We start from the raw sequence: 54,088 nt of genomic DNA, 5'->3' as shown, positions 1-54,088 counted from the left end.
AGGAGTCGGGGTGGCCGAAGTAGTCGACGATGACCGAGTGGTCGATGACCATCTCGGCCGGGGCGAGCGGGTTGATGCGCGCCGGGTCGCCCCCGAGGTCCCGCACGGCCTCGCGCATGGTGGCCAGGTCGACGACGCAGGGCACGCCGGTGAAGTCCTGCATGATGACGCGGGCGGGAGTGAACTGGATCTCCACGCTGGGCGCCGCCTTCGGGTCCCAGCCGCCCAGCGCGCGGATGTGGTCGGCGGTGATGTTGGCGCCGTCCTCGGTGCGGAGGAGGTTTTCCAGCAGGATCTTCAGGCTGTACGGGAGACGTGCGGCGCCCTCGACGGCATCCAGCCGGAAAATCTCATATGCCGCGTCGCCGACGCGTAGCGTGTCACGGCTGCCGAAGCTGTTCGCGGACACGGTGATTCGCCTCCTCCATCAGACAGTGGTCGGTGCTCATTGGTCGCTCACCGCTCCTCACACGCATCGCGAAACCCGCCGGGCTACCACGCAGCGCGCTGTGTCGCGTTCGCTCCCCTCAAATCCTGCCGCACTTCAAGAACCATACGAACGTTAGGTGACCCTAAGTCGCAGGCGACGACAGGTCTCTCGACATCAAGATATCTCCGATGGTATCTCGACATCAAGTTAAAGCGGCGCCAGCCGCCAATAGAGCAGGCCGACGATGGCGACCGACAGCACCGGGGCGAGGATCTTCTGCTCGAACTTCTTGCCGGTCTTGATGCCGATCTTCCATGGCAGCACCCACTTGACCGACATCGGCCAGAGCACCGGACATCCCCGCTCGGTCATGCAGTCGCCGACGACGTGGATGAAGCAGCCGACCCCCACGGCCAGGCCCAGCCAGGCGTATCCGACACCGAGCGAGAGGAAGACGGCGAACAGACCGGCGGTCATCCCGATGTTGACCATGGCGGACCCGAGCTTGTTGCCCGGGATGCCGACGCCGATGGCCCGCAGGGCGAGGCCGATGAGCAGCACGACCATGATGTCGCGCCCGAGAGGATAGGTGCCGGCCAGCCAGTGCGCCCCCAGCCCGAGCGCCACCGCGAACAACAGCGAGTGCGTCGCCCCGCGGTGCCCGCCGCTGACCCAGGACACGGCCTTGCTGAGCAGCCAGGTGACTGGCCCGAAGGTCTGCGCGATCGTCGCGCTCGGATGGTCGAGGTCAGGCAGCATGGCGGCGCCCGCGCAGATGATCGCTCCGGCGATCAGCTCGGCGGGGGTGAGCGCGGTGGCCATGATCCCGGTGTCGACGAATCTGGAGGACTCGTTCAGCAGCGGCAGTGCGGCGAGCGGCGGCGCCAGTCCGAGCCAGGCAATGGCCCCGGTCATCGCGTGCGTGTGCCCCATCATGATCGGGACTGTACGGCAAAGAAGCGCTTTACGCGCCGCGACCCGCCCCGGGACGGGAACCCCGGCGGAACCGGCGCCGGCGACCGGCCGGAAGGCGGGCGCGGAAGCCCCGACGAGACAGGGGGATAAAGCAGACGAGGCCGCTTCCGCGGCGACAGCACCCCCCAGCCCTGCCGACGCGGAACGACCTCGTCCGCACTGAATAACGACCCTTCTTCCGATCGTGTTCCCCGATTCCGCAACTTTTTCGTGATGTGCCTCACTCTCTCGCCACCCTTGCGAACGACATAGTGTCGATATATCGTTGATGCATCGAGAACAGATCACGATATAGGGGGAAAAATGACTTCCGCACACGCAACAAGCGGGCCCTGGCCCGGCGCACACGAATACCGCAAGGCCGCCCGCGAGGCGTTCAAGGCGGTGACCGACGCCTTCGAGGAGTTCGGCGGGCGCCACCACCATCACCACGAGCACCGGCAACGCGGCCGGCGCGGCCCCGGCCCGTTCCCGTTCGACTTCGGGCGCGGCGGCCCGTGGGGCGGTCCTGGCGGGCCCTGGGGCGGCGGCCACCGCGGCTGGGGCGGCCGGACCCGCAAGGCCAAGCGGGGCGACGTACGCGCCGCGATCCTGGCCCTGCTCGCCGAGGAGCCGCGCAACGGCTACCAGATCATCCAGGAGATCGCCGAGCGCAGCGAGGGCGGCTGGAAGCCCAGCCCCGGCGCCGTCTACCCGGCGCTGCAGCAGCTCACCGACGAGGGCCTGGTGATCTCGGAGGAGCACGAGGGCCGCAAGAACTTCCGGCTCACCGAGGCGGGACGCAACTACATCGAAGCCCACGCCGACGAGGTCCGGGCTCCGTGGGACGAGATGCGGCCCGACATCGACGACAACACTGCCGATCTCTGGCATATCGCCCGACAGTCGGCATTCGCCATGATGCAGGTTCTTCAGACCGGAAACGACGCACAAATCCGCGAAGCGCGTAAGACTCTTGTTGAGACCCGGCGCAAGCTCTACCAGATCCTGGCCGACGACGAACCGGGCGAGGAGTGACCACATGACCGGCGTCGCAACGGCTGCCCGGTCCAGGGGGAACGAGGAACAGGGCGTGGACCGCGACGAACTCCGCATCGGCGACGCCGAGCGCGAGCAGACGATGGCGGCCCTGCGCGAGCACTTCGCGCAGGGCCGGCTCACCCACGAAGAACTCGACGAGCGACTCGACCAGACACTGGCCGCCAAGACGGCCCGCGACCTCGCGAAGGTGACGTTCGACCTGCCGGGTCACGGACCGCAGGCCCACCCCGCCGAGCATCCCGGCCCCCTCCCGCCCTACGACCGGGACGCCTGGCGGGCGGCGATGAAGGCGCACCGGCAGCAGATGCAGTCCGTGCGCGACGCGCAGCGCGAGATGCGCCGGAACTGGGCGCATCACCCCCACTGGGGCCACCGGCACCCCCGGGGCGGCCACCCCAGCCCCGTGCTGCCCATGCTGTTCCTGCTCATGATGGTGGGGCTGCTCTTCGGCGGGTTCGGGGCCTTCAAGGTGCTGCTCGTGGTGTGGCTACTGGCCCTGATCTTCAGCGTGGCCCGGAACAGGCACCGCCGCCGCTGATCGCTCGTCCAGATCGTTTTGGGCCTTGACCCTGTCTGGGGCTCATTTCATGATCTGGGCGGGTCTTCAGCCGCGAAAGGACGTCGCATGGCCGAGCACGGTACTCAGGTCCGCCGTACGAATCCGTTCGCCGCCGTGCCCGGCGCCGACGGTCTCGTCCTGGACGTGCCGGACTACCTGGCCGGTTTCGACCGCGACCACGCGGCCTGCGCGGGGCCGATGTGGAAGCTGGAGCGCGCCCAGGACTTCTACGAGCCCGACGTGGCCAGCTGGCGGGCCATGATGGACGGCGACTGGGAGCGCTCGCTGGCGCTGGCCGACCGCATGGCGGCGCCCATGGCCGAGTTCTTCCGCACCCGCCTGGCGGTCCACCGGGTGCGGGTGGTGGAGTTCCCGATCAGCGCCTACCTGCAGTGGGAGATGCACCTGCTGGCGCTGCGCGCCGCGGCGGGCTCCCCGTGCCGGGTGATCCCGGCCGCGCGGATCGCGGACCTCGACCCGCTGCCCGAGCTGGTGATCTTCGCCCCTACCCTGATGTACGAGGTCCTGTACGACCGGTACGGCGGCTGCCGCGGCGGCCGCCGGATCACCGATCCCGAGGTCGTCGGTCCCTGCCTGAGCCTGGTCAGTGAGCTGTTCGCCGAGGGGGAGGACGTGCTCGAGTTCCACCGGCGGGAGATCGCGCCGCTGCCGCCACCGGTCGTCACGGACGAGATGCGGGCCGCGCTGCCCTCCTACGCGCACCGGACCGAGGAGTTCCGGATCTGACCGGCCCAGCGCCGATCAAGGGCAGGTGCCGAGCCCGGCGCAGGCCACGAAGTGACCCGGCCCGGCCTCCATGAGGCCGCCGGTGCCGCCGCGCGCGTGGTAGAGGCAGGCGTCCACGGGCGTGGCGTCGGCCCACTCCTGGTGCAGCCGCGGCACCGCCGCGAGCAGCTCGCGCGTGTAGGGGTGCAGCGGGTCGCCGAAGACCCGCTCCGTCGGCCCCAGCTCGACCACGCTCCCCCTGCGCAGCACCACCGTGCGCTCGGCGAGATAGTTGCCCAGCGACAGGTCGTGCGTGATGTACAGCACGCCCAGCCCCCTGGCCTTCAGATCGGCCAGCAGGTTGAGCACGTCGATGCGGGTGGAGGCGTCCAGCATGCTGGTGATCTCGTCGGCCACCAGCAACTTGATGTCCAGCAGCAGCGCCCGGGCGATGAGCAGGCGCTGCAACTGGCCGCCGCTGAGCTGGTGCGGGTATTTGCCGAGCACCTGGCCGGGGTCGAGCCGCACGTCGCGCAGGCTGTCGCCGACCCGCCGCGCCCACTCCTCCCCGGGAACGGTCCGGTAGTAGGTGTCCTTGATCAACCCGAACACCCGGTCGGCCTTGAACACCGGGTTGAAGGAGCTGAACGGGTCCTGGAAGATGCCCTGGACGTGGCGGTAGTACTCCTTGCCGGCCCTGACCGGGCGGCCCTCGAAGGTGATCGAGCCGCCGCTGACCGGGTTCAGGCCGAGGATCATCCGGCCGATCGTGCTCTTGCCGCTGCCGCTCTCGCCGATCAGGGAGACGACCTCGCCGGGCCCGAGGTCGAAGCTGACGTTCCTGACCGCCGTGACGCTCTTCCCGCCGAAGGCGCCGATCCTGAATTCCTTGGTGACGTCGTCGAGTTTGAGCATCATGCCTTCCAGCAGGCGACGTAGTGGCCGGCGGCGACCTCGGCCACCGGCGGGTCCTCGGCGCACTCCTCCCCCGCGATCGGGCAGCGGTCGCGGAAGCGGCAGCCGGCCGGCGGGTCGAGCAGCGAGGGCGGGCTGCCGGCGATGCCCGTCAGCCGCCGGTCGGTGTGGCGCACGCCGACCTCGGGCAGGGAGTCGAGCAGCAGCCTGGTGTACGGGTGCCGGGGCGCCTTGACGATCACGTCGGCGGGTGCCTTCTCGGCCAGCCTGCCGGCGTACATGACCATGATCGTGTCGGCGATGTGGTGGGTGAGCGCGAGGTCGTGGGTGACGAAGATCATGCTCTTGACGTAGCCGCTGTCGCGGAAGCCGAGCAGGGCGCGGGCCACGGCCTTCTGGGTGGAGACGTCGAGCGCCGAGGTGACCTCGTCGGCGATCAGCAGGGACGGGTCGAGCAGCGTGGAGACGACCATCACCATGCGCTGCTTCATGCCGCCCGACAGCTCGATCGGGTAGCGGTCGAGCACCTCGCGGGGCAGGCCGACCTGGCTCATCCGGCTCTCCAGCTCGGCGGTGTCCAGGGTGACGCCCCGGGACCTGAGGAGCTCGGTGACCATCCGGCGGATCTTGCGGGTCGGGTTGAGCGCGCTCATGGCGTACTGCGGGATGAGGGAGACCTGGTGGAAGCGGTAGTCGTTCATGCGGCGGTCGTCGGCGATGGGCAGCTCCTCGCCGTCGAGCACGACGGTGCCGCCGGCGTGGCGCATGCGGCCGTCCAGCCGGATGAGGCTCTTGCCCAGCGTGCTCTTGCCGCAGCCGGACTCGCCGACCAGGCCGAGGATCTCGCCGTCGGCCAGGCCGAAGGACAGGCCGTCCAGCGCGCGCACCTCGCCCTTGAGCGTCCTGTAGTACACCTTCAGCTCGCTGACCCGCAGGCTCATGTCTCCCTCAGCTTCGGGTTGAAGACCTCGTCCAGCCCGACGTTGGCCACGTACAGGGCGCCCACGATGGCGGTGATGGCCGCGCCCGGCGGCACGAACCACCACCAGAGGCCGAGCTGGAGCGCGCTCCATTGGTTGGCGTTCTGCAGCATCAGGCCGAGCGAGACTCCCTCGGTGGGGCCGAGGCCGATGAAGTCCAGCGAGGACGCGATGAGGATCGAGCCGCCGAACAGCAGGATGAACGTCATGAACAGGTAGGAGCTCATGTTCGGCGCGATCTCCCTGGTGATGATCCGCCAGGTGCCCGCCCCGCTCATCCTGGCCAGGTCCACGAACTCCCTGGTACGCAACGAGAACGTCTGCGCCCTGATCGCCCGCGCCGCCCACGGCCACGACGTCAGCCCGATGAACAGGCCCTGCACGCTCACGCTCCTGATGCCCAGGTAGGCGTTGATGATCAGCAGCACGGCCAGTGTGGGGATGACCAGGACGATGTTGGTCAGCATGTTGAGGATCTCGTCGACCAGGCCGCCGCGGTAGCCCGCCACGAAGCCGACGAGCATGCCGATGGCCGCCGCGATGCCGCCGCCGATCGCGCCCACCGCGAACGTGCTGCGCAGCCCGTGCCCGAACTGCAGGAAGATGTCCTGGCCGAAGGTGGTGGTGCCGAACCAGTGCTCGGCCGAGGGCGGGCTCATGGGGCGGGTGCCGTACTCGTTGGGGTTGCCGCCGAGCAGCACGGGCACGATCAGCCCGAGCAGGAGCAGCGCGAGCACGATGCCGAACCCGGTCACCAGCTTGCCGTTGCGCACCGCGAAGTAGAGCGCCTCGCGCCGCACGCCGGCGCGCTCGCGCGGGGCGACTTCCTGGAGTGCCGTCATGCCCGCGCACCCGCCATTCCCGCCCGCGTACGCGGATCGACCACGACGTAGACGATGTCGATGATGAAGTTGGCGATCAGCACCCCGATCACGATGAACAGGAACGCGCCCTGGAGCAGGAAGAAGTCCTTGTTCTGGATGGCCTTGAGTATGAGGCTGCCGAGCCCGGGGTAGGCGAAGACGATCTCGGTGACCAGCGCGCCCGCCACCAGGACGCCCAGTTGCAGGGCCAGGCCGGTGATCTGGGGCAGGACGGCGTTGCGGAAGGCGTACTTGCGGATGAGCCGGGCGGGGGCGCCGAGCGCGGCCAGGTAGTTGGAGTAGTCGGACTCCAGCTCATAAATGATCATGTTGCGCATGCCGATGGCCCAGCCGCCCAGCGCCACCAGGAAGAGCGACAGGAACGGCAGTGTCCAGTGGTGCAGCAGGTCCAGCAGGAACGTCCACGACCAGTTGGGCCGCATCGAGAAGCTGTAGCCGCCGGCCACCGGGAAGACCCCGGCCAGCACGCCGAGGGCCCAGGCCAGCAGCACCGCCAGCCACATGTACGGCATGGCCGTCAGGACGTACCCGACCGGGAGCACGGTGTTGTCGAGGAGCTTGCGCCGGGCGGCGTACGCGCCGAGCCGGTTGCCCACCACCCAGCTCAGCAGCACGGACGGGACGATCAGGGCCAGCGTGTACGGCACCGCTCCCCCGATCACGGTGCTGACCGGGTGGGGGAACAACCAGATGCTGAGCCCGAAGTCGCCCCGGAAGAGCGCGGCCCAGAAGTTGAGGTACTGCTGCCACAGCGGCTGGTCGAAGCCGAAAAGGCCGCTGTAGTAGCGGCGCATCGCCTCGACGGCCGCGGGCTGGGTGATGTTGGCCCTGGCGACCATGCTGGCGACCGGGTCGCCGGGCATGAAGCGCGGGATCATCCAGTTGACCGTGACGGCGACGAAGAAGGTCAGTCCGTATATAAGGAGTTTCCTACCGAAATAACGGCGCACGCGAGTCTCCGTGAAGGCCCTCCGCCCTCGGGGTTCGCCGGGGGCGGAGGGGCTGGTCGGTCCGGCAGGGAGATCAGGAGCCCGAGGGCTGGAGCTGGGTGAGCGTCTCGAAACCGCCCAGTTCGAGCCAGTTGCGCCACATGACGGCGCCGGTCTTGGGGGCGCTGCCGTTCGCCGCCGGCCAGTTCTTCCACACGCTGGTGCTGGCCTGCGCCCACAGGCCGTTGTACCAGAGCGGGATGATCGGCATGTCGTCGAGATGGATCTGCTGGAGCTGCGAGATGACCTTCTTCATGCCCTCGACGTCATCCGTCCTGACCTGGTCGAGCTGCTTGACCAGGCCCCAGGCCCGCTCGTTCTCGTACCTGGCGAAGTTGACCGTGTTCTGCTGCGCCCGGACGGGGAGCTGGAACATGTACTCGTAGTAGGTGTACGGCGAGTTGGACAGCTGCCGCTCGTTGTTGACCAACAGGTCGAAGTCGCCCTTGGTCCGCCGCTCCACCAGCGCGTTGAAGTCGGGGAAGTCCGGGGTGACCTGGATGCCGGCGGTCTTGGCGCTGGCCGAGATGGACCTGGCGGCCTCCATCCAGTCGGTCCAGCCGGACGGCACGATGAGGGTCAGGGCGATCTTGGAGCCGTCCTTCTTCTCCACGTACCCGTCGCCGTCGCGGTCCCGGTAGCCGGCGTCGGCCAGCAGCTTCTTGGCCTTGGCCGGGTCGAAGCCGAACCCGGACGCGCCGACGACGCCCTGGTCCACGAACTGTTCCCACTGCGGCAGCAGGCCGGTGGGGCTGGCGGCCTTGACGAGGTTGCCGTACACGCCTTCGACGATCTGCTTGACGTTGATCGAGGAGGCCAGCGCCTTGCGGAAGGCCGGGTCGTCCATCGGCTTCCTGGTCGAGTTGGGCACCAGCCACGCGGTGTTGGCCGACAACATGTACGGCGGCTGGTCGTAGTAGGTCGTAAGGCCGAAGTTGCCCTGCACCAGGTTGGCCACGCCGGGCAGGAAGTTGTTGCTGAGGTCCAGCCCCTTCTGCAGCAGCATGCCCATCGCGACCTCGTTGCTGGGGGTGGCGATGTCGACGATGTAGCGGGGCTTGGGCTCCATGTTGAGCGCCGCCTTGCCCCACCAGTCGTCACGCCGCCGTAGCACCACGCGGTCCTGGTCCTTGCTCATGAACGTGTACGCGCCCGTGCCGACCGGGTTCTCGTTGACACCGTCAAGAACCTCGCTCTCCGAGCGGTCCTTCCAGATGTGCTCGGGGACGATCGAGCGGCTGTAGAGCATGAAGTCCCACTCCTGGTAGTTCGCCGTGGAGAAGGTGAACCGCACGGTCTGGTCGTCGGGGGCCTCCGCGGCCGTCAACCAGTCCCACAGGTTGTGGTACGGGATCGTCTCCATCTTGCCGAGCTCGTAGGAGAAGACGACGTCCTTGGCGGTGAACGCCTGGCCGTCGGACCACTTGATGCCCGGGCGCAGCTTGACCTCGTACGTGGTGTCGTCGGTCCAGGAGCCGCTTGCCGCCAGCCACGGCGTGAGCTTGGCCGCGTTGGGGTCGTAGTGGAACAGCGTCTCGTAGACCAGGCCCTTGGTGCCCACGGCCGAGTCCCACTCCCTGATCGGGTTGAAGTTGGGCGGCGGGCCCCACTGGGTGCCTGTCGTGTAGAGCGTCTCGTTGCGCGGCAACGAGTCGGGATCGGCACTGGCCACCGCGCCCTGGTTCTGCGCTGGGGAGGCCGGCGGGGTCGGCGTGGATCCGCCGCCGGTGCAGGCCGCGGCGAACAGGCCCGCCGCCACGAGCGGAATCATGATCCGAGCCCGGTTACGCATCGCTTCTCTCCTTCCCTCCGCGCCGGGCGCGGGGGTTCGCAGGCTTGGGAGCGCTCCCAACGGCAACGCGAAACGCACTCCCGCCATGGAGACCGGTGAGTGGTCACTTCTCAGGGGTGAACAGGCCGGAGGGCCTGCTGAACCGGATAAGTACCGCGAACGTAAATTCCGCGTGTCGGTGCCGTCAAGGGTCGTGACGCTTTCGAGACGTCGGCCCGGAAACGCTCCCATGGGGCGGAATGCGAATGTCCGGGCACGTGACGAGCGGGCGAGGGCTGGGGCGGCTAACCGGTTCAATCAAGGCATGCGATGGACCCGGAGCCCCAGATAAGCGGGGTCCGGATCGGCGGCGTGGCGCCGACCCAGGGTGCATGGCGCCGGCTCAAGCGGCGTGGCGCCGGCTCAGGGGCGGAGTGCCGGCTCAGGGGCGGAGTGCCGGCGTCCCGGCCTCCCGACAGGAGGGAGACCGGGACGTTTGTGGGTGCCCTGCTTCCCGGAGTAGAGCCCCACCTGTCCACTTTATGGCCTTTTATCCGTTTTTGTGGATACTTGAGAAGTTTTCAGATCAGAGCCAGCCCATGCGCTGGGCGGTGCGGATGGCCTCCAGGCGGTTCTGCGCGTTGAGCTTGGTCATGGCGCTCGACAGGTAGTTGCGGACGGTGCCCTCGGTCAGGTGCAGCTCGCCCGCGATCCTGGAGATCGTGGCCCCGTCGCCGGCCAGCCGCAGCGCGTCGCGCTCCCGCTCGGTCAGCGGGCTGTCGCCGGCCGCCATCGCCGCGGCGGCCAGCTCCGCGTCCAGGTAGCGGCCGCCCGCCTGGACCTTGCGGATCGCCATCGCCAGCTCCTCCGCCGAGGCGTCCTTGCCCAGGAAGCCGCTGACGCCCGCCGCCATGGCCCGGCGCAGGTATCCGGGGCGGCCCAGGCTGGTCAGGATGACGATCTTGCACTGGGCGCTGATCTGCTCGGCCGCGCTCAGGCCGTCCATGCCCGGCATCTCGATGTCGAGCACGGCCACGTCCGGCCGGTGCGCGGCCACGGCGGCCATGACCTCGTCGCCCCGGCCCACCTGTGCGACGACCTCGATGCCCTCCTCCAGGTCCAGCAGGGCCGCGATGGCGCCCCTGACGAGGTGCTCGTCGTCGGCGAGCAGCACGCGGGTGGTCATAGAGTCTCCCTCGGCATCATGCGGGCACCGCCGCCCTCAACAGGTAGCGGCCCGCGTCCGACGGCCGCGCCTCCAGGGTGCCGCCCGCCGCCCGAACCCGGTCGGCCAGCCCGGCCAGGCCGACCGGCGAGTGCTCGCTCACCGGGCCGCTCACCCCGTCGTTCGACATCTCCAGCACGCCGTTCTCGATGGTGATGGTGCAGCGTTCCGCCTTGCTGTGCTTGAGCACGTTGGTCGCGCCCTCGCGGACCACGTTGGCCAGCAGCGTACGGGTCTCCTGCGGCAGGGTGCCCGTCTCGACCTGGACGGTGCAGCGTACGCCGGCCGCCTCCAGCACCGCCCGTACACTGGCGAGCACCTCGTCCAGGTCGACGGCCCGGTAGCTCTGCACCACGGAGCGGACCTCGCGCAGCGACCGCCTGGACAGGTCGCGTACCTGGAACATCTCCCCCGCGGCCGCCGCCGCGTCCACCCGCAGCGTGCGCTCCGCGTCGGACGTCCGGGCCGAGATGTCGGCGAGGCTCTGCCCGAGCAGGTCGTTGAGGTCGCGGGCGAAGCGCAACCGCTCCTCGGAGACCGCCAGCCGGGCCATGGCCTCCTGCCCCTCGTGGGCCTCCACGGCCAGCCGCCAGAGCCGCAGATTGGCCCACACCCCGCCGACGCAGGCCACGGTGAGCCCCAGCTGCACCACCAGGAACAACAGCATGAACCGGCCGAGCACCACCGTCACGGCCGTGTTGACGGCCACGATCGACACCACGGACAGGGCGATGACCAGGCGCTTGCGGACGAACGCCGCCATCAGCCCGAGCCACGACGGGATCGGCCAGATGAGCAGCATCGCGCCCAGGGCCAGGGCGATGACCCCGGTCACCGCCAGGATCCAGGTCGGCCGCGCACCGCCTCTGACGGCGATCCTGAACGGCCGCGTGGACAGCACCAGGAAGATCGTCAGCAGCACCACGGCCGCCACCAGGACGGGCGCCGCCAGGCCGTACTGCCGGCGGACGAACAGGTCTATGAAGCCGAGGGCCCCGAGCAGGATGATCGCGTCCGTGGAATAGACGATCAGCCAGCGGGCCTTGTCCAGCTTCGTGGCCCGGCGCAGCCGCTTCACGCGGGCACCGCCGCGCGCAGCAGGAACTCGCCCGTCGGAGTGGGCGCCGCCGAGAACGAGCCACCCGCCGTGACCAGCCGCTCCGACAGGCCGCGCAGCCCGTTGCCCGGCGCGGCCACGGCCTCGTGCACGCCGTCGTTGCGCATCTCCAGCACGCCCCCGGCGATCGTGATCGCGCACCGTGTGGCCTTGCTGTGCTTGAGCACGTTCGTGCCTCCCTCGCGAACCGCCCAGGCCAGCAGTGTCCTCGCGGCCGGCGACAGGTCGTCGGGCCGCAGCTCGATCTCGCAGCGGGCGCCCGCGGCCTCCAGCGCGGCCCGCACCCCTTCGAGCTCCTCGTCGAGGTCCAGCGCCTGGTATCCGTGCACGGCCTGCTGAACCTCGGCCAGCGAGTCGCGGGCCAGCCCGCGCACCTCGGCCATCTCGGCGGCGGCGCGGCCGGCGTCCTTGGTCGCCAGCTTGGCGGCGAGCTCGCTCTTCAGCGTGATGACCGACAGGCTGTGCCCGAGCAGGTCGTGCAGGTCACGGGCGAAGCGCAGCCGCTCCTCCGCCACGGCCAGCCGCGCCTTCGCCTCCCGGCTGTGCTGGGCGTCCCTGATCATCCACCACAACCAGCGCAACTGCACCATGCCCACGGCCAGGAAGGCGGCCCCGATCAGGTTGGCGATCAGAGCGGCCGGCCACTCCAGGCCCGCCGTGGAACCCGCGGTGATCAGGACGGCGACGGCCACCGTCAGCAGTGCCGCGGCCCGCGGCCGCAGGTAGAGCGCGGCCACCGACACCCACAGGATCAACGCCTCCAGCCGGACCGACGTGGGGTCCGGGCTCGGCGGCAGGAGCAGCAGGACGCCCGTCGCTAACACCCCGCCGAGCAGCAGCTTCGGCGTGGGGCGGGGCCTGTGGTCGTAGGCGGCGCGCAGCAGGAAGGGGAAAAGTCCGTGGAAGCCGAGCACGCACGCGATGGCGATCGCCGCGTGCGGGAGCGTGATCCTGCCGTCCATCGCCTGCGCGACGGCGATCCAGAGGTAGAGGGCGGCGTTGAGGGCCACCATGCCGTCCAGCCAGTAGACGATGATCTTCTTCGCCGTGTCCGGACGTGCCGCCATCACGCCTCCCCCCTGACTGGTTACCGGAATCCTAGTTCAGGGCAACCCCCGCCAAAGGACCCGTAATACGCGGGGGGCGGGTGTGACGCCGCGCAGTGACAGCCAGGCCAGCCCGTGGGAGGCGGCGTAACCGGCCAGCTTGCGCGCGTCGGACTCGTTCAGGTCGTCGGCTCCCGCCAGCACCGGGGTCAGCGCGATGCGCCCCCAGGCCCGCTCGGGGTCCGCGAGGCCCTGGGCCTGCGCGATCTGGTCGCGGGCGGCCCGCACCGCCACCGCCACCTTGCGCAGGCGACCGTCAGAGGCGCTCCGCCGCCCGGTGGTGCTTCGTCGCTCAGCGGCGCTTCGTCGTCCGACGGGGGTACGTGATCCGATGGCGGTACGCCACCCGGTGGTAGTGCGTGGCCTGGTGGTAATGCGTGGCTCGGTGACGTCGCGTGGCTCGATGGTGGCCAGCAGGTTGACGGTGTCGATCTCGGCGCCCGCCCGACGGGTGGCGCGCAGCATCGCGCTGTCGTCCGGGCTCAGCCCGTTCGCCCGCAGCGGCAGCGTGAAGCTCACCCGCAGCCGCCGCTCGTGCTGCACGGCCCGGATGGCCCTGGCCCGGCGCAGCACCGCCGCCCGGTCCGTGCTGCCGCGCACCTCGAAGTCCAGGGCGGCGGCATCGAACGCCCCGGCCACCCTGCGATAGGCGGCGGCCAGACCGCCCGGCCGCAGGCAGGTCTCGGCCAGGTCCTTGCCCGCGGGACCGCCGAAGACCGGAGCAGCGTCACCGCCCAGCGCCCTGAGCCGGCCGATGCGGTCGGCCACCGGGTTCTCGCCGGGATCGAGGGCGCCCACCCACCTGGGAGCGCAGCCGTCGCCGCCCGCGACCACATGGCCGAGCGCGTACCGGCGGACGCCGGTGCGCCGGTACGCGCCGGGCAGGTCGAAGCCCGGCTCGCGGGCGGTGTCGACGAAGCCCACAAAGCCGGTCGGCGGCTCCTGCGCCCCGGGTGACGGGACAGGTGACGGGGCGGGCGGCTGCGACGGGCCGCGCAGGGGCCGGCTGACGGATTGCGGCGGCGGCTCCGCGTCCGCCGGGAGCAGGCGGATCGCGACGGCGGTGGCGGCGGTGAGCGCGAGCGCGCCCAGGACGGCGAGCGGGCGCGGGAGCAGGCCCGGTTCTCTCTTCTGCCGCGACATAGGTCACCCCACGTGATCCGTCGGCTACGTACGGCGCTTGGCCCGTGAACGCTAGCAAGCACCCGCGGCACGGCGCGGCTCTTTTCCGGATCACGTCCGTTGTGTGCGGATAATGTGGGCATGAAGCTGCGGATCTTCACTGAGCCCCAGCAGGGCGCGACATATGACGACCTGCTCGCCGTCGCCCAGGCCACCGAACGGCTGGGTTTCGACGCTTTTTTCCGTTCCGATCACTACCAGCGCATCGGCTCCGGCGACCCCGGTCCCGGCTCGACCGACGCTTGGATCACTCTTGCCGCCCTGGCCAGGGAGACCTCGCGGATCCGGTTGGGCACCTTGGTGTCGCCCGCCACGTTCCGGTTGCCGGGGCCGCTGGCGATCAGCGTCGCCCAGGCCGACCAGATGAGCGGCGGGCGGGTCGAGCTGGGTTTCGGCACCGGCTGGTACGACGGTGAGCACGCCGCGTACGGCATCCCGTTCCCGCCGGTCGGCGAGCGGTTCGGGAGGTTCGAGGAGCAGCTGGAGATCATCACCGGCCTGTGGACGGCGGAGAAGGGCTACTCCTTCGAGGGTCGCTACTACCGGCTGGCCGACTCCCCCGCGCTGCCCAAGCCCGTCCAGCAGCCCAGGCCGCCGATCATCATCGGGGGCACCGGGGCCAAGCGCACGCCGCGGCTGGCGGCGACGTACGCGGACGAGTACAACGTGCCGTTCAGCACCCCGGCCGACACCGCCGCGGCGTTCCAGCGGGTGCGCGAGGCGTGCGCGGAGAGCGGGCGTACCGTGCGGTTCTCGGTGGCGCACACCACCGTCGTGGGCGCCGACGAGTCGGAGGTGGCCCGGCGCGCGGCCGCCATCGGCGAGACCACCGACAGCCTGCGCGGCCTGGCCGGCACCCCTGACCATGTGCTGGCGCAGATCGGCGAGTACGCGGAGCTCGGGGCCGAGACCGTCTACCTGCAGATCCTCGACCTGGCGGACATCGAGCACCTGGAGCTCATCGCGGCCGAGGTGCTGCCGCACGTCCAGTAATCGGTTAGCGGCGCTTCGCACCGTTACGGCACACTTGGGACGTGCTGCTGACGATCACGACCACCGCGAGGCCCGCCACGGAGCTGGGTTTTCTCCTGCACAAGCATCCCGGGCGTGTGCAGGAGTTCCGCCAGTCGTTCGGCACCGCCACGGTGTTCTACCCGGAGGCGGGCGAGGAGTGCTGCACGGCGGCGCTGCTGCTCGACGTGGACCCGATCGCGCTGGTCAGGTCGCGGGGCAAGGGCTCGCCCGACTTCAGCCTGTCGCAGTACGTCAACGACCGGCCCTACGCCGCCTCCTCACTGCTGGCGGTGGCGCTGGCCGACGTCTTCCGTACGGCCAGGGCCGGCCGGTGCGCGGCCCGGCCCGAGCTGCCGGGCACGCCGCTGCCACTGGCGCTGCGCCTGCCCGCTCTGCCCTGCCGGGGCGGGCCCGAGCTGGCGCGGCGGGTGTTCGAGCCGCTCGGCTGGGAGGTGGACGCGCGGGCGCTGCCGCTCGACGAGGGTTTTCCTGAGTGGGGCCAATCCCGATATGTCGGGCTCACGCTGCGCGGCACGGTTCGCCTGGCCGACGCGCTCAACCACCTGTACGTGCTGCTCCCCGTGCTCGACGACGCCAAGCACTACTGGATCGCCCCCGACGAGGTCGACAAGCTGATCAGGGCCGGTACGGGCTGGCTGCACGAACACCCGGAGCGCGGCCTGATCACCCGGCGCTACCTCGGACGGCGCCACTCCCTGGCCCGCACGGCGCTGGCCCGGCTGGCCGAGCTGGGGGACGAGACCCAGGAGCAGCTGGAGCCCGCAGTCGAGGAGGAGCCCCCCACCGAGGAGACCGCGACCGAAGAGACCGCGGTCGAAGAGGCTGGGACCGAAGAGGCTGGGACCGAAGCCGAAGCCGGGGCCGATGTCGGCGCGGACGCCGCGACCGAAGCGGAGGCCGGAACCGGCGCGGAGGCCGAGGGCAGGCCGAAGGCGTTGAACGTGCGCCGTCGCGAGGCCGTGCTGGCCAAGCTGGCCGAGCTCGGCGCCACCAGCGTCATCGACCTGGGATGCGGCCAGGGCGAGCTGGTCGGCGCGCTGCTGGCCCAGCCCAGGTTCGCCAGGGTCGGCGGCATGGACGTCTCCTCGATGGCGCTCACCATCGCCGCCCGCAAGCTGCGCCTCGACCGCATGCCCGATGCCAAGCGGGCCCGGTTGACCCTGTTCCAGGGCGCGCTCACCTACACCGACCGGCGCCTGTCCGGTTACGACGCCGCCGTGCTCATGGAGGTCGTGGAGCACGTGGACCCCTCCCGCCTGGAGGCGCTCGAACGTGTCGTCTTCGGCAACGCCCGGCCGCCACACGTGCTCGTCACCACCCCCAACATCGAATACAACGTCCGCTACGAGTTCCTGACCGGGCTGCGCCACCCCGACCACCGCTTCGAGTGGACCCGCGCCGAGTTCGCCGCCTGGGCCTCGCGGGTGGCCGCGCGCTACGGCTACCGGGTGGCCTACGAACCGGTCGGCGACGACGACCCCGAGGTCGGCCCCCCGACCCAGATGGGAGTGTTCACCCGTGATCAGCGTTCCTGAGCTGTCCCTCGTGGTGCTCGTGGGCGTGTCGGGCAGCGGCAAGTCCACGTTCGCCGCCCGGCACTTCAAGCCCACGCAGGTCATCTCCTCCGACTTCTGCCGCGGCCTGGTGGCCGACGACGAGAACGACCAGTCGGCCACCCCCGCGGCTTTCGACCTGCTGCACCACATCGTCGGCGTGCGCCTGGCCAGGGGCCTGTTCACGGTGGTCGACGCCACCAACGTCCAGTACGCCGCCCGCCGCCGCCTGATCGACCTGGCCAGGAAGCACGACGTGCTGGCCGACGCCATCGTGCTCGACGTGCCGGAGGAGCTGGCCGTCGAGCGCAACGCCGTCCGGCCCGACCGTACCTTCGGCCCTGGCGTGGTGGTCCGCCAGCGCAAGGACCTGCGCCGCTCGCTCGGCAAGATCTCGGGCGACGGGTTCAGGCGGGTGCACGTGCTGCGCGGCGTGGACGAGATCGACGCCGCGGTGATCACGTACGAGAAGGCCTGGTCGGACAGGACTGAGCTGACCGGTCCCTTCGACATCATCGGCGACGTGCACGGCTGCCGTTCCGAGCTGGAGACCCTGCTGGACCGGCTCGGCTGGCGGCGCGGTCCGGCGGGGCTCGCGCACCCCGAGGGCAGGACCGCCGTGTTCGTCGGCGACCTGGTGGACCGCGGTCCCGACTCCCCCGGCGTGCTGAGCCTCGTGATGGACATGGTCGAGGCGGGCACCGCGATCTGCGTGATGGGCAACCACGAGCAGAAGCTGCTGCGCGCGCTCAACGGCCGCAAGGTCAACGTCGCGCACGGCCTGCGGGAGTCGCTCGACCAGTTCGCCGCGCAGCCGCCCGAGTTCGTGGCCCGGGCCAGGGCGTTCATGGACGGCCTGCTCAGCCACTACCGCCTCGACGGCGGCCGGCTCGTCGTGGCGCACGCCGGGCTCAAGGAGGCCTACCACGGCCGCGCCTCCGGCCGCGTACGCGCCTTCGCCCTGTACGGCGACACCACCGGCGAGACCGACGAGTACGGCCTGCCGGTCCGATACCCGTGGGCCGACGAATACCGCGGCCGGGCCATGGTCGTCTACGGCCACACGCCCACGGTCCGGCCCGAGTGGGTCAACAACACGATCTGCCTGGACACCGGCTGCGTGTTCGGCGGCCACCTGACCGCGCTCCGCTACCCCGAGCGCCAGATCGTCCAGGTCCCCGCCGAGAAGGTCTGGTACGAGCCCACCAAGCCGCTCGGCCACGGCCACGAGCCCGGCATGCTCGACATCACCGACGTGACCGGCACCCGCTACGTCGAGACCCGGTTCGGCCCCAGGGTCAAGGTCATGGAGGAGAACGCGGCCGCGGCCCTGGAGGTCATGAGCCGGTTCGCGGTGGACCCGCGCTGGCTGGTCTACCTGCCGCCGACCATGGCGCCGCCGGAGACGTCCCGGCTCGACGGCTACCTGGAGCACCCGCACGAGGCGTTCGAGGAGTTCGCCGCCGCGGGGGTGCGCGAGGTCGTGTGCGAGGAGAAGCACATGGGGTCGCGGGCGGTCGCCGTGCTGGCCAGGACGCCCGAGGTGGCGGCGGACAGGTTCGGCGTGACGGACGGCGGCACCGGCGTGGTCTACACGCGTACGGGGCGGCCGTTCTTCGCCGACACCGCGCCGCTGGTCGAACGGCTGCGCGAGGCGTGCGAGCCGCTGTGGGCCGCGCTCGGCTCCGACTGGGTGGTGCTCGACTGCGAGCTGCTGCCGTGGTCGGCGAAGGCGGGCGAGCTGATCAGGTCGCAGTACGCCTCCGTCGGGGCCGCCGCCCGCGCCGCGCTGCCCGAGGCGGTAGCGGCGCTGGCGGCGGCGGCCGGGCGCGGACTGGATGTGGGCGAGCTGATGACCCGCACCCGGCGCCGCGCCGATAACGCTGCCCTGTTCCGCGACGCTTACGCACGATACTGCTGGCCTGTTGACGGCCTCGACGGGATCAGGCTGGCGCCGTTCCAGGTCCTGGCCTGCGAGGGGCGGGCCACGGCGGTGGAGCCGCACGCCTGGCATCTGTCCACGCTGGCGCTGCTGGACTCGCCGCTGATCACCAGAACCGAACACGTCTTCGTCACGCTCGACTCGCCGGAGTCCCGGGCGGAGGCGACCGCGTGGTGGGAGGCCATGACGGCGGCGGGCGGCGAGGGCATGGTGGTCAAGCCCGCCGCCTACCAGCCCGGCCGGGTGCAGCCGGGGGTCAAGGTGCGGGGCCGCGAATACCTGCGCATCATCTACGGCCCCGACTACACCGAGTCCCTCGACGTGCTGCGCCGGCGCTTCCTGGGCAAGAAGCGCTCGCTGGCGCTGCGCGAATACGCGCTCGGCCTGGAGGCGCTGTCGCGGCTGGCGGAGGGCGAGGCGAGCTGGCGGGTGCACGAGCCGGTCTTCGCCGTCCTGGCGCTGGAGTCCGAGCCGGTCGATCCGCGCCTCTAGGCAGGGCCGGCGCGGAGATGGGCTAATCTCGCCGGTGTGATAGACGACGTCCTCGGCCCCTCGCTGGACGTGCTGTTCTGCGGCATCAACCCGGGCCTCGTGTCCGAGGCCACCGGCCACCACTTCGCCCGGCCGGGCAACCGGTTCTGGCCCGCGCTGCACCTGTCCGGCTTCACGCCGCGGCGGCTGGCGCCCGCCGAGCAGCACCTGCTGCCCTCGTACGGGCTGGGGATCACCAACATCGTGCCCCGCGCGAGCGCGAAGGCGTCGGAGCTGACCAGGCAGGAGCTGGCCGAGGGCGCCGCCGCGCTGACCACGAAGGTGGCGGCGGCCGGTCCCGCGGTGCTCGCGGTGCTGGGCATCTCCGCCTACCGCACCGCCTTCGGCCGGCCCAGGTCCCGCATCGGGGCGCAGGCCGAGACGGTGGGCGGGGCCAGGGTCTGGGTGCTGCCCAATCCCAGCGGGCTGAACGCCCACTGGACCCTGGCCGCCATCGCCGACGAGCTGCGCCGCCTGCGCGCGTCCCTGAGCTGACCGGGCCTACCGGGCTAGCGGGCGGCGAAGTCCTGCGTCCAGTAGATCCGGCCGGTGGAGTCCTTGACGGCGCCGACCCCGATCAGGGTGAACCGGCAGTTCATGATGTTGGTCCGGTGGCCGGGGCTGTTCATCCAGGCCTGCACCACGGCGGCGGGGGTGGGCTGGCCGGCGGCGATGTTCTCCGCCCAGCTCGTGCCGCCGGTGAACCCGGCCGCCCTGATGCGGTCCAGGAAGCCGCGGCCGTCCTGCGAGTCGTGGTCGAAGAAGCCGTTCCTGGCCATGTCGGTGGAGTGGCCGGCGGCGGCGGCCCGGAGCTGGGGGTCGTGCCCGAGCGCCCCGCAGCCGCCCCTGGCCCGTTCGGCGTTGGTCAGCCTGACGACCTCGTTCTCCTCCGCCGTGCCCACGGTGGCCGAGGCGGGCGGTGGCGTGCTCGGGGTGGGGCTGGGAGTGCTGCGGCTGGGAGAGCAGGTCAGCTTGACGGGCTTGGACTTGGCGGTGTGGCCGCGGTAGTCGGTGGCGACCGCGTAGTAGGTGCCGCGGCGGCACGGCACGGCCAGGGTGATGCGGCCCTTCCTGGTGGCGCCGCTCTTGACGACCGGATCGCCGCCGGGCACGGCACGCTTGATGCGGATGCGCAGCAAGGCGGGACCTGAGCAGCCGCGGCGCACGGCGAACGACTGGATCTTGAGTGCGGTGCTGAGACGAGGCTTGGCCACGCTCACGCGGCACGCGGCCGCCAGGGCCGCCGGGGCCGCGGTGGCCGTCTCGGCCTGCGAGGGGCTGAGCGGCGTGAATATGGCCGCCAGGCTCACGAGTCCGGCGAGCACCCCAAGGGGTCTACGCATAGGGGGATTCCTCCAGTTGCGAGCGACGTCCAGGCGTCCCGCCCCCGGCCACTCGTCCGTGACCGAAATCTCGAGCCGGCAACCTCCCGAAGCGAACGTCTGCTCGTGGGTACGCAGACGCCCCGCCACCGGTTCGGTGACGGGGCGTCCGAAATCGGGCCTTCGGTCCCGGAGCAGGCCGCCGCGACGAGGCCAGGATCATCGCCGCGGGAGCAGGATCACTCCTTGACCAGCAGGGCCACGCACTCCACGTGATGCGTCATGGGGAAGGCGTCGAAGGCGCGCAGGTCGGCCAGGGGGTAGCCGCGCTCGGCCAGCCAGGCCAGGTCGCGGGCGAGGGTGGCGGGGTCGCAGGAGACGTACACGATGCGCAGGGCGTCCAGCGCGGCGATCCGGTTCACCACGTCGCGCCCCAGCCCCGCCCGCGGCGGGTCCACCACGACCACGTCGGCCCGGTCGATCTCAAAGCGGTCCAGGGCCTCCTCCACCCGCCCCCGCTCCACCCGGGCCTGCGGCAGGTCGCTCAGGTTGGCGCGGGCGTCGCGGACGGCGGCCGCCTCCGACTCCAGCCCGAACACCGCGCCGGACGGCCCCACGGCCTCCGCCAGGCCGGCCGCGAACAGGCCCACCCCGCAGTAGAGGTCGAGCGCCCACTCCCCCGGCTCCGGCGCGGCGTAGGCCAGCACCGCGTCCAGCAGCGTCTCTGCCGCGCCCGGGTGCACCTGCCAGAACCCGCTGCCCGCCACCCGGAACTCCCGGTCGCCCACCCGCTCGTGCAGCACGCCGGAGCCGCGTCGCGGCACTGTACGGCCCTTGCCCTGGTCGAGCAGGATCGAGGCGGGCGCGTCGAGGTCGGGCACGGCGACGCTGCGCCGGGGCCGGGGGGATACCACCACGGCCCGGCCGCCGTCCGAGGCGGCGATGACCTCGATGCCGGCCGCTCCCGGCCAGGTGTGCTCCTCCGCCCCGACCGCCTCCACCTCGGGGTGGGCGATCAGGCAGGCGTCCACGACCTCGATCTCGTGCGAGCGGTGCCGGCGGAAGCCCAGCTCGCCATCCGGCCGGGCGGCGAACTGCACCCGGGTGCGCCAGCCGAGCCCGTCCTTGGCGCCCGGCACCTCCTCCACCACTATTTCGCGCTCGATGCCCGCGAGCCGCTGCAGCTGCTCGGCCACGACCTGCGCCTTGAGCCGCCGCTGCGCCTCCAGGGTGGCGTGCTGCCAGTCGCAGCCGCCGCAGCGGCCCGGCCCCGCGTACGGGCAGGGCGGGACGACCCGGTCGGGCGAGGCCTCAAGGATCTCCACGGCGTCGGCCCGCAGGAACCGGGTGGTCTCCTCGGTGACGTCGGCGATGACGCGTTCGCCGGGCAGGGCGTGGCGGACGAACACCACGCGCCCTTCGTGTCGTGCCACGCACCAGCCGCCATGGGCGACCGGACCTACCGTCAGCTCGAGCGATACCTGTTTCACACGAGTACCTTAGTGCCCCGGCAGGGACGACTACTTTTCCGAATTGCACCTGCTGCGGGCCCGGTTGCTGACGGTCGAAGGCGCCCACGTCGAGGTGGCCCGGGCAGCCGCCGAGCGGGCACGTGCGCTGTCCGCCGAGCGGGGAGCTCACCTCTTCACCCGCCGGGCGGAGCAACTGGTGCGAGAGCTTGGCGGACCTGTTCCGTGACCTGACGCCGTGCGTCACGCGTCGAGATCGGCGCAGGCCGTGAGCTTGTGCCGTTTTGCCGACCGAGCGGCGTATGCCCGGACCGGTCAGGAAGCGCCCGAACTCGTCACTGGTGTAGTTCGAGCCTGCTCGACCCAGCCGAGCCGGCACCGGCGGCAAAGCTGATAGTCCACCGGAACGCGGACTCGCCGCTCAGGGTGGCGCTGCGCATGCGCCAGCCGCTCCGTTCCGCTGAGACTGTGTCCTGCCACGGCGCGTCCAGCCGCTCGATCCTCGGCCAGCCGCGGCGCCGGCCGAACCGGCCATGGCTGATCCACCGCAGGAACGCGCGCCGCGGCTCCGGGTCACGGGCCTGCACCACCAGATGGGTCTGCCCGGCCAGGTGCCGAGCCGCCCGCCCGGCCTGTTCAGCGTCCGTCTCTGCTGGCGGGTCGGGTTCGGTGTCGATCGCGTTGAGTGTGTCGACCAGGTCGCGGGCGCTGTCTTCGGCCAGGCCGGGGACCGCTCCCAAGACGATCACCGTCGTTGTCCATGGCCCTGCACCTGCGCGCCCAGGACCTCAGCCTGCGCGACATCGCCGCCCGGCTCGTCATCACCAGCGGCAAGAAGAAGGGCCGTCACCCCTCGGCCGCGACCGTCCTGCGCATGCTGCGCGACCACGACCAGCAGAGCGCGACCTGACAGGCTGGCCCGTCAACGCCCCGGGAACGACCGAACATGGGAGCTATTGCAGGCGGATCGCCTCGGCCGCGCGGCGGCAGACCGCCCACCCGTAAGGACGACCGGCAATGGCAGTTCGACCTCGGCCTCACCTGTCTCCTCGACGGCATCGCCGCCCGGATGAACATTGAGGGCGCCCCTTGAGGCTCAGGCAGGTGACGAACAAGGCGCGCCGTAGTTCACGATGCCGGCGGAGCAACGCACCGTCCTGAAGGAGCTGATCACCCTTCTCCGGCCACCGGGCGCGGCCGAAGAGCGATCACGGTCAGCGCCGCGGCGACCAGGAACGCGGCACCGCCGATCACCGCCTGCGCGTGCAGGCCACTCACCAGACCGCCGCCGCCCTGCCCGCCGCCCTGCCCGCCGCCCTGCCCGACGAGCGTGCCGACCAGGGCGACGCCGATCGCGCTTCCCGTCTGACGGGCGGCGTTGAAGACCGCCGACGCCACCCCGCCCAGCTCGGCCGGCGACGCCTCCATGATCGCCGCCGTGGCCGCGGGCATCGTGAAGCCGATGCCGAACCCGGTGAGCACCATCGGCACGACCAGCGCCCCATAGCTGGAGTCCTGCCCCGCCGACAACCACGCCAGCAACCCGACCCCGCCGATGACCAGCCCGTACGTCATAGGCACGTGCGCCCCCTCCGCGCGGCCACCCGTCCGCCGAGCGGCGAGGCGAAAAACGGCATCAAGGCCATCGGCAACATGGCCAGCCCGGTCGCCAGCGCGCCCAGCCCCCACACCTGCTGGAAGGACAGCGGCACGACGAACAGCATCCCGTAGAACCCCAGGTTGAGGAGCACGCCGACGACCGCCGACGCGGAGAAGCGCCGCTCCCCGAACAGCTCCAGCGGCACCATCGGCGCCCGCGCCCTGCGTTCGAGCAGCAGGAAGGCCGGCAGCGCCACCGCGGACAGCCCGAAACCGCCCAGCGTCAGGGGAGAGGCCCAGCCGTGCTCCCCGGCTTCGATCAACGCCCAGGTCAGCCCGCCCAGGCACAGGGCGCCCGTCACCTGGGCGACGACGTCCAGCCCGGTCCGGCGGCCGGACCGCGCGGGCGCGGGAACGTACCGTGCGGTCAGGACGAAGCCCAGGACGCCGAACGGGAGGTTGACGAAGAACACCGAACGCCATCCGGCCCCGGCCACCAGCAGCCCGCCGAGCACCGGCCCCGCGGCGGCGGCGAGCCCCGCGACCATGCCCCACACCCCGAACGCGCGCGCCCGCGCCTCATGGTCCGGATAGGCGTTGCGCAGCAGCGCGAGTGAGGCCGGCACCATCATCGCGGCGCCCGCGCCCTGCACCAGCCGGGCGGCGACCAGCGCACCGGCGGACGGCGCCAGCCCGCAACCCGCCGACGCGACCGTGAACACCGCCAGCCCCGCCAGGAACACCGGCTTGCCGCCGAGCCGGTCACCGAGCCCGCCGCACATCAGCAGCAGCCCGGCGAACGTGAGCGTGTACCCGTCCACGATCCACTGCAGGATCGTCAGATCGGTACGCAGGTCGGCGCCGATCACCGGGATCGCCACGGTGACCACCGTGACGTCCAGGATGACCAGGAAATATCCCAGGCAGAGCGCGACCAGCGGCAGCGTGCCGCAGGTGCGGCGAAGTGCGGTAACAGTCATGCCTTCAGCCTGGTGCGCGATGACTACGGTGAACGCCGAAGTGTCGCCGTCCCGCGAGCGGACCCCCGAGGTTCCGCCGTCCTGAGGCGCGGTAGGACGGCGGCACCTCGGCGGCGGGCATGCTTCGGCGCCGGCTGAAATGTCACCGGCCTAAGCTGAACGGTATGTGGAAGCACGCCACAGAAACGGACATCGCCGAGGTCGCGGCGGCTATCGGCGACCCCTCACGCGCGAGGGTGCTGCGCGCGCTCGCCGACGGCGGCGTGCTGCCGGCCAGCGCGCTGGCCGCCGAGGCGGGCGTGAGCGTGTCCACTATCAGCGGCCACCTGGCCCGGCTGCGGGAGGCCAAGCTGCTCACCGTCGAGCACGACGGCCGGCACCGCTACTACCGCCTGGCCAGCACCGACGTGGCGCGGGCACTGGAGGAGCTGGCCCGCATCGCCCGGCCGCTGCCCGTCCGGTCGCTGAGCGACAGCGTGCGCGCCCAGGCGCTGCTACGTGCCCGGCTCTGCTACGACCACCTGGCCGGGCAGCTCGGCGTCGCCCTGCTCGCCGCGCTGGTGGGCGGCGGCGTGCTCGCCAGCGCCGGCGGCGGCTACCGGATCACCCCCGCCGGGCTCGGTACGCTGGGCGGCTTCGGCGTCGAGGCCGAGGAGTTCTCCCGGCGGCGGCCCGCGATCCGCTACTGCGTCGACTGGGCCGAGAATCGCCACCACCTCGCCGGCGCGCTCGGCGCGGCACTGGCGCGGCGGCTGTTCGTCCTGGACTGGCTGCGCAGGGGCCGGGCCCGGCGCGTCGTGCACCTCACCGAGGCGGGACGTACCGGCCTTCATGAGACCTTCGGCGTCCCCTTCGACTGGGACACCTCTCCGGCGTGAGATTCATGCGCCGAATCACCGTCCGAGCGCGCCCCTGAGCGGATACCGGTCGGCGGCGGAGGTCCACACCGCGTACCCGTACGGCCGGATCAGCGGCACGTCGGCAGCCAGGCCCGCGTCGCCTCGTGGATGCGTCGCGTGCCGGCCACGACTCCTCCGATGCGCTGATCGACGGGCAGGTCGAGCACACCGGCCAGGGCCCGGCAGCACCGTCGAGGTCGCCGAGGTGGGGCTCGTCGTGGTGAGGTGGAATCCGTTCGGGCAGCCGATGACACTCCTGTGAGGATGACCGGGCTCGGACGCTATTTGGGGTGCCGTGTCGGGTCGGACCGGGGCGCCCTGCCGTGATTGCTCCCGGTGGGTTTCCCCGGCCCGCCCGCCGCACCCGGCGTGCGTGTCTCCACGCACCGGGCGCTCCACGTGCCTTGCCCGCTGGTCAGCCGCCCGAGGCGGCTGCCGGTGGCGGAGTCCACGGAGTCGCGATGTTGCCGCCGCGATAGCGGTAACGCTTCACCGAGACAGTGGATGTGCCGGTGAAGGCGACTCCCTGGTGAGCGATTCTCCAGCCGATGTCGCAGAAGCGACGCCGGAACTCGGGCATCCCCATGCGGGCCTTGCCCGCATATTTCCGGCGGATCCAGCGCATCAACCGGGCCCAGGTATGGGCGTCGATCGCTGCGAAGCTCGCCTTGGAGACGCCGTAGCGGAAGTAGTTCGCCCACCCGCGCAGGATCCTGTTCAAGCTCAAGATCAGCTTGGCCAGGTCCTGATTGCGGGTTGACCTGTGCGTCTTCGCCGACACCTTGTCTCTGATCGCCTGAACGGCTTTCTTGGACGGCTTGGTGTAGACGAAGTACTTGTTCGTTCCTCGCCTCCGCAGGCAGCGGATGTGATAGCCGAGGAAATTGAACCCCTCGTCAATGTGGACCACGCGGGTCTTGTCCGGTGCCAGCCGCAGCCCCAGCGGGGCCAGCACGGCCGACACCTCCTCGCCCAGGCTCTCGGCATGCGACCGGTCGCCCGACACCATCAACACGAAGTCATCAGCGAACCTGATGAGCCTCCAGCTGCCGAGGCCCTTGAGCCTGCGCCGGTTCCGCCACCGCCACGTGCTCATCGTCTGCCGCCACTGCCGATCGAAATGATCGTCCAGCGCGGTCAAGGCGATGTTGGCCGGCAGCGGAGATAAGACTCCGCCCTGCGGGGTCCCGGTCCAGGTCTCTTCCCGATTGCCGTCCGTCATCATGACGCCGGACTTCAGGAACGCCTTGACCAGCGCATTCACCCGCTTATCCGAGATCCTCGCCCGCAGGCGATCCATCAACGCGATGTGATCGATCTCGTCGAAGCATGCCGTGATGTCGGCCTCCAGCACCCAGTGGTAGTCGATGGGCTCGGAGGCCAGATGGTGGATCTCGGCGATCGCATCGTGCGCACGCCGATTGGGACGGAACCCATACGAGCACGGCAGAAAGTCCGCCTCGAAGATGGGTTCGAGCACCTGCTTGAGGCTGGCCTGGACCACCCGGTCGGCGACGGTGGGGATGCCCAGCTTGCGCAGCTTGCCGCTGGCCTTGGGAATCATCACCTGCCGAACTTCGACCGGGGAGAACTCGCCCGACTTCAGCGAGTTGCGAATCTGGCTCAGGAACGCCTCGACCCCGATCTGGGCCTCGATCTGGACCACCGTGGCCCGATCGATCCCCGGGGTCCGTACCCCCACGTTGCCGGCCACGCGCTCCCACGCATGGACCAGAAACACCGGGTCATAGACGAGATTGAACAAGTCACCGAACCGGCGACCGCGATCATCGGTCGCCCAGCGGTGCAATTTGGTCTGCATCCTCCGTACCGTGACGAAAGCCGAATCAGCATCCGGCCATCGCGTGGCGCCGGTGTTCACCAGCGCATCTTCGGACATTGCATTCCTTCCTTGTCTGGCACGCTGCCGCCCTTCCCCCTGTGACCGGCTCTCCCGGCCTCCGAGTACTACGGCGGCTCCGCCCCGCCCGCGCCTTCGGCTGGCGTCGCGCCTATCCCGCACCATCACCCCTGGCGGGGATGAGCCCGGGAACGGCCACGGGCGGTTCCCACGTTCACTGCTGTCCGATCGACGGGTTAGGCACCCGGCTATACCCCTGCGGCATCGCCACGGCTACGCCGTAGCCCTTCACCGTGGCCTCCGAGCCCAAGCGGTTAAGACCGAACCCGGAGTTCCCCGCTCCGTGATGAGGGAGCGGGTGCGCGCCGCCCTCCAGCCCATATCCACCGGATTTGAGCTGGCGACACGTCAAGAGGCGTAATGACACCGGTTCCTCGCGTATACCTTCCCGTCTCGCTCACCGCGCCCGGCCCATCCGGCAGTGCTGGACCGACGCGACTTTGTCGAGGCTGCTCCCACCCTCCCCGGCGACTCCCGGCTCAGGCTGCCTCCAGCTTCACCCGCCGCTACGACGGCCAGGCGATGGACGGCCTTTCACCTCCATTCGGACAAACAGCGCCTCGTGGCGCACTAACGAACGTGTCACCAGCCCCAAACGCGGATGATCATGCTGCCTGAAGTCGTGTAATACCGAACCGGCTTGAACTGATGTGAAGACATGGACAAGCCGCCGTTGGGCATGGACGTGTTGGTCGAGCGTTGGACTCTGCTCAGTTGCTCGCGCTCGTCGGCCTCGGGGCGACGGTGACCCTGCTTCCGAGATCGGTCGCCGCGCGGTATCCCCGGCAGGCGGTGGCGTACGTCCCCGTCGAGGACTGTCCTGCCGCCTCGCTGGTGATCGCCTGGCCGGAGCGGTCCCGCAGCCGTGCCGTGGCCGCGCTGGTGCGCGCGGCGGTGGCCGTCGCCGAGTCGCGGGGGATGGGCGCGGTCCCTGACCCGAAAATTCGAGCCTTTGCCGGGCAGGCGGCAGCGAACCCCGACCGGTGATCAGTATTGAGAGTCAGCAGGACCGTTGTGGTCAGGCTGCTTCGGGCTCGATGAGGACGGCCTTGCCGTTGCGGATGACGATTTTCTGGCCGGTCAGGGCCTGGAGCTGGCTGGCCAGGCTGCGGGCGCGACGGTCCTTGTTGATGCGGCTGTCGTAGTAGTTGGCGCCCAGGTCATGGAAGTGGGCCTGAGGGTCGGACAGAAGCTGGTGGATGACGGTGAGAACCGAGTTTCCGGCGGCGACGAGGGCTTTGGACTTGCCGCGGCGGCGGGCGATACGGCGGTAGCGCTCACCGAGGAAGGTGTCGGTCTTGCCGAAGGAGAAGACGATCCGGCCTAACGTGCCGGCCAGCCAGCGGTTGTCCTTGCCGCGCCCCTTGCCCTTCTTACGGCCCGCCGACTCGTGTGTCTGCGGGCAGAACTTGGCCCAGGACACCAGATGGGCGGCGGTGGGGAAGCGGCTCATCTCGACGCCGATCTCGGCGATCAGCTCCTGGGCGGCGACCTGCCCGACTCCGGTGATCTCATCGAGCTGGGCCGCCTGGGCCGAGAAAGGGCTGATGGCCTGCTCGATCTCGGCGTCCAGCAGGGCGGCCTGATCGCTGAGCCGGTCGATCTTGGCCAGCATGATGCGCAGTAGCACGGCGTGGTGGTCGGTGAAGAAGCCGCGCAGCGCCTCCTCCAGCTGGGGGATTTTGCCGCGCATGCTGCCCCGGGCCATGCCGGCCAGCACCTTGGGATCTCGCTGGCCGTCGATCAGGGCCTGCAGCATCTGTCGGCCGGACACCCCGAAGATGTCGCTGATCACCGACGACAGCTTCACCTGAGCGTCCTCCAGCAGCTTCTCGGCCCGCTGCATCTCTCGGGTGCGGTCTTCGATGAGCGAGCGCCGGTAGCGGGTCAGATCCCGCAGCTTGCGGATCGGCGCGGGCTGCACCAGCGAGGGCCGGCACATTCCTCGTTCGGCCACCTTGGCCAGCCAGACCGCATCGGCCTTGTCGGTCTTGGCTCGGCCGGGCACGTTCTTCACCTGCCGGGCATTGACCAGCCAGCAGTCGAACCCCTCGGCCTCCAGCAGCCAAAACACCCCCTTCCAGTAATCGGAGGTACTCTCCATCACCACCCGGGACACACTCTGGCAGCGCAGCCAGTCGGCCATCTCCAGCAGCGCCGTCGTGGTGGTGGCGTAGGCACGGATCTCCTGCATCCGCCGGCCGGGCCTGTCCTCATGTGGCACCCGTACGCACGCCTCCAGACCCGCCTTACCCAGGTCCAGGGCCGCGACCCGATCCACGTACAGGTCCTGCTCATCGACCTCTTGCACGATGTCCCTCCCGCCGCTCTGCGTGCCGAACGCAGGCCACCCGCAGGAGCCAGCGGGGACAGAAGAGGCGGACCCTCGTGCTCATGGCAACACTGCGCGGCCCCTGAAGCAGCTCCCAGCGATCAAACTAATTAACGGCCTCACCCGCGCCATAGACAAACCGACGTCGGCGGGCGACCCGTCCCCATTTTCCCGCCTGAGCGGCGTCCCGAGCAGGGACGAGGGAACTAATTAGCGCCGTCGGTTGACGTCGGGCCGCCGATGTCGGGCTCCAGCGCGGGGACGGCGGTGAGCCGCGCTTGCCTGACTTCAAGGCGGTGATCAGAGGTCGATGACGACCTTCCCGTGCACGTGCCGTCCCGCCTGGAGCTCGACCGCGGCGCGGATCTGCTCGAGCGGAAAGCGTGCCGCGATCGGCACCCGGAGCCGGCCCGCCGCGACCAGGCCGGCGATCTCCTCGATAGCGCCCGGGGCCGCGTTGGCACCGTTCGCCGGCGTGATCCCGTCGACCTGGGCGGCAATGGTGGTGATGCGCTCGTCAGGCACGCCGAGTTCGCGTGCCGCCCGCGCGGTGTCCGTCCCGTGCAGGTCCATGGCCGCGGTGACGCCGGCGGGAGCCAGCGCACGGACCCGGTCGACCAGACCCTCGCCATAGGCGACCGGCTCGGCCCCCAGGGCTCGCAGGGCGTCAGCCGAGGTTGCCGACCCCGTCCCGATCACTCGCGCGCCCGCGAGGCGCGCGAGCTGGACGGCGAACACGCCTACCCCGCCTCCCGCGCCGCCGATGAGCACCGTGTCGCCCGGGCCCGGGTTGACCACGGCCAGGGCCGCGGCCGCCGTGCAGCCCGCAATAGTAAGGGTGGCAGCGGTGTGGTCGTCGACGCCGTCAGGGGTACGGTGCGCCTGGCCGCCCACCGCGATGGTCCCCGCCTCGTCCACGACAACGTAGTCGGCGACCGCGCGGGACAGGGCGCCGCCGAACACCCGGTCACCGGCCACGAACTCGCTTACGCCGTCACCGACCTCGTCCACCACCCCGGCGTAATCGGTGCCGAACCCGCACGGCAGGCTCAGGCCGAACCGCGCGGCGGTCTCCGCGTCAGAGGTCATGAACCAGTCCATCGGGTTCAGGCCGGCCGCGGTGACCCGCACGCGGATCTGCCCCGAGTCGACGTGCGGCACGGGTACCTCGCAGACGCTCAGGGCGTCCGGTCCGCCGAACGACTCGAACTGGACCGCCCGGCTCGTGTCCGCCGACGTGTTGAGGCTCGGTTCCTGCATGCTCACCTGTCTCCTGTAGCGACTCGTGAAGCCACGTAAACGAACTATGCTCCGTTTATGCGACCCAAGCTAGCACAAGTGGAGCGTGATCCGTTTTGGCTTCCGCAAAGATCCGTAGACCACGGGCGGACGCGACCCGCAACCGCGAACAGCTGCTGGCCGTGGCCACCCGCATGTTCGCCACGGCCGATGCCGAGCCGTCGATGCGCGCGATCGCCAACGAGGCCAGGGTCGGCATCGCCACTCTCTACCGGCACTTTCCCACCCGCGAGGCGCTGGTCGACGCGGTCTACCGCGACCAGGTCTCGCGGCTCACCGCCGGCGCCCGTGAACTACTCACCCAGCTCGACCCGCCCGCGGCGCTGCGACGCTGGATGGACCTGTTCGGGGAATGGATCGCAACCAAGAACGGCATGCTCGACACGCTGCTCGCGATGATCGAATCGGGCAAGATCGCCCATGCCCACACCCGGACCGAGCTGCTCGACGCCATCGACGACATCCTCGCAGCCGGCCGCACGAGCGGGGAACTCCGCGCCGACGTCCCCGCCGAAGACATCGCAGCTGCTCTCATCGGCATCTTCACCGTGGCCGGCGCGCCCGAACGCGAAGCGATGGCGGGTCGCCTGCTGGACCTCCTGATGGACGGACTCCGGCCTTCCGCTCGCGGCTGAGTGGGAGCGAGGAGGCGATCGGCGCGTCGGTCCGGGGACACGTGTCGAGGTCTCGGTGTGTCCGCTGATCGCGTGGCTTGAGTCCAGCACCACCGTGAGCTGTGGATGCGCCGCCAGGAGGGCACGAAGAGAGCCCCCGGCCTCCCTCGCAGCACTCCGGCTTCGTCCAGTCGGCGTCCCCATCGGTCGCGTCCTTTCGCGTGGGGATCTTGAACGTGAATCAGTGGCTGCTTATTGATGTACAGGCTCGTGCCCGGGTCAGCGGCGGCCGTCGTAGATGAAGCGGGCGACTGGTCGCCGAGCGCCCACATGGCGCTGAGCCGGTCGACGGTGCGCCGGTAGGCGTCCTCTTCGTCACGGGTGAGCCCGACGTCGTCGGCGGGGCCGGCGGCGGGCCAGGCGTTCGCGGAGCATCGCGGTGTCGCCGGTGTCGGCCAGGTCCGGCAGCCCGGCCAACTGGGGGCGCTTGACCCCAGTTCGCCGACCGGCAGGCTGGTGCGGCCGTCGTGCAGGCCGTCGCGTACGGCCTGGCCCGCGTGCGGGTCACCGAGCACCGGGGCGGCCGCGGCGAGGGTGTCGACGTCGGCCTGGTCGACCTCGGCGATGCGCAGCGGCACGAACTCGTAGCGGCCGTCACCGGGCTGCTCCGGGTTCGTGGACGGTCGTTCAGTGATGTCGCATGCGGCACCAGTCAGACGGGGGTGTCGCGCTGACGCAGCAGCGCCAGGACCTCGCCGGCGCGAGCGTCGGCGGCCTCGGCACGCTGGACAGCCCCCGGGCTGACGCCTCCGCGGCGCTCTTGGCCTCCTGCAGGGCGGTGGCCCGCGTCTCGGCGACCTCTCCGCCCGCTCGGCGGCAGGTCTGAGTCGCGGACCGCGCGGCGGCCGGCCGGCCGCAGACCGCATCGAGTGCCGGCCATTGGTTGAAGACCCGGCCGGACTGCGATGGGCGGCGCCTCATCGGTGAGCTCGTGCCTCCGACCGGCCCCAACAGAGGCTAGCGACGGACCGGATACCGCAAGTGCAAGGCACGTCGGCCCTGGATGACGATCGGGTCGTCGAGCAGGAGGTGCCCACCCTCGATTTTGGAGAAGTACGGGATACCCTCGCCGAACAGCACCGGTACCAGGCTGACGCACACCTCGTCCACCAGGCCGAGAGCGAGTGCCTGCTGCGTCACGTTCGCGCTGGCGATCGAGACGTTCTGGTCGCCGGCGATCTGCTTCGCCCGATTGATCGCCGCCTCGACTCCGTCGACGAACGTCGTGGTCGGCCACTTCTCGGCAGCATCCGCCGGCGGGCGGTGCGTGACCACGACAACGGGTGCGCCGGCCGGATGCTTATCGTTCCAGCCACCGGCGATGTCGAACAGGCGGCGGCCTGCGATGAGCGCGCCGGTGTTCTCGGTCAGATACCGCCATACCTCCGCACCGGCATCATCGACCTTGACCGCGATGTCCTCGTTGGGGCTCTGCACGACCACGTCTCCGGCCTCGAACCAGTCGAACAGCTCGCCGACCTGGTCATCCGGTTGCGCGATGTATCCGTCCAACGACATCGTCATGTGGCTGAAGACCTTGCCCATGGGGTCCCTCCTCTGGTTATTGCTCGGCCCGGTGGTTCTCGGCCCGTTTTACATGGCCTGTCGTTAACGACGCTGCCACGAAGTACATCGGTTGGTCGCTAGCCCAGGTCAGAGCGACCTTTCGTGAGGGATGTCAGGTCTTTCGCTGTTCCCAGGACGTGTCGACCTCCTGGCCGACCCGGGATGAGTTCAACCGGCGGCCGGGTGCAACTCCACGAACTCGGCGCGTGCCGCCTCGACGGCCTCGGGGTAGGCCTGCGCCTTTTCGTACTCGGCGAGCGCCCGGTAGATGCTGGCCAGGGACGGGTTCTCGCCCTTGCGCTTCCCGGTGGGAATGATCAAGTCCTTGCGGATGTCTTCGACGCGTTCGCCGGTGGCCTTGCGGCGCAGCACGGTGTGCGGCATGTCGTCGGTGATCACCTGCGGACGGCCACCGTGCTTGCCCTTGCGGGCGGCGGCGTCCAGGCCCTCCAGGGTGGCCTCGCGGATGGCCTCGCGTTCGGTCTCGGCCATCCGCGGCGAAGAAAGGGAACAGCATCCGGCCCGGTCCGGCCGGGTCGTAGATACCGGCCAGTGGCCCGGCGAGCTGAGGCGTGCGCCTTGATCTGCCGGGCCAGCGCGAGCGCCGCCTCGAACTGCGGGCGCACCTCTCACAGTGACCGGGTGGAGAGTGCTTGGCCAACGGTTCGCTGCCGACCCATTGACTGTTTGCTATAGCAGGAGCACTCTTGCTGGCATGAGCACTGACGCCCTGGGGCCTGTGGAGACGACGTCGCTGGCCGACCAGGCTTACCGGCGCCTTCGAGACGCGATCCGTGACGGCGTGCTGCGGCCGGGCGAGAAGATCACCGAACGTGATCTGGCGTCCCGGCTGGGTGTCAGCCCTACCCCGGTCCGGGAGGCGCTGCGCCAGCTCGTGCACGAGAAGGTCGTCGAACGCGTCGGACCTCGTGCACTGCGGATCGCCGCGCACTCGCCGGCGGCCCGCTCCGAGATCGTCGAGGCGGAAGTCCGGCTGTCAGGGCTGATGGCCCGCCTCGCGGCCCGCAACGCGACCGCCGATCAGCTCACCGACCTGGTCTCCCTGCTCGCGCAGGCGGACCGGATCGTGGCCGAGGTGGAGAAGACAGTTGCCGAGCAGGGCCTGGAAGCCGACGTCGCCGACCAGCTGAGGGCCGTCTTCCACAAGCTGCGCCTATTCCATCACCAAGTGGAGGAGTGCGTGGGCAACCCCGTCCTGGAGGGCCTGCTGAACCAGGCGCGCGCCTTCAGCGACGAGGAACGGCTCGACCTGACCATGAAGATCGCGCCCGAGCGGGCGGAAGAGTTCCGCGCCCGCTACCACGAGCACCGCGAGCTCCTGAACGCCCTCCTCGAACGGGACGAGGACCGCGCCGAGGAACTCGCCGCGCGCCATCACCGTGCCGCGCTCGTCCAGCTCTCCCAGAGCTGACCACGCCCCCATAGTGCCGCCTGCCCGCCCGATAACGGCGTTGGGATGCGTCGAGCCTCCAGGCAATCCCCCTTTTTGCTATAGCATGTGGCATAGGAGCCGTCATGATGCCCGATCCCCCGCCCGCCCCCGAGGCAGCCACCACCCCGTCGCCCAGCAACATGGGTGAGCGCATGAACCGTAGCGCGGTCCTGTGGGTGACCCTGGCGGTGTTCGCCCAGGAAGCGGTCTGGAACTTCTACGACGCCCAGGTCCCCGAACAGCTGCGGCACTACTTCGCCTCCGCGGGCGTGATCGGGCTGATCATGGGCCTGGACCACTCCTGGGGCATCTTCACCCAGCCGTTCGTCGGCTTCTTCTCCGACAAGCTCGTCCGCCGCCGCGCCGGCCGCTGGCCGATCGTCCTGGTCGGCGCCACAGCTGCGAGTGTGCCGTTCGTCCTGATCCCGTGGGCGAACAACCTGCTCATGCTGATGATCTGCGTGATCGGTTTCGCCGCGATCGCGAACGCCTTCAAGGGCGTGACCGAGACCCTGGTCTCCGACTACGTCCTCCGCTCGCACCGGAGCAAGGCCCAGGGCTTCATCAAGGCCGGCGCCGCACTGACGATCGTCGTCTCCTCCCTCATCAGCCTCCTGGTCGTCGACCACTCTCTGCACCTCGCCTTCGCGATCCCGCCGCTACTGATGCTGATCATGCTCGCCCTGTCATGGACCTTCCTCGGCCGCCGCCACAGCGAAACCGTCCTGCCCGAGGACAAGACGGAACAGCACCAGGAGTTCACCTCCCCTTGGGCGGTGATGAAGGACGCGCTGCGCTCCCCCTACAGCCCCACGTTCCTGCTGATGATCGGCATCTTCTGCTTCGCCGGCATGTGGTCCGCGCTCCGCTCGCTGATGACCCCCTACGGCACGCAGGTCCTCGGCCTGACCCGCGGGGAGGCCGGCGGCCTGGCTCTGCCCGGCGCCCTCGCCTTCCTGGTGTGCGTCCTGCCGATCGCCTACCTGTCCAATAGGTTGGGCCAGCTGCGCGCGATGCGCTACGGCGTCGGGCTGTTCATCGTCGGCCTGCTCGTCGGCTTCGTCTGGCAGTCGGTGCCCGGCACGATCACAGCGATGATCCTCTCCTCGCTCGGCTACGCCTCGTTCGCGGTCAACGCGCTCGTCGCCCTGTGGAACCTCGCCCCCACCCAGAAGGTGCTGGGCACCTACACCGCCCTCTACACGATCGCGTCGCAGTCCGGGATGGCATTGGGCCCCGGCATCCTCGGCGCCACGATCGACCTCACCGACTGGCGCTACATGCTGCTCAACGCCGCCGTCTTCGCTGTCATCACCTTTCTCGTCTTCACCCGCCTGGCCCGCCGCGTCCCCGACCGGCCCGCGGCCTGAGCCCCCTTTGTCTTCTTCCGTCGTACGCGTATCACCGAAAGGCACCACCCTCATGGAACTCCGCATCCTGGCCCCCACCGGCGCACTCGGCGCCGGCTTCGACGCCGACGCCTTCGCGCGCGGAGTCGCGGCCCGCCCGGACGTGATCGCCTGCGACGCCGGCTCCACCGACTCCGGCCCCGCCGCCCTGGGCTCCGGAACCCCCAAGCTCTCCGCCCAGGCCGTCAGCCGCGACCTGCGGCTGCTGCTGCGCGCCCGTGACGAGCTGGGTGTGCCGCTGATCATCGGCTCCTGCGGCACCTCGGGCCGCGACGTCAGCGTCGACTGGGTCGCCGACCTCGCCCGCACCATCGCCGCCGAGGAGAACCTCCACTTCAAGGTCGGCCTGATCTACTCCGACCAGCCCGTCGAACGCCTCGAAGAGCTCTACGACGCCGGCCGTATCACCCCGCTGCCCCACGCCCCCGGGATCGGCCGCGAGGTTTTCGAGCGCGGTCACACCGTCGCGATGATGGGCGTCGAGCCCATCCAGGAAGCCCTCCAGGACGGGTGCGACGTCATCCTCGCCGGCCGCGCCAGCGACACCGCCCTGTTCGCCGCCCTCCCGCACCTCAAGGGCGCCGACCCCGGCCTGACCTGGCACATGGCCAAGACCATCGAGTGCGGCGCCGCGTGCGCCATCCCGCCTTCCGCCAACGGCCTGCTGGTGACGCTGCGCGAGGACCACTTCGACGTCACCACCCTCGCCAACGGAAGCCGCCTCACCCCGCGCTCGGTCGCCGCGCACACCCTGTACGAGAACGCCGACCCGTTCCACATCGCCGAGCCCTCCGGCGTCCTGGACACCACCGACGCCACCTACGAGACGGTCGACGAGCAGACGGTCCGCGTCCGTGGCGCCCGCTACGTCCCCGCCGACGGCTACACCAACAAGCTCGAAGGCGCCGAACTCGTCGGCTACCAGACCGTCATCATCGGCGGCGTACGCGACCGGATCGTCGTCGCCACCCTGCCCAAGCTCCTGCCCATGGCCAGGCACTACTTCGACGCGAAGATCGCCGACGTCTTCCGCGGCACGGTCAACCCCGCCGACATAGACATCGACTACCGCCTCTACGGCGCTGGCGCCGTCCTCGCGGGCAGCGAGCCCGACCCACTCGACCCGCGCGAACTCGGCGTCCTGATCACCGTCACCGCACCCGACCAGGAGACCGCGCACGCCGTCGCCACCTTCGTCGCCCACGCCAGCAGCCACCTGCCGATCCCGCAGTACGACGGCCTGGTCTCCACCCTCGCCTACCCTTTCTCACCGCCCGAGATCGACCGCGGCCCGCTCTACCGCTTCACCCTCAACCACGTCGTCACCGGCATCACCCCCACCGAGCTGTTCCGCACCACCACCGAGGAGCTGTAACCCATGACCACCCTGCTCCACTACTGCGCCCTGGTGCGCTCGAAGAACGCCGGCCCCTTCACGCTCACCTTCGACTTCATGTGCCACGACGAGGACAGCTACAAGGCCCTGGTGGCCACCGGCTTCCTGAACAAGCAGTTGTTCGCCACGCTCTTCAACACCGACCCGGACAAGATCCTCCTGGTCAACCACCCCTTGGCCCTTGCAGTGAAGGTGTCGCTCCCGCGGCCGGTGGTCCAGGGCAGCCTGGCCGACACCGACTGCTACGCCGGCCAGCAGTACGCGCCGCTCATGGACATGGAAGTGGTCCCGGCATGATCGGCCCGCCAGCCGTCCCCATCTCCCGGGGGCTGCCGGCACACGGTCGTGGTCGGTGTCGGGCACTCGGCCGCCACCACGCTGCTCGCGCTCGCCGACCTGGCCGAGCAGGCGCCGGGCACCCGCATCACCTGGGCCATCCGCGCCGACGCGCGGGAGCGCGCCTACGGCGGCGGCGAGGCCGACGCCCTGCCCGCCCGCGGCTCCCTCGGCTCGGGCCTGCGCCTGCTCGTCGACAAGGGCCTCATCGACCTGGCCGCGGGCTGTTCAGCTACGGAGCGGCCTGGGAAGACACCGGCGAAGGGTCATCCGCGGCCGGGACCTTCCTGCAGGACCCAGCCGTTGCCGTCGAGATCGCTGAAGAAGGCGAACGCGTTCCACTCCCCGCCCTTGCCCGCGGCCATCGTGCCGTCCTTGCTGTAGTGCTGGACTTCGCTGACCTCGACGCCCCGCCCGGCCAGCTCGGCCCGCGCGGCGTCGATGTCGGTCACCACGAGCTGCAGCCCTCGCACCGTGCCGGGAGCGGCCCCGGTGTCGGCGCCGATGACGATCGAGCAGGCCGACCCGGGCGGGGTGAGCTGCACCACCCGCACATCGGCGCTGATCTGGGTGTCGTGGTCGGCCACGAAACCGAGCTGCTCGCTGTAGAACAGCTTCGCCTTCTCCACGTCGGCCACCGCGACCGGCACCACTTCGAGCTTGTAATCCATGATCCATATCCTTTCACGCGCTTGTGTTGTCAACGCGTCGATCGGCCCGCCCCTGATTCGACAGCCGGAGCAGACGAATCACCGGCAGCGTCCGCCAGACCGAGAGCGGCCCGCATCTCCTCAGCCGTCATCGAGTCCCGCCTCTTCCCTGAGTTCGCTTTTGAGGGCGGCTTCTAGACTGGTGTCGCTGTCCTCGACACCGCCACCGGGCAACACCCGGTACGGCATCTGTTCTGGCTTGATCCGCTTGATGGTGAGCAGATGGCCCTCGTGGTCGACCGGGATGGCGCGGACGCGTTCACGCATGAGAGGCATCCTTCCTCAAGGGAGTGGGCGGCGCGCAGGCTAGTGCAGCAACCAGCCGCTGCCGACGTGCAGGCTCTGACCGGTGATGAACGCGGCACCGGAGGTGGCTAAGAAGGTGACCGCCGCGGCGACGTCCGATGGCTGCCCGCGCCGGGGGAAGGCACTGGCGAGCAAGCTGGTCGCGCACAGGCGTGCAGGCACCCGGCGGCAGCTGGCGCTCGCGGTCTACCTGGATGGGGCCAGGAACCACCGCGTTGACGATGATGCCGTAGCCGCCGAGTCCTCGAAGGCCAGCGCCCGGGTCAGGCCGTGCAGCCTGGCTTTGGCCGCTGCGTAGGCGGCCAGACCGGCGCGGCCGCTGCGAGCAGTGATGCTGCCGACGTTGACGATACGCCCACCTCGATGTTCGACATGGCCGGGGTGACCGCCCGCGCGCACCGGTAGTGGCCGGTCAGGTTGAGGTCGATGGCCGCCATCCAGCGGTCCTCGGTCAGGTCGGCCCAGGCGATGCGCGGGTAGTCGCCTGCGTTGTTGACCAGGATGCGGAGGGGGGCGAGCTGTTCGGTGACGTCGGCGACCATGGCGGTCACGTCAGCGGTGCGGATGATGCGGGATCGGGATCTGCAGTGGGAGACCGAGTCCGGGCTGAACGTGGAGGAGAACTACAACGGCGTTAATGACTACATCCGGTTCGGCAAGCGCGGCGAGCTGGCTTCCAATCGGCGTGAGGAGCAGAAGACACGCTCGCCCTGCCGGAGTGGCAGGACGTACTGACCGACGCCGACCGGCGCGGCCTGACCCCGATCTTCCGCTCGAACATGAGCCCGTATGGCGAGATTCAGCTGCGGACCGATGGCCGCCTGGACCTGACCGGTCTGCCTGTCGCGGGACGCTGAGGGAGCTGTCACCGTTCGTCGCATGCAGCGGCGGCCGTCGTGGGCTGTGCCTGCGTGCGCTCCGATGACCTTCATGTAGCCTCGTTGCCATGGATTGTTACGGGTGTAACATAGGCGTGTGACGGATAATACGGAAGGTGAGGGCTGGCTGTTGGTCAGCGTGTCCACCGCCGGAGCCGCACCCACCCTGCGGGTGCAGGTGTGGCGCAAACTGCGTTCGCTCGGCGCGCTGTATCTGCAGCAGTCGGTGTGCTTGCTGCCGGAGCGCGAGCAAACCCTGCGGCAGGTACGCCGCCTACTGGACCGAGTGCATCAACAAGGTGGGACTGGCCGAATGCTGCGCCTGACCCTCACCGACCCAGCCGAAGAACGACAGATCATCGCCGAGTTCAACACCGCCCGCGACGCCGAATACACCGAGGTGCTGGAGCGCCTGCCCACCTTCCGCGCGGAACTGGCAGCCGAGCGCCAGCGCGGCCGGGCCACTTATGCCGAGGTCGAGGAGTCCGAGGCCGACCTGGAGCGGTTCCGGTCCTGGCTGGCCAAGATCGCCGCCCGGGACTACTTCGCCGCCCCGGCCGCCGCCATGGCCCAGTCCGCGGTCGAGGACGCCGCGGCGGATCTGGCGGCGTTCGAGCAGAGCGCGCTGGCAGCCGAAGCACCCGCCGAGATCAGCATCGCAGTGCCGGAGGCGCAGGAGGAGAGCGAGCAGGCATGACCGGGTCCTGGGGATGGGATCTGCTGATCGGGATCGCGGTCGCGCTGCTGGTCGCCTGGCTGGCGCTGATCGGCACGCTGGCGATCGTCCGGCCTCGCGGCAATCTGCTGCGGGAGGCGCTGCGCCTGCTGCCCGACGTGCTACGCCTGGTGCGCCGCTTAGCGGCCGACTCCGACCTGCCGCGCGGCGTGCGCGTGCGACTCGCGCTGCTGCTGGCCTACCTGGCCCTGCCGCTGGACCTCGTGCCCGATTTCATCCCGATACTCGGTTACGCCGACGACGCCATCATCGTCACGGCGGTGCTGCGTTCCGTGGTCCGCCGCGCCGGCCTGGAGGCGGTCCGGCGGCACTGGCCGGGTACCGATGACGGCTTCGCGGTCTTGGTCAAGCTGACCCGGCTCGACAAGCCCTCCGCCACGACCTGAGCCCATCCGGGGGGCATGGGTCGTCTCCATGCGAAACGGGGCAGGCCGGGACTGAGCGATGACCGCCCGGGAGAGCCGCCGGTACGCCGAGCGACGGCCTCCTCCCAGGGCGGTCAGGGACATGATCGCATGGTGTCGGCCAGCAGCCCATCAACGTGTTTCCCCTCGCGTGGCGGCCCCTGTGGCACAGGAGGTGAGTCTCCGATGGGCTGGCTACGGGGCTTCGGCCTCACCATGTGGCGCCAGGCCCGCATGGCCTCCTAGCCGAAACCGATCCCGGCCGCTCATCTGGCGCTTTGGGGGCGTCGGGCAGCGGGCTTTCAACGGGTGCGCATGCGGGTGCGGGGTCTGCGTGGCGGGCGCTGCTGGGTCCGCGCGGTCCGTGCGGTCGGGTGCTGGCGGATGGGAGCGGCGGGGCGCAGGTAGATGGTGGCGTCCAGTCCGCCGCCGGGAGCGGGGTTAAGGGTGATCTGGCCGCCGCCGGCGTGGGTGAGTTGCCGGACGATCGGCAGTCCCAGGCCGGTGCCGTCGTGGTGGGTGCTGCCGGGGGCGCGCCAGAACCGGTCGAAGGCGCGGGCGCGGTCGGCCGCGGTCATGCCCGGCCCTTGATCGATCACATGCAGCTGGACGTGCTGCGTGCCGTCGGCCGCGGTGGCGGGCTCGCCAGCGGGCTCGCGGTGCAGCGTGATCGTGCTGGCGGGCGGTGCGACGCGCAGCGCGTTGGAGACCAGGTTGTCGACGATCTGTTCCAGAGCTCCTGGGATGGCCTGGACCTTCCCCGCGGGCGGGCCGGTCACGGTGATCTGCACGTGGTGTTCGGCGGCCAGGGCCATCCAGGCGGCGGCCCGGTCGGCCAGCACCGCGTCCGCATCGACCGGCTCGGGTGCGGTGGCCGCGTGTTCCAGCCGGGCCAGCGCGAGCAGCCCGCCCACCATCCGGGCCAGCCGGTCCACCTCGCCGACGGCCTCCTCCAGGCTGGGGTGGGCGCGTGGGTGCAGGTAGGGTTCGAAGTTCTCCAGCCGCAGCCGCAGCGCGGTCAGCGGGGTTTTGAGCTGGTGGGAGGCCTCGGAGGCGAACGCGCGCTGGGCATGCAGCAGGTGCCGTAACCGGGTGGCGGTGCGGGTGAAGGTGGCGGCCAGGCTGCGCAGTTCGGCGGCCCGAGCCGGGACAGGGCCGGGTCGGGTTCGCGCCCGTCGGCCAGCGCGGCGGTGGCCGCCTCAAGGGCGCGGACCGGGCGGGTCACCCAGCGGGCCAGGGCGAGCGCGATCAGGGTGGCGGTGGCCAGCACGCATCCGCCGCCCAGGGCCAGCGCCGGCCAGATCGTCTGTACCCGCTCGGTGACGGCGCTCATGGGGTAGGTCAGGCGCAGTGCCCCGCGTACGGTGGCGCCCGAGGTGCCGGGCATAGCGGCCGACAGCACCTCGCCGGCCGGGGTGGCCTGGGTGCCGATCGTGGGCCGGTTGTCCAGGGCGGCGGCGATATCCGGTTCGCTGGACAGGTCGGTGCCTGCTTCCCGGGCGCCAGAGCCGGTGGCGGAATCGGTGGCGGAGTCGGCCAGGACGAGCCCGCTCCGGTCGACCACGACCACCCGCCCGCCGGTGCGCCCGGCGTACTGGCGGGCCAGATCGGGCAGGGCGGCGAGGTTGCCTTCCTCGATCTCTTCCTCGGCCAGTTCGGCCAGCATCGCGGCATCCCGTTCGACCGAGGCGGCAAAGCGGTCCCGCTCACCATCGGCGTAGACCAGACCGAGGGGGATCTCCAGCGCGGCGAGCGCCAGCAGCACCAGGCCCACGTAGCTGAGTAGCAGCCGCCGGGTCACCGGGGCACCGCGCCAGGCCGGTCGGCAGCCGGTGAGGTAGGGGTCTCGGCGGTGGGGTCTACCAGGCGGAAGCCGACTCCGCGCACGGTGGCGATCCAGGCCGTATCGCCGAGCTTGCGGCGCAGCGCCGCGATGTGCGCATCCAGCGTCTTGGTGGGGCCGAAGAAGTGCGGGTCCCATACCTCGTCCAGGATCTGCTGGCGGGAGTAGACCGCGCCGGCGTCGGTGGGCAGATACGCCAGCAGGTCGAACTCCTTGGGCGTCAACGCCACCGCGTCACCGGCCAGATGCACCTGGCGGGTGCGGCGATCGATGGCCAGCGGGCCGACGTGCTGCACCCCGTCCGCCGCGGACGGCGGCGCCGCGATACCGGGAGGAGCTTGAATCGGGCCGCCGGTGCGGGCGCGGCGCATCACCGACCGGCCGCTGCCCGCCACCCGTGACCGCGACGGCCGCTGGCTCGGCGGCTCCGTCGCCCAGTGGGTGGAGGAGCTGACCGGGGCGGTGCTGGAGTACGGCGCGTCGGGGTTCACGCTCTTCGCCGCCGACCACGGCAGCCCGGGCTCCACCACCCTGAGCCGCTGGGCCCAGGAGATCGCCCCGGCGGTCCGCGAAGCGATCGCGAAGTAGCGGCTCCGGCGAAGGCGAGCGCGCCCGAGCAGATCGGAACCGGGACGTCCACAGCGCCATGCCTCGGAAGGCACCGACCGCCGTCTCATGCCTCGGACGCGCCTGACAGCCGCCGGGGGCCTGACGAACGCGGCTGCCGGGTCTAGGAAGCGTAGTGCTGCACGGCGAATGCCACGGCCGCGGCGAGGTCGTTGTCGCTGGTGCCCCAGGCGGCCTGGACCGCGGGCCCCCAGGCGCGGCAGCTCGCGGCGGCGAACTCCTTCTCCTGCGGCGTGTCCCCCCAGGTCGCGAGCTGGAAAGCGACGTCGCGCAGGAACAGGTCGAGGCCGAGCAGCGCCAGGTCCCAGCCGACGCCGATGCCGATCGTGGCACCGGGCCCGTACATGCGGACCGTCCCGTCGACGGTCTCGGCTGGTGCGGCGTGCTCCAGCTCCAGCACGGTCCCACCGTCACCGCCGGGTGCCAGGCGTACTTCGACCTCGGTGGGCATGCCCTCGCCGAAGGTCCAGGTCACCTTGATCACATGGGGCCTCTCGCAGCGCAGGATCTCCCCGCCGGCGTTGCCCTTGAGCTGAAAGGTGCCGCCGAGCCGCAGGTCGCCCTCGATCGGGATGAGCCATCGGCCGATCTGGTCGGGGTCGGTGCAGGCGCTCCACACGTCCTCGATCGAGGCGTCGTACGTGCGCCGCAGCAGCAGCGACCGCCCCGCTCCGGTGGCGACCGCCTGGTCGCCGATCTCCCGGTGGGTGGCGTTGACCTGGTTGACGACGTCGATCATTCGCCCTATTCCTTCTCGTCGTTCGGGCTTGGTCGCGCCCGCCCACACTTATATAAGTCAACGCTAATTTTGGGGTACGAACGTTGGCGCGGGCCGAGAACCGGGAATTCCGGATTCGACTCGTTTGAGTTGTTCCGATCGCCCGCCGGTGAAACGAGAAATCTGCTCTTCCCGGCAGAGGGGAAGCACTGACGATTCCGTCCCTCATCTCCCGTCGAATCACCATGACCTTACGCAGGCGATTCCCTTCTTGGCGCATGTCGCTGATCGCTGTTACCGCCAACAAGGCAATCATGGCCAGCGAAGGTGACAGCGGCCATGTCTTTCAATGCCAACTACTCGTGAATCCGCGCCAGTGGCTGTCCAAGTACGCCGTCCCGCCTGCGGACGTGCAGAGAGCAACTGAAGACCTTCACAGGCTTCCGGCCCTACCCCTGCCATGCCCACAACGGCTGTCCTGGCAAGCGTGCTCGTCACCAGCGGGCCAATACAACAGTGCCGTGTGGTGGGTCGGGCGGTCTTGGGCTGCTCGTCGTCCACACATTCATGACACCGCAAGGGGGTGAGTTGTGCAGGTCATCATTCCAGGCGAGCCCATGCGGTACGGGCTGCGTCTGGTCGCCTATCAGCCGAACGGGCCGCGGCTCGGCGTGCTCGGTCAGCATCTCGGGTTCAAGGCCGGCATGCCGCACAACGACGTGTCGTCGCTGCGGCTGTCGTATCCGGCTGGCGCGGCCGGTGCCGAGTGGCTGGAATCGCCGGTGGAGATCGCGCTGGAGTACGCGGCGGCCGGCGGCTGGGTGGAGTCCGCGAACGGCCGTTTCCTGAGGATCAAGCGAGGCGGGGACAACACCGACCAGACCGGGAAGCGGAGCTACGACTGCCCGGGGTATGCGTGGATGACCCGCAAGCTGGTGCTCTACCCCGGCGGGCAGCCGCTGGTGGAAGGCAAGCGGCCGTTCAACGCGGTGAGCGCGGGCGCGATCCTGCGGACGCTGGTGAACGAGGCCCACGCGCGGGGCACCCTGAGCCACCTGGCGGTGGACGTCACAACCGAGCGCGACAGCGACGGCCAGTTTTGGGATAAGGCGCTGACGCTCGCGCTCGAACCCGGCACGGATCTGATGGCGCTGCTGCTCAATCTGGCCGAGCAGGGCGTGATCGACTGGCAGGTGAGCGGCCGGACGCTGCGGGTGTTCAACGAGGGCGGTGAGCTGGGCCGGGATCTGGCCAGCGGGCCGGGACCGGTCGATCTGCGGCTCGGGCGGGATGTCGACCAGGCGCCGGATGATGCCACGCTGGAGGATGTCTCCTCGGCCATCCTGATCGCGGGGGAGAGCAGCCTGTCGGTCGAGGTGACGAACCGGCCGCGACCACGCCGTGGGGCCGGTGGGAGAGCTACCAGAAGCAAGGCGGAATTGCGGACGAGGGGACTGCGAGGCTGCTCGCGCAGTACGCGCTGGAACGGGCGTCGAAGGAGCGGGTACAGCTGACCCGACAGGTCAAGCCGTACGCGGCCCGCTGGCTGCCGCTCCAGGACTACCGGGTGGGCGACTTCGTCCTCGCGCCCGGCGACGGCGCGGCTCCGCAGAGTCTGCGGATCCGTCAGATCACCCTCTCGTGTGACGCGGACGGGCTGATCGGCGGCAACCTAATCTTGAATGACCGGTTCCTCGAAACCGACATCAAGCTCGCCCGCCAGGCCGCGGGCATCCTCAACGGCGGCATCTCCTCCGGAGGCTCCGGCAGCGACCCGGCACCGGACACCGACGGCCGCGTGCCAGCCGCGCCCACGGGTCTGATCGTGCAGGCATCGGCGTACCTGGACCAGCACGGCTACGCCCAGGGGCAGGCCACCGTCACGTGGGGTGCGGTGGACTCCGACGTAGCCGGGGTCGCGCTGGACCCGGACGGCTACGAGGTGTACGCCCGCCGCAACCTTGCGGGTGAGCTGTGGCTGATGGTCGGGCAGACCGCCTCGGGTGATCTGCAGACGACGGTGTCGCCGCTGGTGGTGGGCTGGGAGTACGCGTTCAAGGTGCGGGCGCTGAATGCCGGCGTCAAGGGGGTGTTCTCTGAGCCGGTCGTGAAGCTCATCCCGGACGACACGACGCCTCCGCCGGTGCCGTCGACGCCGGTCGTGGCGGCCCGGCTCGGCGTCATCCACGTGGAGTGGGACGGCCTAGGGGTGGGCGGTGTGCCAATGCCAATCGACTTCGAGCGGGTGCACGTGTGGATGCGTGACCCGCTCGACGCCGAGGACCTGGGAGCGAGGGTCGGCTACCTGGACACGGCCGGGACCGAGGTCATCCCCGGCCAGCCCTATGAGGCGGACCGCGAAATCTGGCTGACGAGCGTTGACCGGTCGAGGAACGAATTGACGCAGTCGGGCCACGTCGCACATGACCCCGCCGAGGAGCAGCCCGAGCCCGGCCGGATTCCCCTGCCCCAGCCATCTATCGAGCCGAGTCTCAGGCGGCGTAAGCGCACAGCCCGGGTGCAATGGCGAAATTCCGAGCGATACATCCCGGAACTGGCGCGGCACTCGGGTCAACCACTGCTGTCGTGTCGGCGGATCCATTGACCGGCCTCGGGGAACAGCCGAGCAGCCAGTGGCGGTAAGGAGTCTTCAACCTGGTCAACGGCCCGAACATTTGCTGATCGGGCGCTCAGGGCTCCGGAGTTCAGGCAGCGGAACAAGCTCGGACTGACAGTGCGGTCTGGCGTGTTCTCACAGGTCGTCCTGCTCAGAGTCCATCACGATGTCAGCCGGTCAACATGATCATCAGCGCTTATCGCTACTGGCTGCTCGGCTGTTCCCCAAGGCCGGTCAACCCGACAGCGCCACGCCGCCATGTCGCGCACCGCCTTCGCCACCCGCTTCAAGCAGACAGCTGGCCGGCCACCCCTGACCTATCTGAACGAGTTGTGCATGAAACTGGCCGATCAGGCCCTTCGTACCGGCACCGATTCCATCTCCAAGATCGCGGCAGCCAGCGGATACGGTTCCGTCAGCGCCTTCAGCACCGCGTTCAAACGCGCCACCGGCCTCGCCCCCCGCACAGCGCGCTCCCACCGGACAGGGCACACCGCCCCAGCGGCACCAACGGCAATGGATACCGCTCAACCCTGGTAGATCACTTCCCTCTCGGCCGAGGCTGTTGAACTGTCGGGTGCCTCTGGCAGCGTGCAATCACTTCCGAGCGGCTTGGTGACCCTCAGCAAGCAGGCTCGGTCTCATTGCGAGTGACCGCTGCCCAGCACCACCCCTTGGCCGGGCCGCCCGGCCGGCTAGGTCTCCTCCGAGCAGCCCCTGAGGGCTGGTCTCGGATCTCGTGCCGCAGCTTCCCGGAGCGGGATCACAGAGGGGCCGACCAGGTCGGCAGGTGTCAGTCGGTGATCTGGGTGTTCTTTCGGCGTTCATAGTGGCGGCGCGCCTTCATGCGGTTGCCGCAGCCGGACATCGAGCACCATCGGGCGCTGTTGCTCTTGGAGTGGTCGACATAGAAGAGCGTGCACTCGTCGGTGTTCTCGCATGCGCGCAGGCGACCGGGGGCGGTGTGCTGGAGGGCGTCCCAGGCGACGACGGCTCGGGCCGCCAGGGTGTGCGCGCGAGGGGCCGCGAGCCGCCAGCCGATGCCGGTGTCGCCGATGACCGGCTGGTAGCTGACGCCGCGAAGCGCGGGGGCGAGCGCCGCCGGCGCGGCTTGGGCGTGCACCAGCGCCTGGAGCGTGTCGCGAGTCGAGCGGAGGAGTTCCAGGTCTTCGGCGAGGTGCTCGTCTCCCGCGTGCTCCGCGATCCAGGCGTAGGCCTCCTCGGGGTCGGCGAGCCGATCGGTCACCTGTCCGGCGACGGTCGGGGTCGTATTCAGCAGGGCCAGGAGCAGCCCCTCGTCCACATTCGCGATCTTCATCGCCATCTAACCTCCGTTCTCGTTTGACAAGGTTATACCCCCGTGTCTACGGTCTAACCATCAACGAGCTTGAAGAAGGTTAGAAAAGGAGAGGCGCGCTCATGAGCGATCAGAAGGTCGTCATCATCACCGGTGCATCCCAGGGCATCGGGGCCGGTCTCGTCGAGGCCTACCGCAAGATCGGGTACGCCGTCGTGGCCAATTCCCGCTCCATCAAGCCCAGCGACGATCAGTACGTCGTCGCCGTGGCCGGCGACATCGCCGACCCGGCCACCGCCGAGAACATCGTCACCACCGCGCTGGAGCGGTTCGGCCGCATCGACTCGCTGGTCAACAATGCCGGCATCTTCACCGCCAAGCCGTTCACCGACTTCACCGCGGAGGACTACAAGAACAACATCGGCATCAACCTGGGCGGATTCTTCTACCTGACCCAGCGCGTCATCGCTCAGCTGCTCAAGCAGGGCGGTGGCGGCCACGTCGTCAACGTGACCACCACCCTGGTCGAGTCGGCCAACTCCGCCATCCCCTCGGTGCTGGCCTCGGTGACCAAGGGCGGCCTGGCGGCCGCCACCAAGTCTCTGGCGATCGAGTACGCCGCCCGCGGCATCCGCGTCAACGCCGTCTCCCCGGGCTTCATCGACACCCCCATCCAGGGCGGCGCCACCCCGGAGCAGCTGGCGCAGCTCCACCCCAACAAGCGCACCGGCACCGTCGAGGACATCGCCAGGGGCGTCATCTACCTCGAGGAGTCGCCGCTGGTCACCGGCGAGTTCCTGCACGTCGACGGCGGCCTCAGCGCCGGCCGCTGAACTTCGGCGACCGAGCGAAAAGGAGCGGGAACATGGCAGGCGAGAAGAGCAACGAGGAGATCTTCACGAGTGTCCTCGACATCTGGAAACACGGCATCGACGTGCACGACACCACCGAGATCGGGTCGACCTTCGCCGAGGACGCCATCTTCCAGGGCGGTCACCCCGACCCCTCGCGAGGGCGCGACGCCGTGGTGGCCTACTACGACCCCGAGCCGCTGACCGGGGTCGAGTACGAGATCATCGACGCCCGCCGCTCGGCGGACAATGTGATCGTCGGCTACGCGACCGCGCACTTCGAGTTCCCCGGCGACACTCCGACCGTCCACCGGCACGTGACCATGGTGCTCGAACGCACCGGGGAACAGTGGCTCATCGGCCATTACCACGTGTCGCTGATTCCGGCCCCGCACTGAGCCGGACCCGCCGGGCGGTCGTCACGGTCGGGGGATGACCGGGAGCAGGGCCGGGCGTTTGGCCGTCCGGCCGTCGCCGCTCGACTGGCCCCGGATGCGGCGGATCACCCACGGGCCGAGGAAGGCGGCGGCCCAGCGCATCTCGGCCCCGGTGCGGAACAGGGCGTTCGGGCGGCGGATCGGGGGGAGGTCGCCGGTCCAGGTGAGATCGCGCCGCTACCCCCGGCCCCTCCGGCCGACCTGATCTTCTCCACCGCGCAGGAGACCCGAGGTCGGCCGGCAGGCGGACGACGGGCGGTGCGGTCGGCGAACCGCAGGAGGAAGCCGAAGACGATCAGCGTGGTGTCCACAGGCGCAGGTCGCGACGCGCACCATCTCGATCTCGCGGTGCGCGGAGTCCGCTCTCCGGAAGTGACGAGCAAGATCAGCCGCCATCTGGAGCGGCTGCGCGCCTGGATCGTTGTCCAACACCTCAGCCGTGTCCCAGCGCCGCGAGGGTGTCACCGATCAGATGGCTCCGCCGTTGGCGTAGAGGACCTGGCCATTGATCCATCGCGCCGGGCCGGCGAGGAAAAGGACGACCTCGGCAATGTCGTCGGGGGTGCCGATCCGCTCCAGCGGCGAGCGCTCAGCGATCCCCGCGCGGAGCTCTTCACGGCCCGCAAGGAAACTCCTGCAACATGTCCGTCTCGATGGCGCCGGGTGCGACGGCATTGACCGTGACATCGCGGCCGCGCAACTCCCGCGCCAGCAGCAGAGTCAGCGCCTCCACTCCACCCTTGGTCATGGTGTAGGCGGCATTGCCTGGGTTCGAGAACCGGGTGACAGAGCTGGAGAAGTTGATGAGCGCACCGCCCGGTCGCAACCTGCGGGCTGCCTGCTGGTCCACGATGAAGGTGCCGCGAAGGTTGATGCGAAGGGCCTGGTCGAGCAGATCAAGGTCGAAGTCGGCGACCGAACCCCTGGACAGGGCGCTAGCGGCGTGCACGACCACGTCCACGCCGCCGAAAGCCTCCTCCGCCGTGTCGAAGAGGGTCGCCACCTCATCCTCTTGTGCGACGTCCGCGCGCACGGCCATGGCCGTGCCGCCGGCGGCGGTGATGCCTTCGACCGCGGCATTCGCGGCCTCAGCAGATTGTGCGTAGCTGACGACGACGGCCAGCCCGCTTGCGGCCAGGCGCTCGGCGACGCGCCGGCCTATGCCGCGTGACCCTCCGGTGATGATGGCGACGCGCTGGGCTGTGGTGGTGGTCATGCGGTCTCTCCGGTCTCGTGCCCGTCCTGACGACAGGCGGCGGCGTACTGTCCGCTTTCAGTCTGGGATCGACAGATCGGGACTCGGAATGCTTGAAAGTCCCGAAAAGTTGCGCGACAGTACAGGAGTGTCCCGGCATGTTCACCTGCCCGCCCCCGCCCCCGGCGACCCGCTCAGCGAAGCGCTCACCCTCAGCGAGGCGCGCTCAGTCATCTCTGGCGGTTTCCGGGCGACGGCGCCGTGGGCCCTTCGGTTCTGGCCGCGGGCCCGGCTGAAGCTGGCCGCTGTCGTCTCAGGCTCCTGCTGGCTGACGGCGAACGGCCCTCAAGCTCCGCTGCTGCTGGGTGCGGGCGATGTGGCCGTCCTCAACGACGTCAAGAGCGTGCAACTCGCCTCCGATCCAGGGCTCGCACCAGCTGAGGCGGCACCGATGTTCGGCCCGGGCCGCGAAACGATCGTGCGGATCACCAGCCATCACCGGGAACACGGCGCAGCGCCCGCGGAGGAGACGAACGTCCCGGCCGACCCGAGCACCGTGATCATCGGAGGCCATGTCGCCCTGAACGCCACCGGCGAGGAACTGCTACTGGCCGCGCTCCCGCCGCTCACGCGCATCGGCGCGGAAAGCGCCGAGGCCCCGGTCGTCCAATGGATCCTCGATCGTCTCTTGCACGAACTGCATGCCGAACGGCCAGGCACCCATCACGCATCCCATCAATACGCCCAGCTTCTGCTCGTCGAAGTGCTCCGCTCCACGCTGGCGGCCTCGCCCGAGTCCTTCCCCGCCGGCTGGCTGCGCGCACTGGCTGACCCGCACCTCGCACCGGCCCTACGCCGCATGCATGCCGATCCTGGCCGCCGCTGGCATCTCGAAGAACTCGCCCAGGCTGCCGCGATGTCGCGCACCAGCTTCAGCGTGCGCTTCCGCACGGCGGCGGGCATACCCCCTCTCACCTACCTCCACCACTGGCGCATGCACATCGCCGAACGCGCTCTTTCTCACGATGAGACGCTGATCGCCTCCCTGGCTTCGAGCCTCGGTTACGCCTCCGAGAGTGCCTTCAGCAACGCCTTCAAACGCACTCATGGATATTCGCCGCGCAACTACCGCGCGAAAATCCACACACGACAGCAATCGGGAGCGCCGACGATTCCCGATGGTCAGAGCGCATCCGCCGATGCTTGACCTCGCACTTTCACAAGGCGGGCTGCCCTGGAATTGATCAGAAACACGGAAAGTGCCTTCGACATGCAACCGATAGGACTTGCTGAGCCTGGATCCACAGTGTGACTTGGATCGTTCGATGTCGTCATTTTGGGATCGCTATTTGTCGTGGTCACTGGTTTTCGATCTTGACGCCCTGGATTGGATTCCTTGAGAACTCCAAGGCCTCTACCCGCTCAGCTGGTGGAGAGGGCAACGGCCTGTTTGGGGTGTTGTGGTTGCTGGTGGGCCTCGGATTCGAAGTCGTGTCGGGCTCACATCGTGCCGATGACGAGGTTCTTCCGGGCGGTTTCGACGACTTCCTTGGTGACGGTGGAGATGTTGTTGATTTTCAGGACGCGTTCGATCTGGCCGACGAGGCGGACGGTGAGGCGGAAGTTGCCGCTGGTGATGCGGGTGATGGCGGCGAGGGCTTCGGTGGTGGCGTAGTCGTCGGTGTCGCCGAGGCTGAGGGGTGAGGGCACCTCCGTGTGTGTCCGATCCGCTTGCCAGGCCGTCCTGGGGTCGGGACGGCCTGGCAAGCGTGCTCGATGGTTCCCAGTGCAGGACCTCCTTGCGCGGGATGCGGGGAGCAGGCTTGAAGTCGGTGCCGAGGGTGAAGACCAGCGGGATGAACGCCGCCAGTATGACCTCCTCGAACGGCACGCCGAGCACCTTAGCCAGCTCGCGTTCGAGCGGTCCCTGTGCGGTGGTCCACACCCACGCCGCGTGCCCCGGCGGCCAGCATGAAACTCCACACGGCCGGAAGGATCGATCCCCACGCTCCCGCCTGCGCGGCCACCGGGGCGCGGTCGGTGCCTCCCTCCACGCCCGGCCAGTTGGTCAGTTGGCGAGCCTGGGGTCCCTGGAGCGCGCGATCATGGACGTGCTGTGGGATGCCCGGAAACCGATGCGCGTCAGGGAACTGCTGGTCAGGCTCAACGAGGAGCGCGAACTGGCGTACACGACGGTGCAGACCGTGGCCGAGCGGCTGGTGAAGAAGGGGCTGCTCGAACGTACGCCCTACCGCAACGCGTTCCGAGCGCGTCAGCCGAACGAGCACTTCACCTCAAGTTCGGCGGTGCCCGGGGCCTTTTCGTCGACCGTGCAGCTCCCCCGCAGCACCGGGCCGTTCGCGGAGGAACCCGGGGCGGCGTCTATGGAGAACAGCCAGAGCCCGCGAGGGAGCGCGGCGTGTGACTCCGCGTCCTCGGAGAAGTAGAACTTCCCGCTCGCGCCCTGGATGAGGCCGCCCACACCGAGCCCACGCAGGTTGTACGCGACGCTCTCGGCGATGTTGACCGACTCGTCGACGTCAGAGGCCTTGATCTTGTTGATCGCCGACGTGACGGCCAGCAGCGCGTCATAGCCCATCCACGCGTGCACGCGGGACACGCCCACCGCCTTGACGCTCGCGATCCAGTTCTCGATCTCCGTCTGGGTACGGTTGCCGCCTTGCCCCTGTCGCATGTCGTTGAGCGCGACGAACGAGATCGCCGGCTTGTTGGTGAAGTCATTCTTGACGAGGAGCTGGGCCAGCTTCTCGGTGACGTCGTCGCTCGCCAGGATCTGCACCTTGTCCCCGCACTGGTGCTCCCGGGTGTCGGCCACGGTGTTCAGGAAGGTGGCCCGGCCGGTGTAGAGCAGCACCTCCGCACCGTCCTGGCAGGCCAGGTCGACCTTGCTGGCCAGCTCGTCCTGGTCGGCGAACCGGTACTGCTCGGCGGATCCGTACGGGCCCTTGGCCAGCGCGTCCGCGAGGTCCTTGCTGTAGAGCTCGCGGTCCTCCGCGTCGCGTTCGACCAGGATGGCGACCCGCCGCGGAGGGACCGGCGCACCTCCGGGGAGCCCGTGGTCGAGCCACAGCTCGAACGCCCGCGCCTGCGCGGAGTTGGGAGCCGCCATGCGGAAGAAGTACGGCGAAGGACGACCTTGGTAGACCAGCGGGGTCAGGTCGGCCGAGTTGGTGGTGCTGAGAATCGGGATGTGCGCGTCGCTGAGCACCCGGATGGCGTCCTGCGTCTCGGTCCTGCTCCACGCGAGCCCGATCACCCCTGCCACGTCCGGGTCACCGGCCGCGCGCTGCCTGATCATCCTGGCGGCGAACTCGGAGTGCCGGAAGTACTGCCCGCTGTTGGCCAGCTCCACCTTGATCTGCCAGCTGCCGAGCCGGTTGTAGGCTCCCTGGCGGGCCGCGATGCCGGACAGTTCGCCGGCCGAGCCGCCCGTCTGGTCGTCGCCCGGATGTGACGTGGTGAGCACGCCGAGATAGAAGACCGTGATGACCCGCTGCCTCGTGTCGATGGCCTCGTTCTGCTGCTTGATCCGCTCAAGAATGGGCAAGAGGGCCGGGTCGGGGGCGATCTCGGCAAGGTTGTCGCTCAGGCCGACGCACTGCTGCTCGGCCGACATCATGCCGGAGCCGCAGCCGAACCAGTTGCTGCCGTAGACGTACAGCGGCGGGGCGAGCAGCAGCGCCACCATCGCGAGCCAGTAGCCGACGGCACGGGCTTTGACCCCCCTCAGCCGCGGTTCGTAGGTGTCCGTGAGCACCAGCTTGTCGCCGGCGAGACGCAGCCGCGGCTCCGGCCCGCGCAGCGCCACGCGCGAGCGCCAGTCCTCGACGTC

60 protein-coding genes and 3 pseudogenes (2 of these 63 running past the window's edge) are annotated in these 54,088 nt (G+C 69.9%); 29 read left to right on the top strand and 34 right to left on the bottom strand.

Going from position 1 to position 54,088, the window contains the following annotated elements; translation table 11 throughout:
- Together acnA and BLS95_RS04050 are read right to left on the bottom strand one after the other, a co-directional pair.
- Positions 1 to 409: the 5' portion of an aconitate hydratase AcnA gene (acnA, locus tag BLS95_RS04055; RefSeq protein WP_090929453.1), read on the bottom strand. It extends 2,333 nt beyond the left edge of the window; the window shows 409 of its 2,742 coding nt (coding positions 1-409); its start codon is at positions 407 to 409; the stop codon falls past the left edge of the window.
- Positions 410 to 637: 228 nt separating this feature from the next.
- Entirely contained in the window at positions 638 to 1,366 is a 729-nt protein-coding gene (locus BLS95_RS04050; protein WP_090929451.1) for a metal-dependent hydrolase, read from the bottom strand.
- Positions 1,367 to 1,708: 342 nt separating this feature from the next.
- On the opposite strand from BLS95_RS04050, the gene BLS95_RS04045 reads away from it, so the two are divergent.
- The 3 genes from BLS95_RS04045 to BLS95_RS04035 all read left to right on the top strand — a co-directional run bounded on the left by BLS95_RS04045 (position 1,709) and on the right by BLS95_RS04035 (position 3,752).
- Entirely contained in the window at positions 1,709 to 2,422 is a 714-nt protein-coding gene (locus BLS95_RS04045) for a PadR family transcriptional regulator (RefSeq protein WP_090929449.1), read from the top strand.
- Positions 2,423 to 2,426: 4 nt separating this feature from the next.
- Positions 2,427 to 2,984 carry a DUF1707 SHOCT-like domain-containing protein gene (locus tag BLS95_RS04040; protein WP_090929447.1) on the top strand — a complete coding sequence of 186 codons (558 nt, stop codon included), beginning with the start codon at positions 2,427 to 2,429 and terminating at the stop codon, positions 2,982 to 2,984.
- A gap of 87 nt (positions 2,985 to 3,071) precedes the next feature.
- Complete coding sequence (locus BLS95_RS04035; protein WP_090929445.1) at positions 3,072 to 3,752, top strand: DUF6879 family protein; 681 nt, start codon at positions 3,072 to 3,074, stop codon at positions 3,750 to 3,752.
- 15 nt (positions 3,753 to 3,767) lie between these two features.
- Here the strand turns inward: BLS95_RS04035 and BLS95_RS04030 are convergent, their stop codons facing one another.
- The 9 genes from BLS95_RS04030 to BLS95_RS03990 all read right to left on the bottom strand — a co-directional run bounded on the left by BLS95_RS04030 (position 3,768) and on the right by BLS95_RS03990 (position 13,861).
- Positions 3,768 to 4,646 (bottom strand): ABC transporter ATP-binding protein, encoded by an 879-nt coding sequence (locus BLS95_RS04030; protein WP_090929443.1) that lies wholly within the window; start codon positions 4,644 to 4,646, stop codon positions 3,768 to 3,770.
- On the bottom strand, positions 4,646 to 5,587 hold the full coding sequence (locus BLS95_RS04025; RefSeq protein WP_090929441.1) for an ABC transporter ATP-binding protein: 942 nt from the start codon (positions 5,585 to 5,587) through the stop codon (positions 4,646 to 4,648). The genes BLS95_RS04030 and BLS95_RS04025 overlap by 1 nt, the downstream gene beginning before the upstream one ends.
- Entirely contained in the window at positions 5,584 to 6,468 is an 885-nt protein-coding gene (locus BLS95_RS04020) for an ABC transporter permease (protein WP_090929439.1), read from the bottom strand. Before BLS95_RS04020 ends, BLS95_RS04025 begins: the two co-directional genes overlap by 4 nt.
- A complete protein-coding gene (locus BLS95_RS04015; RefSeq protein WP_090929437.1) occupies positions 6,465 to 7,460 on the bottom strand; it encodes an ABC transporter permease in 996 nt (331 codons plus the stop codon). The genes BLS95_RS04020 and BLS95_RS04015 overlap by 4 nt, the downstream gene beginning before the upstream one ends.
- A 73-nt stretch (positions 7,461 to 7,533) precedes the next feature.
- Complete coding sequence (locus BLS95_RS04010; protein WP_090929435.1) at positions 7,534 to 9,291, bottom strand: ABC transporter substrate-binding protein; 1,758 nt, start codon at positions 9,289 to 9,291, stop codon at positions 7,534 to 7,536.
- A gap of 565 nt (positions 9,292 to 9,856) precedes the next feature.
- Complete coding sequence (locus BLS95_RS04005; RefSeq protein WP_090929433.1) at positions 9,857 to 10,456, bottom strand: response regulator transcription factor; 600 nt, start codon at positions 10,454 to 10,456, stop codon at positions 9,857 to 9,859.
- Between the two features lie 16 nt (positions 10,457 to 10,472).
- Positions 10,473 to 11,573: a sensor histidine kinase gene (locus tag BLS95_RS04000; RefSeq protein WP_090929431.1), complete on the bottom strand. Its 1,101-nt coding sequence runs from the start codon at positions 11,571 to 11,573 to the stop codon at positions 10,473 to 10,475.
- A complete protein-coding gene (locus BLS95_RS03995; RefSeq protein ID WP_090929430.1) occupies positions 11,570 to 12,679 on the bottom strand; it encodes a sensor histidine kinase in 1,110 nt (369 codons plus the stop codon). Before BLS95_RS03995 ends, BLS95_RS04000 begins: the two co-directional genes overlap by 4 nt.
- A 36-nt stretch (positions 12,680 to 12,715) precedes the next feature.
- Positions 12,716 to 13,861, bottom strand: a complete 1,146-nt coding sequence (locus BLS95_RS03990) for a glycoside hydrolase family 18 protein (protein WP_090929428.1) — start codon at positions 13,859 to 13,861, stop codon at positions 12,716 to 12,718.
- Between the two features lie 120 nt (positions 13,862 to 13,981).
- Here BLS95_RS03990 and BLS95_RS03985 point away from each other — a divergent pair, with 120 nt between their 5' ends.
- The 4 genes from BLS95_RS03985 to mug are packed head-to-tail and all read left to right on the top strand — an operon-like array spanning position 13,982 to position 19,456.
- Positions 13,982 to 14,893 carry an LLM class F420-dependent oxidoreductase gene (locus BLS95_RS03985; protein ID WP_090929427.1) on the top strand — a complete coding sequence of 304 codons (912 nt, stop codon included), beginning with the start codon at positions 13,982 to 13,984 and terminating at the stop codon, positions 14,891 to 14,893.
- A gap of 41 nt (positions 14,894 to 14,934) precedes the next feature.
- Positions 14,935 to 16,470, top strand: a complete 1,536-nt coding sequence (locus BLS95_RS03980; protein ID WP_090929425.1) for a 3' terminal RNA ribose 2'-O-methyltransferase Hen1 — start codon at positions 14,935 to 14,937, stop codon at positions 16,468 to 16,470.
- Entirely contained in the window at positions 16,454 to 18,922 is a 2,469-nt protein-coding gene (locus tag BLS95_RS03975) for a polynucleotide kinase-phosphatase (protein WP_090929423.1), read from the top strand. The genes BLS95_RS03980 and BLS95_RS03975 overlap by 17 nt, the downstream gene beginning before the upstream one ends.
- 36 nt (positions 18,923 to 18,958) lie before the next feature.
- Entirely contained in the window at positions 18,959 to 19,456 is a 498-nt protein-coding gene (gene mug / locus BLS95_RS03970) for a G/U mismatch-specific DNA glycosylase (RefSeq protein ID WP_090929421.1), read from the top strand.
- A gap of 14 nt (positions 19,457 to 19,470) precedes the next feature.
- Here mug and BLS95_RS03965 read toward each other — a convergent pair whose 3' ends face one another.
- Both BLS95_RS03965 and BLS95_RS03960 read right to left on the bottom strand, forming a co-directional pair.
- Positions 19,471 to 20,304, bottom strand: coding sequence for a CAP domain-containing protein (locus tag BLS95_RS03965; RefSeq protein ID WP_090929419.1), 834 nt, complete (start codon positions 20,302 to 20,304; stop codon positions 19,471 to 19,473).
- A 218-nt stretch (positions 20,305 to 20,522) separates the two neighbouring features.
- Positions 20,523 to 21,752, bottom strand: a complete 1,230-nt coding sequence (locus BLS95_RS03960) for a class I SAM-dependent RNA methyltransferase (RefSeq protein ID WP_176993043.1) — start codon at positions 21,750 to 21,752, stop codon at positions 20,523 to 20,525.
- 64 nt (positions 21,753 to 21,816) lie between these two features.
- On the opposite strand from BLS95_RS03960, the gene BLS95_RS55405 reads away from it, so the two are divergent.
- Positions 21,817 to 21,981 (top strand): hypothetical protein, encoded by a 165-nt coding sequence (locus tag BLS95_RS55405; RefSeq protein ID WP_176993005.1) that lies wholly within the window; start codon positions 21,817 to 21,819, stop codon positions 21,979 to 21,981.
- A gap of 106 nt (positions 21,982 to 22,087) precedes the next feature.
- On the opposite strand, the gene BLS95_RS03955 is transcribed toward BLS95_RS55405, so the two are convergent.
- Positions 22,088 to 22,501 (bottom strand): hypothetical protein, encoded by a 414-nt coding sequence (locus BLS95_RS03955; RefSeq protein WP_090929416.1) that lies wholly within the window; start codon positions 22,499 to 22,501, stop codon positions 22,088 to 22,090.
- Positions 22,502 to 22,512: 11 nt separating this feature from the next.
- On the opposite strand from BLS95_RS03955, the gene BLS95_RS03950 reads away from it, so the two are divergent.
- Positions 22,513 to 22,662, top strand: a complete 150-nt coding sequence (locus BLS95_RS03950) for a hypothetical protein (protein ID WP_218135597.1) — start codon at positions 22,513 to 22,515, stop codon at positions 22,660 to 22,662.
- A gap of 260 nt (positions 22,663 to 22,922) precedes the next feature.
- Here the strand turns inward: BLS95_RS03950 and BLS95_RS56715 are convergent, their stop codons facing one another.
- Together BLS95_RS56715 and BLS95_RS03945 are read right to left on the bottom strand one after the other, a co-directional pair.
- A complete protein-coding gene (locus BLS95_RS56715; RefSeq protein ID WP_218135596.1) occupies positions 22,923 to 23,333 on the bottom strand; it encodes an MFS transporter in 411 nt (136 codons plus the stop codon).
- The gene (locus BLS95_RS03945; RefSeq protein WP_218135595.1) at positions 23,324 to 24,331 is read right to left on the bottom strand and encodes a DHA2 family efflux MFS transporter permease subunit; all 1,008 of its coding nucleotides are present in this window, start codon (positions 24,329 to 24,331) and stop codon (positions 23,324 to 23,326) included. Before BLS95_RS03945 ends, BLS95_RS56715 begins: the two co-directional genes overlap by 10 nt.
- 164 nt (positions 24,332 to 24,495) lie before the next feature.
- Between BLS95_RS03945 and BLS95_RS03940 the strand changes: the two genes are divergently transcribed.
- Positions 24,496 to 25,209, top strand: a complete 714-nt coding sequence (locus BLS95_RS03940) for an ArsR/SmtB family transcription factor (RefSeq protein WP_090929413.1) — start codon at positions 24,496 to 24,498, stop codon at positions 25,207 to 25,209.
- Between the two features lie 436 nt (positions 25,210 to 25,645).
- Here BLS95_RS03940 and ltrA read toward each other — a convergent pair whose 3' ends face one another.
- Positions 25,646 to 27,130 (bottom strand): group II intron reverse transcriptase/maturase, encoded by a 1,485-nt coding sequence (gene ltrA / locus BLS95_RS03935; protein WP_090929411.1) that lies wholly within the window; start codon positions 27,128 to 27,130, stop codon positions 25,646 to 25,648.
- A gap of 720 nt (positions 27,131 to 27,850) precedes the next feature.
- On the opposite strand from ltrA, the gene BLS95_RS03930 reads away from it, so the two are divergent.
- Entirely contained in the window at positions 27,851 to 28,138 is a 288-nt protein-coding gene (locus BLS95_RS03930) for a LysR substrate-binding domain-containing protein (RefSeq protein ID WP_090929409.1), read from the top strand.
- Between the two features lie 31 nt (positions 28,139 to 28,169).
- Here BLS95_RS03930 and BLS95_RS03925 read toward each other — a convergent pair whose 3' ends face one another.
- Together BLS95_RS03925 and BLS95_RS03920 are read right to left on the bottom strand one after the other, a co-directional pair.
- A complete protein-coding gene (locus tag BLS95_RS03925; protein WP_090929407.1) occupies positions 28,170 to 29,462 on the bottom strand; it encodes an IS110 family RNA-guided transposase in 1,293 nt (430 codons plus the stop codon).
- Between the two features lie 321 nt (positions 29,463 to 29,783).
- A complete protein-coding gene (locus BLS95_RS03920; RefSeq protein ID WP_090929903.1) occupies positions 29,784 to 30,743 on the bottom strand; it encodes an NADP-dependent oxidoreductase in 960 nt (319 codons plus the stop codon).
- Between the two features lie 161 nt (positions 30,744 to 30,904).
- Here BLS95_RS03920 and BLS95_RS03915 point away from each other — a divergent pair, with 161 nt between their 5' ends.
- The 3 genes from BLS95_RS03915 (at position 30,905) to BLS95_RS03905 (ending at position 32,282) form a co-directional block, all read left to right on the top strand.
- Complete coding sequence (locus tag BLS95_RS03915; RefSeq protein ID WP_218135592.1) at positions 30,905 to 31,417, top strand: TetR/AcrR family transcriptional regulator; 513 nt, start codon at positions 30,905 to 30,907, stop codon at positions 31,415 to 31,417.
- A gap of 506 nt (positions 31,418 to 31,923) precedes the next feature.
- Complete coding sequence (locus BLS95_RS03910) at positions 31,924 to 32,130, top strand: hypothetical protein (RefSeq protein WP_090929404.1); 207 nt, start codon at positions 31,924 to 31,926, stop codon at positions 32,128 to 32,130.
- Entirely contained in the window at positions 32,097 to 32,282 is a 186-nt protein-coding gene (locus BLS95_RS03905) for a hypothetical protein (RefSeq protein WP_090929402.1), read from the top strand. Before BLS95_RS03910 ends, BLS95_RS03905 begins: the two co-directional genes overlap by 34 nt.
- 131 nt (positions 32,283 to 32,413) lie before the next feature.
- Here BLS95_RS03905 and BLS95_RS03900 read toward each other — a convergent pair whose 3' ends face one another.
- A complete protein-coding gene (locus BLS95_RS03900; protein ID WP_090929400.1) occupies positions 32,414 to 33,001 on the bottom strand; it encodes a dihydrofolate reductase family protein in 588 nt (195 codons plus the stop codon).
- A 189-nt stretch (positions 33,002 to 33,190) separates the two neighbouring features.
- The gene (locus BLS95_RS03895) at positions 33,191 to 33,514 is read right to left on the bottom strand and encodes a recombinase family protein (RefSeq protein ID WP_218135591.1); all 324 of its coding nucleotides are present in this window, start codon (positions 33,512 to 33,514) and stop codon (positions 33,191 to 33,193) included.
- Between the two features lie 223 nt (positions 33,515 to 33,737).
- On the opposite strand from BLS95_RS03895, the gene BLS95_RS03890 reads away from it, so the two are divergent.
- The 4 genes from BLS95_RS03890 to BLS95_RS03875 all read left to right on the top strand — a co-directional run bounded on the left by BLS95_RS03890 (position 33,738) and on the right by BLS95_RS03875 (position 37,577).
- Complete coding sequence (locus tag BLS95_RS03890) at positions 33,738 to 34,454, top strand: GntR family transcriptional regulator (protein ID WP_090929398.1); 717 nt, start codon at positions 33,738 to 33,740, stop codon at positions 34,452 to 34,454.
- Positions 34,455 to 34,558: 104 nt separating this feature from the next.
- Positions 34,559 to 35,845: an MFS transporter gene (locus BLS95_RS03885; protein ID WP_218135590.1), complete on the top strand. Its 1,287-nt coding sequence runs from the start codon at positions 34,559 to 34,561 to the stop codon at positions 35,843 to 35,845.
- A 52-nt stretch (positions 35,846 to 35,897) separates the two neighbouring features.
- Positions 35,898 to 37,259, top strand: a complete 1,362-nt coding sequence (locus tag BLS95_RS03880; protein WP_090929396.1) for an acyclic terpene utilization AtuA family protein — start codon at positions 35,898 to 35,900, stop codon at positions 37,257 to 37,259.
- A gap of 3 nt (positions 37,260 to 37,262) precedes the next feature.
- A complete protein-coding gene (locus BLS95_RS03875; RefSeq protein ID WP_090929394.1) occupies positions 37,263 to 37,577 on the top strand; it encodes a DUF4387 domain-containing protein in 315 nt (104 codons plus the stop codon).
- 305 nt (positions 37,578 to 37,882) lie between these two features.
- Here the strand turns inward: BLS95_RS03875 and BLS95_RS03870 are convergent, their stop codons facing one another.
- The 3 genes and pseudogenes from BLS95_RS03870 to BLS95_RS57590 all read right to left on the bottom strand — a co-directional run bounded on the left by BLS95_RS03870 (position 37,883) and on the right by BLS95_RS57590 (position 39,174).
- Entirely contained in the window at positions 37,883 to 38,287 is a 405-nt protein-coding gene (locus BLS95_RS03870) for a VOC family protein (protein ID WP_090929392.1), read from the bottom strand.
- 120 nt (positions 38,288 to 38,407) lie between these two features.
- Complete coding sequence (locus BLS95_RS03865) at positions 38,408 to 38,593, bottom strand: NUDIX domain-containing protein (RefSeq protein WP_218135589.1); 186 nt, start codon at positions 38,591 to 38,593, stop codon at positions 38,408 to 38,410.
- A 39-nt stretch (positions 38,594 to 38,632) separates the two neighbouring features.
- A pseudogene (locus BLS95_RS57590) lies at positions 38,633 to 39,174 on the bottom strand (SDR family NAD(P)-dependent oxidoreductase).
- On the opposite strand from BLS95_RS57590, the gene BLS95_RS57585 reads away from it, so the two are divergent.
- The 3 genes from BLS95_RS57585 to BLS95_RS03840 all read left to right on the top strand — a co-directional run bounded on the left by BLS95_RS57585 (position 39,173) and on the right by BLS95_RS03840 (position 40,632).
- Complete coding sequence (locus tag BLS95_RS57585) at positions 39,173 to 39,367, top strand: transposase (protein ID WP_245764817.1); 195 nt, start codon at positions 39,173 to 39,175, stop codon at positions 39,365 to 39,367. The pseudogene BLS95_RS57590 and the gene BLS95_RS57585 overlap by 2 nt on opposite strands.
- A 240-nt stretch (positions 39,368 to 39,607) precedes the next feature.
- Positions 39,608 to 40,207, top strand: a complete 600-nt coding sequence (locus BLS95_RS03845) for a Chromate resistance protein ChrB (protein ID WP_090929385.1) — start codon at positions 39,608 to 39,610, stop codon at positions 40,205 to 40,207.
- Positions 40,204 to 40,632, top strand: a complete 429-nt coding sequence (locus tag BLS95_RS03840) for a YkvA family protein (RefSeq protein WP_090929383.1) — start codon at positions 40,204 to 40,206, stop codon at positions 40,630 to 40,632. Before BLS95_RS03845 ends, BLS95_RS03840 begins: the two co-directional genes overlap by 4 nt.
- 320 nt (positions 40,633 to 40,952) lie before the next feature.
- Here the strand turns inward: BLS95_RS03840 and BLS95_RS56710 are convergent, their stop codons facing one another.
- The 4 genes and pseudogenes from BLS95_RS56710 to BLS95_RS03830 form a co-directional block, all read right to left on the bottom strand.
- Complete coding sequence (locus tag BLS95_RS56710; protein WP_218135588.1) at positions 40,953 to 41,585, bottom strand: sensor histidine kinase; 633 nt, start codon at positions 41,583 to 41,585, stop codon at positions 40,953 to 40,955.
- A 3-nt stretch (positions 41,586 to 41,588) separates the two neighbouring features.
- A pseudogene (locus BLS95_RS59730) lies at positions 41,589 to 41,663 on the bottom strand (hypothetical protein); the annotation flags it as partial.
- A gap of 5 nt (positions 41,664 to 41,668) precedes the next feature.
- Complete coding sequence (locus BLS95_RS56705) at positions 41,669 to 42,451, bottom strand: hypothetical protein (protein ID WP_218135587.1); 783 nt, start codon at positions 42,449 to 42,451, stop codon at positions 41,669 to 41,671.
- Positions 42,448 to 42,789 (bottom strand): winged helix-turn-helix domain-containing protein, encoded by a 342-nt coding sequence (locus BLS95_RS03830; protein WP_245764816.1) that lies wholly within the window; start codon positions 42,787 to 42,789, stop codon positions 42,448 to 42,450. The genes BLS95_RS56705 and BLS95_RS03830 overlap by 4 nt, the downstream gene beginning before the upstream one ends.
- Before the next feature lie 58 nt (positions 42,790 to 42,847).
- Between BLS95_RS03830 and BLS95_RS03825 the strand changes: the two genes are divergently transcribed.
- On the top strand, positions 42,848 to 43,081 hold the full coding sequence (locus BLS95_RS03825; RefSeq protein WP_245764815.1) for a hypothetical protein: 234 nt from the start codon (positions 42,848 to 42,850) through the stop codon (positions 43,079 to 43,081).
- A gap of 142 nt (positions 43,082 to 43,223) precedes the next feature.
- Here the strand turns inward: BLS95_RS03825 and BLS95_RS03820 are convergent, their stop codons facing one another.
- Positions 43,224 to 43,859, bottom strand: coding sequence for an SRPBCC family protein (locus BLS95_RS03820; RefSeq protein WP_090929381.1), 636 nt, complete (start codon positions 43,857 to 43,859; stop codon positions 43,224 to 43,226).
- A 569-nt stretch (positions 43,860 to 44,428) separates the two neighbouring features.
- On the opposite strand from BLS95_RS03820, the gene BLS95_RS03815 reads away from it, so the two are divergent.
- From BLS95_RS03815 to BLS95_RS59725, 3 genes are all read left to right on the top strand, one after another.
- Positions 44,429 to 45,352: a hypothetical protein gene (locus BLS95_RS03815; RefSeq protein ID WP_090929379.1), complete on the top strand. Its 924-nt coding sequence runs from the start codon at positions 44,429 to 44,431 to the stop codon at positions 45,350 to 45,352.
- Between the two features lie 53 nt (positions 45,353 to 45,405).
- Positions 45,406 to 46,443: a fibronectin type III domain-containing protein gene (locus BLS95_RS03810; RefSeq protein WP_090929377.1), complete on the top strand. Its 1,038-nt coding sequence runs from the start codon at positions 45,406 to 45,408 to the stop codon at positions 46,441 to 46,443.
- A 270-nt stretch (positions 46,444 to 46,713) separates the two neighbouring features.
- Positions 46,714 to 46,995, top strand: coding sequence for a helix-turn-helix transcriptional regulator (locus BLS95_RS59725; protein ID WP_090929375.1), 282 nt, complete (start codon positions 46,714 to 46,716; stop codon positions 46,993 to 46,995).
- 253 nt (positions 46,996 to 47,248) lie between these two features.
- Here the strand turns inward: BLS95_RS59725 and BLS95_RS03800 are convergent, their stop codons facing one another.
- A complete protein-coding gene (locus BLS95_RS03800; RefSeq protein ID WP_218135586.1) occupies positions 47,249 to 47,779 on the bottom strand; it encodes a CGNR zinc finger domain-containing protein in 531 nt (176 codons plus the stop codon).
- A 95-nt stretch (positions 47,780 to 47,874) separates the two neighbouring features.
- Between BLS95_RS03800 and BLS95_RS03795 the strand changes: the two genes are divergently transcribed.
- Both BLS95_RS03795 and BLS95_RS03790 read left to right on the top strand, forming a co-directional pair.
- Positions 47,875 to 48,585, top strand: coding sequence for an SDR family NAD(P)-dependent oxidoreductase (locus tag BLS95_RS03795; RefSeq protein WP_090929373.1), 711 nt, complete (start codon positions 47,875 to 47,877; stop codon positions 48,583 to 48,585).
- Between the two features lie 32 nt (positions 48,586 to 48,617).
- Positions 48,618 to 49,001 (top strand): YybH family protein, encoded by a 384-nt coding sequence (locus tag BLS95_RS03790; protein WP_090929371.1) that lies wholly within the window; start codon positions 48,618 to 48,620, stop codon positions 48,999 to 49,001.
- 507 nt (positions 49,002 to 49,508) lie between these two features.
- Here the strand turns inward: BLS95_RS03790 and BLS95_RS59500 are convergent.
- Both BLS95_RS59500 and BLS95_RS03785 read right to left on the bottom strand, forming a co-directional pair.
- A complete protein-coding gene (locus BLS95_RS59500) occupies positions 49,509 to 49,715 on the bottom strand; it encodes an SDR family oxidoreductase (protein ID WP_342742668.1) in 207 nt (68 codons plus the stop codon).
- Complete coding sequence (locus BLS95_RS03785) at positions 49,654 to 50,256, bottom strand: SDR family NAD(P)-dependent oxidoreductase (RefSeq protein ID WP_342742667.1); 603 nt, start codon at positions 50,254 to 50,256, stop codon at positions 49,654 to 49,656. The genes BLS95_RS59500 and BLS95_RS03785 overlap by 62 nt, the downstream gene beginning before the upstream one ends.
- A 127-nt stretch (positions 50,257 to 50,383) precedes the next feature.
- On the opposite strand from BLS95_RS03785, the gene BLS95_RS03780 reads away from it, so the two are divergent.
- On the top strand, positions 50,384 to 51,442 hold the full coding sequence (locus tag BLS95_RS03780; protein ID WP_218135585.1) for an AraC family transcriptional regulator: 1,059 nt from the start codon (positions 50,384 to 50,386) through the stop codon (positions 51,440 to 51,442).
- A gap of 293 nt (positions 51,443 to 51,735) precedes the next feature.
- Here BLS95_RS03780 and BLS95_RS03775 read toward each other — a convergent pair whose 3' ends face one another.
- Positions 51,736 to 51,945, bottom strand: coding sequence for a hypothetical protein (locus tag BLS95_RS03775; protein ID WP_090929368.1), 210 nt, complete (start codon positions 51,943 to 51,945; stop codon positions 51,736 to 51,738).
- Positions 51,946 to 52,043: 98 nt separating this feature from the next.
- Here BLS95_RS03775 and BLS95_RS59720 point away from each other — a divergent pair.
- A pseudogene (locus BLS95_RS59720) lies at positions 52,044 to 52,475 on the top strand (BlaI/MecI/CopY family transcriptional regulator); the annotation flags it as partial.
- Between the two features lie 32 nt (positions 52,476 to 52,507).
- Here BLS95_RS59720 and BLS95_RS57575 read toward each other — a convergent pair.
- Positions 52,508 to 54,088 carry the 3' portion of an ABC transporter substrate-binding protein gene (locus BLS95_RS57575; protein WP_245764814.1) on the bottom strand. Its footprint extends 1,005 nt past the window's final position, so 1,581 of the gene's 2,586 nt are visible here — the last part of the coding sequence; its start codon lies off the right edge, out of view; it ends in the stop codon at positions 52,508 to 52,510.

This window comes from Nonomuraea jiangxiensis, assembly GCF_900099965.1.
In the GTDB taxonomy this organism is placed as follows: domain Bacteria; phylum Actinomycetota; class Actinomycetes; order Streptosporangiales; family Streptosporangiaceae; genus Nonomuraea; species Nonomuraea jiangxiensis.
Note: the sequence above shows the minus strand (reverse complement) of the source record. Positions and strands in the feature narration are given on the sequence as shown.

Bases quoted from the DNA above. Each gene is read 5' to 3' on its own strand.
- ltrA (WP_090929411.1), bottom strand. From the start codon at position 27,130: ATGTCCGAAGATGCGCTGGTGAACACCGGCGCCACGCGATGGCCGGAT.
- BLS95_RS04025 (WP_090929441.1), bottom strand. From the start codon at position 5,587: ATGAGCCTGCGGGTCAGCGAGCTGAAGGTGTACTACAGGACGCTCAAG.
- BLS95_RS03790 (WP_090929371.1), top strand. From the start codon at position 48,618: ATGGCAGGCGAGAAGAGCAACGAGGAGATCTTCACGAGTGTCCTCGAC.
- BLS95_RS03870 (WP_090929392.1), bottom strand. From the start codon at position 38,287: ATGGATTACAAGCTCGAAGTGGTGCCGGTCGCGGTGGCCGACGTGGAG.
- BLS95_RS03950 (WP_218135597.1), top strand. From the start codon at position 22,513: ATGGCCCTGCACCTGCGCGCCCAGGACCTCAGCCTGCGCGACATCGCC.
- BLS95_RS59725 (WP_090929375.1), top strand. From the start codon at position 46,714: ATGTCGCGCACCGCCTTCGCCACCCGCTTCAAGCAGACAGCTGGCCGG.
- BLS95_RS03945 (WP_218135595.1), bottom strand. From the start codon at position 24,331: ATGACTGTTACCGCACTTCGCCGCACCTGCGGCACGCTGCCGCTGGTC.
- BLS95_RS03895 (WP_218135591.1), bottom strand. From the start codon at position 33,514: ATGGCCGAGACCGAACGCGAGGCCATCCGCGAGGCCACCCTGGAGGGC.
- BLS95_RS59500 (WP_342742668.1), bottom strand. From the start codon at position 49,715: ATGCCGTCGCACCCGGCGCCATCGAGACGGACATGTTGCAGGAGTTTC.
- BLS95_RS03965 (WP_090929419.1), bottom strand. From the start codon at position 20,304: ATGCGTAGACCCCTTGGGGTGCTCGCCGGACTCGTGAGCCTGGCGGCC.
- BLS95_RS03940 (WP_090929413.1), top strand. From the start codon at position 24,496: ATGTGGAAGCACGCCACAGAAACGGACATCGCCGAGGTCGCGGCGGCT.
- BLS95_RS03875 (WP_090929394.1), top strand. From the start codon at position 37,263: ATGACCACCCTGCTCCACTACTGCGCCCTGGTGCGCTCGAAGAACGCC.
- BLS95_RS57585 (WP_245764817.1), top strand. From the start codon at position 39,173: ATGGCGGTCACGTCAGCGGTGCGGATGATGCGGGATCGGGATCTGCAG.
- BLS95_RS04030 (WP_090929443.1), bottom strand. From the start codon at position 4,646: ATGCTCAAACTCGACGACGTCACCAAGGAATTCAGGATCGGCGCCTTC.
- BLS95_RS03995 (WP_090929430.1), bottom strand. From the start codon at position 12,679: ATGGCGGCACGTCCGGACACGGCGAAGAAGATCATCGTCTACTGGCTG.
- BLS95_RS04005 (WP_090929433.1), bottom strand. From the start codon at position 10,456: ATGACCACCCGCGTGCTGCTCGCCGACGACGAGCACCTCGTCAGGGGC.
- BLS95_RS03920 (WP_090929903.1), bottom strand. From the start codon at position 30,743: ATGCAGGAACCGAGCCTCAACACGTCGGCGGACACGAGCCGGGCGGTC.
- BLS95_RS04040 (WP_090929447.1), top strand. From the start codon at position 2,427: ATGACCGGCGTCGCAACGGCTGCCCGGTCCAGGGGGAACGAGGAACAG.
- BLS95_RS03890 (WP_090929398.1), top strand. From the start codon at position 33,738: ATGAGCACTGACGCCCTGGGGCCTGTGGAGACGACGTCGCTGGCCGAC.
- BLS95_RS03820 (WP_090929381.1), bottom strand. From the start codon at position 43,859: ATGATCGACGTCGTCAACCAGGTCAACGCCACCCACCGGGAGATCGGC.
- BLS95_RS03900 (WP_090929400.1), bottom strand. From the start codon at position 33,001: ATGGGCAAGGTCTTCAGCCACATGACGATGTCGTTGGACGGATACATC.
- BLS95_RS03785 (WP_342742667.1), bottom strand. From the start codon at position 50,256: ATGACCACCACCACAGCCCAGCGCGTCGCCATCATCACCGGAGGGTCA.
- BLS95_RS03880 (WP_090929396.1), top strand. From the start codon at position 35,898: ATGGAACTCCGCATCCTGGCCCCCACCGGCGCACTCGGCGCCGGCTTC.
- BLS95_RS03840 (WP_090929383.1), top strand. From the start codon at position 40,204: ATGACCGGGTCCTGGGGATGGGATCTGCTGATCGGGATCGCGGTCGCG.
- BLS95_RS04010 (WP_090929435.1), bottom strand. From the start codon at position 9,291: ATGCGTAACCGGGCTCGGATCATGATTCCGCTCGTGGCGGCGGGCCTG.
- BLS95_RS04045 (WP_090929449.1), top strand. From the start codon at position 1,709: ATGACTTCCGCACACGCAACAAGCGGGCCCTGGCCCGGCGCACACGAA.
- BLS95_RS03905 (WP_090929402.1), top strand. From the start codon at position 32,097: ATGCGGCACCAGTCAGACGGGGGTGTCGCGCTGACGCAGCAGCGCCAG.
- BLS95_RS04050 (WP_090929451.1), bottom strand. From the start codon at position 1,366: ATGATGGGGCACACGCACGCGATGACCGGGGCCATTGCCTGGCTCGGA.
- BLS95_RS03800 (WP_218135586.1), bottom strand. From the start codon at position 47,779: ATGGCGATGAAGATCGCGAATGTGGACGAGGGGCTGCTCCTGGCCCTG.
- BLS95_RS03990 (WP_090929428.1), bottom strand. From the start codon at position 13,861: ATGTCGCGGCAGAAGAGAGAACCGGGCCTGCTCCCGCGCCCGCTCGCC.
- BLS95_RS03865 (WP_218135589.1), bottom strand. From the start codon at position 38,593: ATGCGTGAACGCGTCCGCGCCATCCCGGTCGACCACGAGGGCCATCTG.
- BLS95_RS03795 (WP_090929373.1), top strand. From the start codon at position 47,875: ATGAGCGATCAGAAGGTCGTCATCATCACCGGTGCATCCCAGGGCATC.
- BLS95_RS03985 (WP_090929427.1), top strand. From the start codon at position 13,982: ATGAAGCTGCGGATCTTCACTGAGCCCCAGCAGGGCGCGACATATGAC.
- BLS95_RS03885 (WP_218135590.1), top strand. From the start codon at position 34,559: ATGATGCCCGATCCCCCGCCCGCCCCCGAGGCAGCCACCACCCCGTCG.
- BLS95_RS04020 (WP_090929439.1), bottom strand. From the start codon at position 6,468: ATGACGGCACTCCAGGAAGTCGCCCCGCGCGAGCGCGCCGGCGTGCGG.
- BLS95_RS04035 (WP_090929445.1), top strand. From the start codon at position 3,072: ATGGCCGAGCACGGTACTCAGGTCCGCCGTACGAATCCGTTCGCCGCC.